This window comes from Burkholderia sp. BCC1047, assembly GCF_902833155.1.
Lineage (GTDB): Bacteria > Pseudomonadota > Gammaproteobacteria > Burkholderiales > Burkholderiaceae > Burkholderia > Burkholderia sola.
On record NZ_CADFEH010000023.1, the window covers coordinates 55,412 to 112,094 of the forward strand.

Consider the following 56,683-nt stretch of genomic DNA (forward strand, 5'->3'; position numbering starts at 1 on the left):
GCGTCGGGCAGGTGGCCGCCCTTCATCAGCACGGCGCGCGCGCCCGTCTGCAGCAGCGCCTGACCTTGCCGGACCATGTCGTCTTCGGTGGTGGCGGGCGCAACGTTCAGCAGCGCGGCCGCTTCGGGGAGATTCGGCGTGACGACCGTCGCGAGCGGCAGCAGCGTGTCGCGCAGCGCGGCGACGGCATCGGGCGCGAGCAGCGCGTGCGAACTCTTCGAGATCATCACCGTGTCGAGCACGACGAAGCGCGGCGCGTAACGGCGCAGCGCGTCGGCCACCGCCTGCACGATCGCCGCGTTCGCGAGCATCCCGATCTTGACCGCATCGATGCGGATGTCGTCGAACACCGCGTCGAGCTGCGCGGTCACGAACGCGGCGTCCGGCGCATGCACGCCCGTCACGCCGCGCGTGTTCTGCGCGGTCAGCGCGGTGATCACGCTCGCGCCATACGCGCCGAGCGCGGAAAACGTCTTCAGGTCGGCCTGGATGCCTGCGCCGCCGCCCGAATCGGAGCCGGCGATCGTCAGGAGGTTGGGTATCGGGTGCGTCATGAGGGCAACGCGCCGGTTCGAGGACCGGCGCCGACGGACGAAAACCGGAAGTGTAGCGTCAGTGCCGCGATTCGCCGATCAGCGCGACCGAGTCGAACTGACGCTGGTTCGCCTGATGGCGGCGCATCACGAGCCACATCGTCAGGCAGACGAACGTGCCGAACAGCACGATCACGACGCCGACCGGCACGTCGAGCCACACGAGCACCGCATACAGGCACAGCATCACGAGCACCGACAGGTTCTCGTTGAAGTTCTGCACCGCGATCGAATGGCCGGCCGACAGCAGCACGTGGCCGCGATGCTGCAGCAGCGCGTTCATCGGCACGACGAAGTAGCCGGACAGCGCGCCGACGCCGATCAGGAAGATGTACGCGACGATCAGGTAGAACGGCAGGCGCAGATGGCCGAAATGCACGGCCCAGTGCGACGGGAACAGGTCGCGCGTGTAGAACGCCATCAGCATCACAGCGATGCCCATGATGATGCCGACGGGCAGCACGGTCAGCGACTTCTTCAGCGGAATCCGCGCGGCGGCGGCAATGGCGCCGGCCGCGACGCCGACCGCGACGACGGCCTGCAGGATCGCGCCTTCGGACAGCGACATGTTGAGCGACACCTCGGCCCACTTCAGCACGATGAACTGCAGCGTCGCGCCCGCTCCCCAGAACAGCGTCGTGACCGCGAGCGAGATCTGGCCGAGCTTGTCGCGCCAGAGCACCATGAAGCAGTCGGCGAAATCGGTGAGCAGCTTGACCGGGCCGCGTTCCTGCTTCGGATAGCGGGCGCCCGTGTCGGGAATGCGCAGGTTGAACAGCGCGGCGACCACGTAGATCGCCATGATGATCGCCATCGCGGCTTCGGCGGGCGTGCCGATCCAGGCCGGCGTGTGCGCGATCACGTGCGCCGCGATGTGCGGGCTGATCAGCGCGCCGCCGAGCACGGTGCCGAGGATGATCGAGCTGACGGTCGTGCCTTCGATCCAGCCGTTCGCGGCGACCAGCCGGTCGGCCGGCAGCAACTCGGTGAGAATCCCGTATTTGGCGGGCGAGTAGGCCGCCGCGCCGAACCCGACGATCCCGTACGCGATCAGCGGGTGCGCGCCGAACAGCATGATCAGGCAGCCGACCACCTTGATCGAGTTGGTGATGAACATCACGCGGCCCTTCGGACGCGAATCCGCGAACGCGCCGACATACGCCGCCAACACCACATACGACAACACGAAGAACAGCTTCAGCAGCGGTGTCATCCAGTTGGGGGCGTGGAGGTCTTTCAGCAGGGCGATGGCGGCGATGAGAAGCGCATTGTCGGCCAGCGACGAGAAAAACTGCGCGGCCATGATGGTGTAAAAACCTTTTTTCATCTGATGCGATGCTTTCGTCGCTGCGGCAGGGCCGCGTAGGCCGCCTGGTATGCGATCGGCTTATTCCGTTCGAAATGGGTTGTGCGCACGGCTTTATAACATGAAAATACGCGAATTCGGACTAGCAAGATTCCCCGATCGTTCCGCAAATTGTCGGCTTCGGTGCTCAAAAGGCGCGGTAAGCTGATGATTCGCAAGCGTCTTTACGTAAATTTCCCATGCCGCGCCCGATCTCCGCCACCATCCACACCGCCGCTCTCGCGAACAATCTCTCCGTCGTCCGCCGCTTTGCCGGCCCGTCCAAGGTCTGGGCGGTCGTCAAGGCCAACGCGTACGGCCACGGTCTCGCCCGTGCGTTTCCGGGCCTGCGCGGCACCGACGGCTTCGGCCTGCTCGACCTCGACGAGGCCGTGAAGCTGCGCGAGCTCGGCTGGGCCGGCCCGATCCTGCTGCTCGAAGGCTTCTTCCGCTCGACCGACATCGACGTGATCGACCGCTACAGCCTGACCACGACCGTCCACAACGACGAGCAGATGCGGATGCTGGAAACGGCGCGGCTGTCGAAGCCCGTCAACGTGCAGCTCAAGATGAACAGCGGGATGAACCGGCTCGGTTACACGCCGGAAAAATACCGTGCCGCGTGGGAGCGCGCCCGCGCGTGCCCCGGCATCGGCCAGATCACGTTGATGACCCATTTTTCGGACGCGGACAACGCGCGCGGCGTCGCCGAGCAGCTCGCGACGTTCGAGCGCGGCGCGGAAAACATCGCCGGCGCGCGCAGTCTCGCGAATTCGGCGGCCGTGCTGTGGCATCCGGACACGCACTTCGACTGGGTGCGGCCGGGGATCGTGCTGTATGGGGCGTCGCCGTCCGGGCTGTCGTCCGATATCGCCGACACGGGGTTGAAGCCCGCGATGACGCTGTCGTCCGAGCTGATCGCGGTGCAGACGATCGCGAAGGGCCAGGCGATCGGCTATGGCTCGACGTTCTCCGCGCAGGCGCAGATGCGGATCGGCGTCGTCGCGTGCGGCTACGCGGACGGCTATCCGCGCGTGGCGCCGGAAGGCACGCCGGTGATCGTCGACGGCATCCGCACGCGGATCGTCGGTCGCGTGTCGATGGACATGATCACCGTCGACCTGACGCCGTGCCCGCAGGCCGGCGTCGGCGCGCGCGTGGAGCTGTGGGGCAACGCGCTGCCGATCGACGACGTCGCGCGCCATTGCGGGACGATCGGCTACGAGCTGATGTGCGCGGTCGCGGCCCGCGTGCCGGTGCGAGCGGAATAAGGGCGTCGCGCGTGGCCAAACAGAAAACCGTATACGTCTGCAGCGAGTGCGGCGGACAGACCCCGAAGTGGCAGGGCCAGTGCCCGTCGTGCCAGGCGTGGAACACGCTCGTCGAATCGGTCGCCGAGTCGCCGGCCGCCCATCGGTTCCAGTCGCTCGCGAAGCGGGCGCCGGTCCAGCGTCTCGCCGACATCGAGGCTGCCGACGTCCCGCGCTTCTCGACCGGCATCGGCGAATTCGACCGCGTGCTGGGCGGCGGGCTGGTGCCCGGCGGCGTCGTGCTGATCGGCGGCGATCCGGGCATCGGCAAGTCGACGCTGCTGCTGCAGTCGCTCGCGGATATCGCGAACGAGCGGCGCGCGCTCTATATCAGTGGCGAGGAATCGGCCGCGCAGATCGCGTTGCGCGCGCAACGGCTCGCGCTGCTCGACGGCGGCGCGCCGGCGGCCGAACTGAAGCTGCTCGCCGAGATCCAGCTCGAGAAGATCCAGGCCGCGATCGACGCGGAGCGGCCGGACGTGGCCGTCATCGACTCGATCCAGACCGTCTATTCCGACGCGCTGACGTCGGCGCCGGGCTCGGTCGCGCAGGTGCGCGAGTGCGCGGCGCAGCTCACGCGCATCGCGAAACAGTCGGGCACCGCGATCATCATGGTCGGGCACGTGACGAAGGAGGGCAACCTCGCCGGCCCGCGCGTGCTCGAGCACATCGTCGACACGGTGCTGTACTTCGAGGGCGACACGCATTCGTCGTTCCGGCTGGTGCGTGCGTTCAAGAACCGCTTCGGCGCGGTCAACGAACTCGGCGTGTTCGCGATGACCGAGCGCGGGCTGCGCGGCGTGGCCAACCCGTCCGCGCTGTTCCTGTCGCAGCACGAGCAGGTCGTGCCCGGTTCGTGCGTGCTCGTCACGCAGGAGGGCACGCGCCCGCTGCTCGTCGAAATCCAGGCGCTCGTCGATACGGCGCACGTGCCGAACCCGCGCCGGCTCGCGGTCGGCCTCGAGCAGAACCGGCTCGCGATGCTGCTCGCGGTGCTGCACCGCCACGCGGGCATCGCGGCCTTCGATCAGGACGTGTTCCTGAACGCGGTGGGCGGCGTGAAGATCACCGAGCCGGCCGCCGACCTCGCGGTGCTGCTCGCGATTCACTCGTCGATGCGCAACAAGGCGCTGCCGAAAGGGCTGATCGTGTTTGGCGAGGTGGGGCTGGCCGGCGAGATCCGGCCGTCCCCGCGCGGGCAGGAAAGGCTGCGCGAGGCGGCGAAGCTCGGCTTCACGTCCGCGCTGATCCCGAAGGCGAATGCGCCGAAACAGCCGATCGAAGGGCTCAACGTGATGGCCGTCGAGCGGCTCGAGCAGGCGATCGACCGCGTGCGCGATCTTGAATGAGCGGCCCGGCGCGTGCACGGCTCGTGCGTCGCCGGGCGATCTGTCGCGTAATTCGCTGTAAAGAATATGTAGGCTGCTGTAACCCGCCGGACATCGCTTTTCCCTATCCTTTGCCGGATTGTCGAACCGCGCAATGCGAAGGGAACCTATGTTGAAATCCTATGGGGAAGCGCCTGGCGGACGCCTTTACAACCTGCGCGGCTGCCGCGTGTCAGAGCCGATTCGTCAGCCGTGGGGCGGCGGATGCCGGATCGTCGAGTGGATCGACGAAGAAGGGCGCCTCGCGCGCAAGGTCGTGTCCGAGGATGTGACGGAAGCGGAAGTCGCCGCGGCGATCCGCCGGCCGACCCAAGGGCGTCGGTACCTGATGGACGACGACGAGCAGATGCCGCGCGATACGCTGCCGCGGCGTTGAGCGGACGGCGGGGCGCTGATACGGGCCGGCCGACGCAGCCACGTCGAACGCAGCCATGACAACGAGGCCGGGCCAGGGTGCCCGGCCTCGTCGTTTCCGGGGCCGGGGCGCGGCCGGGTGGATTCGTCGGGTGTCGACGCCCCGACGCGTTGCGCCGCCGATGACGCGCTCGCCACCTGACGGCGCCGATGGCCGCGTTCAGCCGATCTGCTCGAGTTCTTCCTGCACGGCGAGCCAGTCGGCCTCGACCGTCTCCAGCCGGGTCGTGACCTCGCCGAGCTTGCGGATCGCGTCGGTCAGTTCCGTCTTGCGCGCGGCTTCGTAGCTCGCCGGATCGGCGACGAACGCGTCGAGGCGCGCCTTCTCCGCGTGCAGCGTTTCCATTTCCTTTTCGAGCTTTGTGATGCGGTTCTGCAGCGGCTTCTTCAACTGCGACAACCGCTGGCGCTCTTCGGCCGCCTGGCGCTTCTGGTCCTTGCGGTTGACGCCCGGATCCGCGCCCGCGGCGGCCGCGCTGTCGGCCTTCGCGGCCGCGCGCTGCTCGGCCGCATGCTGCAGCAGCCAGTCGCGGTAGTCGTCGAGGTCGCCGTCGAACGGCTGCAGCCGGTGCTTCGCGACCAGCATGAACTGGTCGGTCGTCGCGCGCAGCAGGTGACGATCGTGCGACACGAGGATCAGCGTACCTTCGAACTGCGCGAGCGCCATCGTCAGCGCGTGGCGCGTTTCGAGGTCGAGGTGGTTCGTCGGTTCGTCGAGCAGCAGCAGGTTCGGCTTCTGCCAGATAATCAGCGCCAGCGCGAGGCGTGCCTTTTCGCCGCCCGAGAACGGCCCGACCGGGCTGGTCGCCATGTCGCCCGAGAAATTGAAGCCGCCGAGGAAATCGCGCAATTCCTGCTCGCGCGTGTCGGGCGCGAGCCGCGCCAGATGCGCGAGCGGCGAATCGTCTTCGCGCAGCGTTTCGAGCTGATGCTGCGCGAAATAGCCGATCGTCAGTCCCTTGCCGTCGCGGACGTGCCCCGACAGCGGCGCGAGCGTGCCGGCCAGCGTCTTGATCAGCGTCGACTTGCCCTGGCCGTTCGCGCCGAGCAGGCCGATGCGCTGGCCGTTCTGGATCGACAGCGCGACGCGCTCGACGATCGGGATGTCCGTTCCGTCGTCGGCATGGTAGCCGCAGCGGACGTCTTCCATCACCATCATCGGGTTCGGCGCGGCATCGGGCGTGCGGAATTCGAACGTGAACGGCGACGCGATGTGCGCGGGCGCGATCAGCTCCATCTTCTCGAGCGCCTTCATCCGGCTTTGCGCCTGCTTGGCCTTGGTCGCCTTGGCCTTGAAGCGGTCGACGAAGCTCTGCAGGTGCTCGATCGTCTTCTGCTGCTTTTCGTACGCGCTTTGCTGCAGCGCCAGCTGTTGCGCGCGCAGCACTTCGAACTGCGAGTAGTTGCCGCCGTAGCGCTTCACCTGGCGGTTTTCCAGATGCAGCGTGACGTTGCAGATCGAATCGAGGAATTCGCGGTCGTGCGAAATCACGACGAGCGTGCCGGGGTAGCGGTGCAGCCAGTCTTCGAGCCACACGATCGCGTCGAGGTCGAGGTGGTTCGTCGGTTCGTCGAGCAGCAGCAGGTCGGAGCGGCACATCAGCGCCTGCGCGAGGTTCAGGCGCATGCGCCAGCCGCCGGAGAAGCTCGCGACGGATTCGCGCGTTTGCGCGAGCGTGAAGCCCAGGCCGAGCAGCAGCGCTTCGGCGCGGGCCGGCGCGGTGTAGCCGTCGGCGTCGGCGAACGCCGCGTGCGCGTCGGCTTCGGCGGCGCCGTCATGCGCGGCCGACGCGGCGGCGATGCGGGCCTCGATCTCGCGCAGCGCGGTATCGCCGTCGAGCGTGTAGTCGAGCGCGGAACGATCGACCGCGGGCGTTTCCTGCGACACATGGGCGATCCGCCACGACGGCGGCATCGAGAAATCGCCTCCGTCGGAATGCAGCTCGCCGCGCAGGACGGAAAACAGCGTCGACTTGCCGGCGCCGTTCGCGCCGATCAGGCCGGCTTTCTCGCCGGGATTGAGCACGAACGAGGTCGACTCGAACAGCGGCTTGGTGCCGCGCGCAAGGCTGAACTGATTGAAACGGATCACGGCGGAAATGACTAGCCAAAACCGCTATTCTAGACCGCGCGCCGGTCGCGCCGGGCATCGGCCGTTCGGCGGATGCCGCAACGGCGCGATTTCGCCTAGACTCCACGTCGATCCGGTTTCGTAAAAGGAGTGCCCAATGTCCACCCTGTATTCGTTCAACGCGGAGACGCTGGCCGGTGCGCCGGTGTCGCTCGACGCGTATCGCGGCAAGGTGCTGCTGATCGTCAATACCGCGAGCGAGTGCGGTTTCACGCCGCAATACGCGGGGCTGCAGAAGCTGTACGACCAGTACGCGGCGCGCGGCTTCTTCGTGCTCGGCTTCCCGTGCAACCAGTTCGGCAAGCAGGAGCCGGGCGACGCCGAGCAGATCGGTGCGTTCTGCGAACGCAACTACGGCGTCACGTTCCCGATGTTCGCGAAGATCGACGTGAAAGGCGACCACGCGCATCCGCTGTATCGCTACCTGACCGACGAGGCGCCCGGCATTCTCGGCCTCAAGGCGATCAAGTGGAATTTCACGAAATTCCTGATCGACCGCGAAGGGCGCATCGTCAAGCGCTACGCGCCGTCCACCAAGCCCGAAGAAATCGCCGCGGACATCGACAAGCTGCTGTGACGGCGCCGGTGCGGATCGTGCGGGGCGGCGGTCGTCGCGGCCGTTACAGGATCGGTGCGAACAGCCGTGCGACGTGCATCGCGATGCGCCGCCAGGCGGGCGACTGCCGGTATTCGTCCGCGTCCACCTCGTACGCCTGAGCGAAGTCGGCGTCGAGCATCGTTTCGACCTCGTCGGCGAAGGCCGGGTCGACGGTCAGCACCATGACCTCGAAATTGAGGCGGAACGAACGGTTGTCGAGATTCGCGCTGCCGATCGCTGTCGCGACGCGGTCGATCAGCACGACCTTCTGGTGCAGGAAACCGGGCCGGTAGCGGAACACTTTCACGCCCGCATCGACGAGGTCGCGCGCGTAAAGCTTCGACGCCTCGAACACGACGTAGTGATCGCGCCGGCTCGGGATCAGGATGCGCACGTCCACGCCGCGCATCACGGCGAGCTTCAGCGCGGACACCACGGCTTCGTCGGGAACGAGGTACGGCGTGGTGATCCACACCCGCTCGCGGGCGGCATTGATCGATTCGGCGAAGAACAGCGAGCCGGTTTCCTGCTTGTCGGCGGGCCCCATCGGCACCGCGAGGCAATGCATGCCGTCGCCGGGCTGCGCGGGCGGCGGCAGCGCGATCGGCGGCAGCTTCTGCGTCGCCCAGTGCCAGTCTTCGGCGAACACGTACTGGATGCTCGCCACCACGGGGCCGCGTATCTCGATGTGGGTGTCGCGCCACGGCGACAGGCGCGGATTCGCGCCGAGATATTCGACGCCGACGTTGTGGCCGCCGACGAACGCGCAATTGCCGTCGACGACGACGATCTTGCGATGGTTGCGGAAGTTCAGCTGGAAGCGGTTGACGAATTTCCGGTTGGTCGCGAACGGATGGACCTCGACGCCGCCGCGGCGCAATGCGTCGACGTAGCTGTGCGGCAGGTCGAAGCAGCCGATGCTGTCGTACAGCACGCAGCAGCGTACGCCGGCGGCCACGCGCGCGAGCAGCGAGTCGCGCAGCATCCGGCCGAGCGCATCGTCGCGCACGATGAAGAACTGGACGAGCACGTAGTCGCGCGCGGCGTCGATCGCCGACAGGATGGCCGAGAACGTCGCGTCGCCGTTGACGAGCGTGCGCACCGAATTGCCGCCGAGGAACGGCATGCCGCCGAGCCGCGTGAGCGCGAGCACGGCAGCCTGCCCCAGCGCGTCGGCGGCCGGCCCGTCGGTTGCGTCGGTCGCGCGCCACGGCGAACGCGGTGTGTGCGTGCGCAACATTTCGAGTTCGTGGCGCCGGGCGTCGACGTAGCCGGAGAATTTGCTGCGGCCGAGGAACAGGTAGGGAACGAGCGTCAGGTACGGCATGGCCGTGAGCGAGACGGCCCACGCGATCGCGCCTTGCGACGTGCGCGTGTTCATGATTGCGTGGCATGCCGCGACGATCCCGAGCACGTGGATGGTCAGGATCAGGGTGCCGAGATGTAGCCAGTCGAGGGTCATGGGCGCTTGAAGGACTCCCGCGGGACGCCCGATGGGACGCCCGAAGTCGTGCGGCCGGGCGGCCGCCTACGCGCATCTTACCCAACCGTGCGGCGCAATGGTGCGCCGCACGGCGGGCCCGGCGGAACGCTCAGCCCTTGCGGGGCAGGTCCGACGCCTGGATCAGGAACACGGCGTCGTCGCCCGCGCTGGTGGGCAGCCACGTGAGCTCGAGGCCGCCGAACGCCGCTTCGACGTGCTCGCGCTCGTTGCCGATCTCGACGACGAGCACGCCGTCGTCATGCAGCCAGCGGTGCGCGTCGGCGACGATGCGTCGCACGATGTCCATCCCGTCGTCGCCGCCGGCGAGCGCCATCTCCGGCTCGTGCCGGTATTCGGGCGGCAGCGCGGCCATCGACGCGGCGTTCACGTACGGCGGGTTCGTCAGGATCACGTCGTAGCGCGAGTCGGGATCGGTGCGGAACGCGGGCAGCGGGGCGTAAAGGTCGCCGCGGTGCAGCCCGATGCGGTCTTCGAGGCCGTAGTCGCGCACGTTGATTTCCGCGACTTCGAGCGCCTTGTCCGACAGGTCGACCGCGTCGATCTCGGCGTTCGGGAACGCGCTCGCCGCGAGGATCGCGAGACAGCCGGAGCCGGTGCACAGTTCGAGCACCGCGCCGACCTGCTCGGGATCGGCGACATACGGCTGCAGCCCGTCGTCGAGCAATTCGCCGATGAACGAGCGCGGCACGATCACGCGTTCGTCGACGTAGAAGCGGTGGCCATGCATCCACGCTTCATGCGTGAGGTACGCGGCCGGCACGCGGTCGGCCGCACGTCGTTCGATCACCGCGAGCACGGCCGCGATTTCGTCGGGCAAGAGCCGCGCGTCGAGGAACGGCTCGAGCGTGTCGAGCGGCAGGTCGAGCGTATGCAGCACGAGGTAGGCCGCTTCGTCGTATGCGTTGTCGGAACCGTGGCCGAACGCGAGCTTCGCTTTCGAGAAGCGCGTGACCGCGTAGCGCAGCAGGTCGCGAACTGTGGCAAAAGGTGTCGTCATGCGAGGCTCCGTCAGGCGATCAGTTGTTCGAGCACGCGTCGGTACACGTTCTTCAGCGGGTCGACGAAGCGCACCTCGATGTGCTCGTCGATCTTGTGGATGCTGCCGTTCGGCGGGCCGAACTCGATTACCTGCGGGCAGATGCGCGCGATGAAGCGGCCGTCCGACGTGCCGCCCGTCGTCGACAGCTCGGTCGTGATGCCGGTTTCGCTGCGGATCGCGTTTTCCAGCGCGCCCGACAGTTCGCCGCGCGGCGTGAGGAACGGCAGGCCGCTCACCGACCACTTCAGCGTGTATTCGAGGCCGTGCTTGTCGAGGATCGCGTGCACGCGGGCCTGCAGGCCTTCGACGGTGCTCGCGGTCGAGAAGCGGAAGTTGAACATCAGGTCGGCATGCCCGGGGATCACGTTGGTCGCGCCGGTGCCGGCGTGCAGGTTCGATACCTGCCAGGTGGTCGGCGGGAAGTATTCGTTGCCTTCGTCCCATTGCTCGGCGGCGAGCTCGGCGAGCGCCGGCGCGAGCAGGTGGATCGGGTTCTTCGCGAGGTGCGGATACGCGATGTGGCCCTGCACGCCCTTGACAACGAGTTCGCCGGACATCGACCCGCGGCGGCCGTTCTTGACGACGTCGCCGAGCTCGGCGCTCGACGTCGGCTCGCCGACGATGCAGTAGTCGAGCCGTTCGCCGCGTGCCTGCAGCAGCTCGACGACCTTCACGGTGCCGTCGGTGGCCGGGCCTTCCTCGTCGCTCGTGATCAGGAACGCGATCGCGCCGCGGTGGTCGGGATGGGCCGCGACGAATTCCTCGGACGCGACGACGAACGCCGCGAGCGACGTCTTCATGTCGGCCGCGCCGCGGCCGTACAGCTTGCCGTCGCGATGGGCGGGAATGAACGGCGGCGACGTCCACTGTTCGAGCGGGCCGGTCGGCACGACGTCGGTGTGGCCCGCGAACGCGAGCAGCTTGCCGTCGCGGCCGTCGGTGCCGCGCTTGACGGCCCACAGGTTGGTCACGCCGTGCGACGCGATGGTCTCGCATTCGAAGCCGAGCGCGGCGAGGCGCTCGGTCATGATCTGCTGGCAGTGCTGGTCGTCGGGCGTCACGGACGCGCGGGCGATCAGCTGTTCGGTAAGGGCTAGGGTGGCGGACATGGTTCGGACCACTTTCGATAAAAAATGCCGGCGCGGTGGCCGGCAGCGACAGGGCGTCGGGCCAGCGCAAGCCCGTTATTGGCGTGAACAGGCCCTACGCCCGCAGGCGCGGCGCGGGCGGCCTTATGCGGCAAACAGCGCCGCGTATTGATCGGCCACGAACCCGAGCGATTTCACGCGGCCGTTGACGACGAGCACGGGACGCTTGATGACCGACGGCTTGTGGATCATCAGCGCGACCGCGCCGGTCTTCGTTTCGGCGGCCGCCTTCATCGCGTCGTCCAGGCCGCGCCACGTGGTGCCGCGCTTGTTCACGAGCGCGTCGAGCGACACGTCCTTCAGCCAGTCTTCGATCAGCGGCGCGCTGACGCCGAGCTTCTTGAAATCGTGGAACTCGAACTCGACGCCGTGATCGTCGAGCCACACGCGGGCCTTCTTCACGGTGTCGCAGTTCGGAATGCCGTAGACGACCACGGTGTGCGGCTTCGCCATCAGTCGCCTCGCAGCAGCTCGTTCAGGCCGACCTTCGCACGCGTCTTCGCGTCGACCTTCTTGACGATCACCGCGCAGTACAGGCTGTGCGAGCCGTCCTTCGACGGCAGGTTGCCGGCGACGACGACCGAGCCGGCCGGGATGCGGCCGTAGCTGACTTCGCCCGTCTCGCGGTCGTAGATCTTGGTGCTCTGGCCGAGGTACACGCCCATCGAGATCACCGAGTTTTCCTCGACGATCACGCCTTCGACGACTTCCGAGCGCGCGCCGATGAAGCAGTTGTCTTCGATGATGACCGGGTTCGCCTGCAGCGGCTCGAGCACGCCGCCGATACCGACGCCGCCCGACAGGTGCACGTTCTTGCCGATCTGCGCGCACGAACCGACCGTCGCCCACGTGTCGACCATCGTGCCTTCGTCGACGTACGCGCCGATGTTGGTGTACGACGGCATCAGCACGACGTTCTTCGCGATGAACGAGCCGCGGCGCGCGATGGCCGGCGGCACGACGCGGAAGCCGCCCGCGGCGAAATCTTCGGCCGTGTAGTTCGCGAACTTCGACGGCACCTTGTCGTAGAACTGCGAGTAGCCGCCGGCCGGCATCGGCGCGTTGTCCTCCAGGCGGAACGACAGCAGCACGGCCTTCTTCAGCCACTGGTGGACCGTCCAGTTGCCGTCGATTTTCTCGGCGACGCGCAGCGCACCCTTGTCGAGTTGCTCGATCGCATGAGCGACGGCCTCGCGGACGTCGGCGGGCGCGGCCTTCGGCGACAGCTCGGCGCGGTTTTCCCAGGCGGTATCGATGATTTGCTGAAGTTGTTGCGACATGTTCGTTTTCGCAGGAGATGGATGGAATTGATCGGGATGGACGTCTTACCGCGCGAGAGCACGGCAGAAATCGACGATGCGTTGCGCGCCCTCGACGCATTCGGGGGTGCCCGCGACGAGCGCGATCCGGATGAAATCGCGGCCCGGATTCGTGCCGTGCGCATCGCGCGCCAGGTACGAGCCGGGCAGAACCGTCACATTATAGTCGGCGTACAGGCGACGGGCGAACTCGGCGTCCGACAGGCCGGTGCGCGCGACGTTGGCCCACAGGTAGAACGCGGCGTCGGGCAGCTTCACGTCGATCACATCGGCGAGCATCGGCGTGACCGTGTTGAACTTCTGCAGGTACAGCGCGCGGTTCTCGCGCACGTGCGCCTCGTCGTTCCACGCGGCGATGCTCGCGTGCTGCCAGACCGGCGACAGCGCGGCGCCGTGATACGTGCGATACAGCAGGAATTTCTTGAGCAGCGCGGCGTCGCCGGCGACGAAGCCCGAGCGCATGCCCGGCACGTTCGAGCGCTTCGACAGGCTGGAGAGCATTACGAGCCGCTCGAAGCCGCGGCCGAGGCGGTGCGCGGCCTCGAGGCCGCCGAGCGGCGGCGCCGCTTCGTCGAAATAGATTTCCGAATAGCACTCGTCGGATGCGATCACGAAGCCGTGGCGGTCGGACAGCGCGAACAGCTCGCGCCAGTCGTCGAGCGTCAGCACGGCGCCGGTCGGGTTGCCCGGCGAGCATACGTACAGCAGCTGCGTGCGCGCCCACACTTCCTCGGGCACGGCCGCGTAGTCGCACGCGAAGTTGCGGGCCGGGTCGCTGTTCGCGAAATAGGGTTCGGCACCGGCCAGCAGCGCCGCGCCTTCGTAAATTTGATAGAACGGATTCGGACAGAGTACGATCGCCTTCTTGCCGTCCGCGGCCGGGCGCGCGTCGATCACCGTCTGCGCGAGCGAGAACAGCGCCTCGCGCGAGCCCGACACCGGCAGCACCTGCGTGGCCGCATCGATCGCCGGCAGCCCGTAGCGGCGTTCGAGCCAGCGCGCGATCGACGTGCGCAGCGTATCCGAGCCGGCGGTGGCCGGATACGACGCGAGGCCGTCGAGCGCAGCCACCACGGCGTTGCGGATCAGCGACGGCGTCGCGTGCTTGGGCTCGCCGATGCCGAAGCTGATCGGCTTGAGGTCGCCGGAAGGCGTCACGTCCTTGAACAGGGCGCGCAGCTTTTCGAAGGGATAGGGCTGGAGCGAATCGAGTCGAGGGTTCACGGGCGAAGCGGCCATCGCGGCCGGTTGGAGCGAAAGAAGCGGCGGGCGCGCCGCGCGGCTGCGAACGGGCGCCGGGGCGCGCGGCTCGCAACGGACGATTATAGCGTGACGGAATGCGGTCACGGCCTGCCGGAACGGCGGCCGGGCCGGTCGAATAAAGGGTATCGGAGCAAATTCTGATGAACAACGCGGTACGCGGCAGCCTGCCGACGCTCGCCATCCTGATCGGCGCGTCGGTATGGGGCCTGATCTGGTATCCGCTGCGGATCCTCGCGTCGCTCGGCGTGACGGGCACGCTGGCCAGTGCGCTGACGAGCCTCGTCGCCTTCCTGTTCGTGATCGTCGCGCGGCACCGGACGATCGCGACGCTGCGCTGGCACTGGGTGCTGCCGGCCATCGCGGCGACGGCCGGCGTGACGAACCTCGGGTTCGTATGGGGCACGATCCACGGCGAGGTGCTGCGCGTGATGCTGCTGTTCTACCTGACGCCGGCCTGGACCGCGATCTACGCGCACTTCCTGCTGCGCGAGCGGCTGACCTGGGCCGGCGCGGGGCTCGCGGCGCTGTCGATCGGCGGCGCGATGCTGATGCTGTGGTCGCCGGCGCTCGGCTTGCCGCTCCCGGCCAACCCGGCCGAATGGGCCGGTCTCGCGGCCGGGTTGAGTTTCGCGATGAGCAACGTGCTGGTGATCAAGGCGAGCCGCGAGCTGCCCGACATGCGCGCCGAAATGCGCACCGCGACGCTGTTCGGCGGCGCGGCCGTGTTCGGCGCGATCGCGTCGCTGTTCGAGGGGCTGCCGGCTGCGCCGGCGAGCGGCCAGCTGGGCGTGGCCGCGTTGATCATCGCGGCGATCGGCGTGACGATGGCGTCGAACAACCTGCTGGTCCAGTACGGCCTCGCGCGCGTGCCGGCGAACCGCGCGTCGATCATCATGCTGTTCGAGATCGTGATCACCGCGCTGTCCGCGTGGGTGTTCGCGAATGAGCTGCCGAGCGCGCGCGAGTGGGCGGGCGGCGCGTGCATCGTGCTCGCGACGCTGCTGTCGAGCCGGGTCCATCGCGCCGCGCCGGCACCGGACAAACCCGGCGACGGTCGGGACGGCGCACGCGCGATGGTATGATGGAAGCCGTTTGCGGGGCCCAACGCTGGATGCGCGCGGCCCCGTTTTTGAATTCCGGGGCGTGTGGCGCGCAGGGGCTCTCCGGCCCCGCGCCGTGCGGCCCCGTCCGTTTCACACCTTCTTCACATCCGATACCGCCGTGCGTCTGAGCTCGATCAAACTCGCTGGCTTCAAATCCTTCGTCGATCCCACGCATTTCCAGGTTCCGGGCCAGCTTGTCGGCGTGGTCGGCCCGAACGGATGCGGCAAGTCCAACATCATCGATGCCGTGCGCTGGGTGCTCGGCGAGTCGCGCGCGTCCGAGCTGCGCGGCGAATCGATGCAGGACGTGATCTTCAACGGTTCGACCGCCCGCAAGCCCGGCAGCCGGGCCAGCGTCGAACTGATCTTCGACAACTCCGACGGCCGCGCGGCCGGGCAGTGGGGCCAGTACGGCGAAATCGCCGTGAAGCGCGTGCTGACGCGCGACGGCACGTCGAGCTACTACATCAACAACCTGCCGGCGCGCCGCCGCGACATCCAGGACATCTTCCTCGGCACCGGCCTCGGGCCGCGTGCGTACGCGATCATCGGGCAGGGCATGATCGCGCGGATCATCGAGGCGAAGCCGGAAGAGCTGCGCGTGTTCCTCGAGGAAGCCGCCGGCGTGTCGAAGTACAAGGAACGCCGGCGCGAAACCGAGAACCGCCTGCACGACACGCGCGAGAACCTGACGCGCGTCGAGGACATCGTCCGCGAACTCGGCGCGAACCTCGAAAAGCTCGAGGCGCAGGCGGTGGTCGCGACCAAGTACAAGGAACTCGTCGCCGACGGCGAGGAGAAGCAGCGCCTGCTGTGGCTGCTGCGCAAGAACGAGGCCGCGGGCGAGCAGCAGAAGCAGCAGCGCGCGATCGAACAGGCGCAGATCGACCTCGAGGCGCAGACGGCGAAGCTGCGCGAAGTCGAGGCGCAGCTCGAGACGCTGCGCGTCGCGCACTACTCGGCGAGCGACGCGATGCAGGGCGCGCAGGGCGCGCTCTACGAGGCGAACGCCGAAGTGAGCCGCCTCGAAGCCGAGATCAAGTTCATCGTCGAATCGCGCAATCGCGTGCAGGCGCAGATCGCCGCGCTGAATGCGCAGCGCGAGCAGTGGCGCGCGCAGGCCGAGAAGTCGCAGGACGAGCTCGAGGAAGCCGAAGAGGCGCGCGCGATGGCCGACGAGAAGGCCGCGCTCGCCGAAGACAACGCGGCCGCGAAGCACGATGCGCTGCCGGCGCTCGAAGCGAAGTGGCGCGACGCGCAGGCGCAGCTCAACGACGAGCGCGCGCGGATCGCGCAGACCGAGCAGTCGCTGAAGCTCGAAGCCGCGCACCAGCGCAACGCCGACCAGCAGCTCCAGCAGCTTCAGCAGCGCCACGAGCGCCTGAAGAGCGAAGCGGGCGGGCTCGACGCGCCGGACGAGACGCAGCTCGAAGAACTGCGCATGCAGTTGGCCGAGCAGGAAGAGATTCTCGCGGAAGCGCAGGCGCGTCTTGCCGACGCGCAGGAAACGGTGCCGCGTCTCGACGGCGAACGCCGCGCCGCGCAGGAGCGCGTGCAGGCCGAAGCCGCGCAGATCCACCAGCTCGAAGCGCGCCTCGCCGCGCTGAAGCAGCTGCAGGAAAACGTGCAGACCGAAGGCAAGATCCAGCCGTGGCTCGACAAGCACGAGCTCGGCGCGCTGCCGCGTCTGTGGAAGAAGCTGCACGTCGAGGCCGGCTGGGAAGCGGCGCTCGAGGCCGTGCTGCGTGAGCGCCTTGCCGCGCTCGAAGTGTCGAATCTCGACTGGGTGAAGGCATTCGCGACCGATGCGCCGCCCGCGAAGCTCGCGTTCTACGCGCCGCCCGCGGCCGGCGAACCGCCCGCCGCGGTGGCCGGGCTGCGTCCGGTGCTGTCGCTAGTGCGCATCGACGACGCGGGCATCCGCGCGGTGCTGAACGACTGGCTCGGCAACGTGTACGTCGCCGACGACGTCGCGCAGGCGCTCGCGACGCGCGCGCAACTGCCGGCGGGTGGCGCGTTCGTCGTCAAGGCCGGCCATATCGTCACGCGGGTCGGCGTGCAGCTGTACGCGGCCGATTCGGAGCAGGCCGGGATGCTGGCCCGTCAGCAGGAAATCGAAAACCTGACGCGCCAGGTGCGCGCGCAGGCGTTGCTCGCCGACGAGGCGCGCACGGCCGCCGTGCGGGCGGAAGCCGCGCACACGCAGGCCACGCAGGCGCTCGGCGACGTGCGCGCGCAGGCCGAACGCGCGACGCAGCGCGTGCATGCGCTGCAGATGGATGTGCTGAAGCTCGCGCAGGCGCACGAACGCTATACGCAGCGCAGCACGCAGATCCGCGAGGAACTCGAGGAAATCGGCGCGCAGATCGAGGAGCAGCGTGCGTTGCGCGCGGAGTCGGAAGCGAATTTCGAGCGCTTCGACGGCGAGCTCGCGGAACTGCAGGCGCGCTTCGAGGACAACCAGCTCGCGTTCGAGTCGCTCGACGAATCGCTGACGCAGGCGCGTCAGGAAGCGCGCGACCTGGAGCGCGGCGCGAACGACGCACGCTTCGCCGCCCGCAATGCGGTCACGCGGATCGACGAGCTCAAGCGCACGATCCAGGTTGCGCACGAGCAGAGCGAGCGCGTCGCCGCGTCGCTCGAAGACGCGCGCGCCGAACTCGAGACGATCAACGAGCAGACCGCACACACGGGCCTGCAGGACGCGCTCGAGATTCGCGCGGTGAAGGAAGAAGCGCTGCAGGCCGCGCGGATCGAGCTCGACGATCTCACCGCAAAGCTGCGTGCGTCGGACGAGCAGCGGCTCGTCGCCGAGCGTTCGCTGCAGCCGCTGCGCGACCGCATCACCGAGCTGCAGCTGAAGGAGCAGGCCGCACGCCTGTCCGTCGAGCAGTTCGCCGAGCAGCTCGCAACGGCCGAGGTCGACGAGGTCGCGCTGGCCGCAAAGCTGACGCCGGATCTCAAGCCGTCGTACCTGCAGGGCGAAGTCACGCGCCTGAACAACGCGATCAACGCGCTCGGCCCGGTGAACATGGCCGCGCTCGACGAGCTGAAGGCCGCGAGCGAGCGCAAGGTGTTCCTCGACGCGCAATCGGCCGACCTGATCGACGCGATCACGACGCTCGAGGACGCGATCCACAAGATCGACCAGGAAACCCGCACGCTGCTGCAGGGCACCTTCGACGAGGTCAATCGTCATTTCAGCGATCTGTTCCCGCGCCTGTTCGGCGGCGGCCAGGCGAAGCTGATCATGACGGGCGACGAGATTCTCGACGCCGGCGTGCAGGTGATGGCGCAGCCACCCGGCAAGAAGAACGCGACGATTCACCTGCTGTCGGGCGGCGAGAAGGCGCTGACCGCGACCGCGCTCGTGTTCGCGATGTTCCAGCTGAACCCGGCGCCGTTCTGTCTGCTCGACGAGGTCGACGCGCCGCTGGACGACGCGAACACCGAGCGTTTCGCGAATCTGGTCCGCGCGATGTCCGACAAGACGCAGTTCCTGTTCATCTCGCACAACAAGATCGCGATGGAAATGGCGCAGCAGCTGATCGGCGTGACGATGCAGGAGCAGGGCGTGTCGCGGATCGTCGCGGTGGACATGGAAACCGCCGCGGGTTTTGCCCAGAATTGACGTTTGACGAAACCGGACCGCGTTCGCGCGGCGCATGGGCGCCCGTTCGCGGTTCCGACGAAAAAGAATTGCTGATGGAGCGTGCATGGACGAGTTGACACTCGGTTTGATCGGCGCGGGCGCCGTCGTGGTGGGCGGCGTCGTGGTCTACAACGCATGGCAGGGCGCGAAAGTGCGGCGCAGGATGCCGCGCCCGATGCCGGAGGAAGCGGCCGAGGCGATGAACCGCCCCGAGCGCGACGAAGAGTTGCCGTTCATCGAACCGGTGCGTCAGCCGGTGCGCCGCGAGCCCGCTGCACCTGTCGCGGCAGCGGCTGCTGCTGCGACCGAAGCGGCGCGTGTCGAGCCGACGTTCGGCGGGGCCGCCGGCGGCGCGGCGCCGGCCGATACGCCGGCCGACCTGCAGGCCGAGGCGACGGGCGTCGATACGTCGTCCGAATCGAGCGAACCGGCTGTCGGCGAAGCAGCCGTGCCCGCCGCCGCGCATGAAGCGGCGGCCGAACCGGCCGGCCCGACCGAACCGGTGATGCCGGCCGCGACGACGGTCTCGTCGGCGCCGCCGGCGATCGTCGATCGCCGTATCGACTGCATCGTGCCGATCCGCCTTACCGGCCCGCTGCCGGGCGACAAGATCCTGCCGGTCGCGCAACGGCTGCGCCGCGCGGGCAGCAAGCCCGTGCACATCGAAGGCAAGCCGGAAGGCGGCCAGTGGGAGCTGCTGCAGAACGGCGTGCGCTACGAAGAACTGCGCGCGGCCGCGCAGCTCGCGAACCGCAGCGGCGCGCTGAACGAGCTCGAATTCTCCGAGTTCGTGACGGGCGTCCAGCAGTTCGCCGACGCGATCGACGGCGCGCCGGAATTCCCGGACATGATGGAAACGGTCGCGATGGCGCGCGAGCTCGACGCGTTTGCCGCGCAGTGCGACGCGCAACTGTCGATCAACGTGATGTCGGACGGCGCGCCGTGGTCCGCGAACTACGTGCAGGCGGTCGCGTCGCAGGACGGGCTGCTGCTGTCGCGCGACGGCACGCGCTTCGTGAAGCTCGACGCGAAGCAGAATCCGGTGTTCATGCTGCAGTTCGGCGATACGAACTTCCTGCGTGACGACCTGACGTACAAGGGTGGCAACATGATCACGCTGGTGCTCGACGTGCCGGTGGCCGAAGAGGACATCCTGCCGTTCCGGCTGATGTGCGATTACGCGAAGTCGCTGTCCGAGCGGATCGGCGCACGCGTCGTCGACGATTCGCGCCGGCCGCTGCCGGAGTCGACGCTGCTCGCGATCGAGCAGCAGCTGATGAAGCTGTACGCGAAACTCGAGGAAGCCGGCATCCCGGCCGGTTCGCCGGTCACGCGCCGCCTGTTCAGCCAGTAACGCGATCGCGCGGACGGCGCGCGTGGGTGCCGTCGTCCGTCGTCGCGGCGCACACCGCCCGGTGTGCGCCGCAGCACGTCATCGGGCCCGCATTGCGTGCCCCGCCGCGGCGTCAAACTGAGATAATCGGGCATCCGATTTTTTTCAGAACGACTCTGCCGCCAGCATGGCCCGAACCCAAGCCGAACCGCCAGCCAGCCAGCCCGACGCGCGCGCCGCATGGCTGCGCGACCAACTCGAGCGGGCGAACCACGCCTATTACGTGCTCGACCAGCCGGATCTGCCCGACGCCGAATACGACCGGCTGTTCCGCGAGCTGCAGCAGCTCGAAACCGACTATCCCGAACTCGTGACGCCCGATTCGCCGACGCAGCGCGTCGGCGGCGAAGCGGCCGGCGGCTTCACGCCCGTCGTCCACGATGCGCCGATGCTGTCGCTGAACAATGGCTTCGCCGACGAGGATATCGTCGCGTTCGACAAGCGCGTCGCCGACGCGCTCGCGAAGACGACCGATCTCGCCGGCTCGGTGACGGACCCCGTCGAATACGCGTGCGAACTGAAGTTCGACGGCCTCGCGATTTCGCTGCGCTACGAGCAAGGCGTGTTCGTGCAGGCCGCGACGCGCGGCGATGGGACGACGGGCGAGGACGTGACCGAGAACGTGCGCACGATCCGCTCGATTCCGCTGAAGCTGAAGGGCAAGCACGTGCCGGCCGTGCTCGACGTGCGCGGCGAGGTGCTGATGTTCAAGCGCGATTTCGCACGCCTGAACGAACGCCAGCGCGCGGCCGAGCAGCGCGAATTCGCGAACCCGCGCAATGCGGCGGCCGGCAGCCTGCGCCAGCTCGACTCGAAGATCACCGCGCAGCGGCCGCTGTCGTTCTTTGCGTACGGGATCGGCGTGCTCGACGGGATGCCGATGCCCGACACGCACAGCGCGCTGCTCGACTGGTACGAGGCGTTCGGCCTGCCGGTGAACCGCGAGCGTGCGGTCGTGCACGGCGCCGAAGGCTTGCTCGACTTTTTCCGCAAGGTCGGCGAGAAGCGCGAGTCGCTGCCGTACGACATCGACGGCGTCGTCTACAAGGTCAACCGGCGCGACGAGCAGGAGCGGCTCGGCTTCGTGTCGCGTGCGCCGCGCTTCGCGCTCGCGCACAAGTTCCCCGCGCAGGAAGCGCTGACGAAGCTCGTCGCGATCGACGTGCAGGTCGGCCGCACCGGCGCGATCACGCCGGTCGCGCGTCTCGAACCGGTGTTCGTCGGCGGCGCGACCGTGACCAATGCGACGCTGCACAACGAGGACGAAGTCCGCCGCAAGGACATCCGGATCGGCGACACCGTGATCGTGCGCCGCGCGGGCGACGTGATTCCGGAAGTCGTCGGCGCGCTGCTCGACCGGCGCCCGGCGGATGCGGCCGAATTCGTGATGCCGACCGAATGCCCGGTGTGCGGCTCGAAGATCGAGCGCCTGCCGGACGAGGCGATCGCGCGTTGCACGGGCGGGCTGTTCTGCCCGGCGCAGCGCAAGCAGGCGCTGTGGCATTTCGCGCAGCGCCGCGCGCTCGACATCGACGGCCTCGGCGAGAAGATCATCGACCAGCTCGTCGAGCTGAATCTCGTGCGTACGCCGGCCGACCTGTTCAATCTCGGTTTCGCGACGCTGGCCGAGCTCGACCGGTTCGCGGAGAAGTCCGCGCAGAATCTGCTCGATTCGCTCGAGAAGGCGAAGCACACGACGCTCGCGCGCTTCATCTACGGGCTCGGCATCCGCCACGTCGGCGAATCGACCGCGAAGGATCTCGCGAAGCATTTCGGCTCGCTGACGCCGATCATGGACGCGTCGATCGAGGAACTGCTCGAAGTCAACGACGTCGGGCCGATCGTCGCCGAGTCGATTCACCAGTTCTTCGCGGAAGAGCACAACCGCACGGTGATCGAGCAGTTGCGCGCGCCGGGCAAGGTCACGTGGCCGGAAGGACCGCCCGCGCCGAAGGCGCCGCAGGGCGTGCTGGCCGGCAAGACGGTCGTGCTGACGGGCACGCTGCCGAATCTCACGCGCGATGCGGCGAAGGAGATGCTCGAAGCGGCGGGCGCCAAGGTGGCCGGTTCGGTATCGAAGAAGACGGATTACGTGGTCGCGGGCGCCGAAGCCGGCAGCAAGCTCGCGAAGGCCGAGGAACTCGGCATCCCCGTGCTGGACGAAGATGGTCTGCACCAACTCCTGGAGGGCAATACGCCATGATTCGCGAGATCCTGAAGATGGGCGACCCGCGCCTGCTCGAAATCGCCGAACCGGTCGATCGGTTCGATACGCCCGAGCTGCACGAGATCGTCGCGGACATGTTCGAGACGATGCACCACGCGAACGGTGCCGGGCTGGCCGCGCCGCAGATCGGCATCGGGCTGCAGATCATCATCTTCGGCTTCGGCAACAACAACCGCTACCCGGATGCGCCGCCGGTGCCGGAGACCGTGCTGATCAATCCGAAGGTCGAGTATCTGCCGCCGGACATGGAAGAGGGCTGGGAAGGCTGCCTGTCGGTGCCGGGCATGCGCGGTGTCGTCAGCCGCTACGCGAAGGTGCGCTACAGCGGCTTCGACCAGTTCGGCCAGAAGATCGACCGCGTCGCCGACGGGTTCCACGCGCGCGTGGTCCAGCACGAATACGATCACCTGATCGGCAAGCTGTACCCGATGCGGATCACCGACTTCACGCGCTTCGGTTTCACCGAGGTGCTGTTCCCGGGGCTCGACCCGGCCGACGATGACTGATCGTCCGCTCTCGCGCGGAAATGAAAAAGCCCGCTTGAAGCGGGCTTTTTCATTGCATCGCGCACAGGGTGTGCTTGCGGTCAGAACGTCTCGTCGGCGGACAGGTAGCGCCATTGGCCCTGCGGCAGCGCGCCGAGCATCACGCGGCCCATCCGCACGCGCTTCAGGCCGATCACGTCGAGGCCGACCAGTTCGCACATGCGGCGGATCTGCCGCTTCTTGCCTTCGCGCAGCACGAAGCGCAACTGTTCGCCGTTCTGCCAGCTCACCAGCGCGGGCTTGAGCGGCACGCCGTCGAGCTCGAGGCCGTGGCGCAGCTTCGCGAGCGATTCCGCCGGGAAGTGCTGGTCGATGTCGATCAGGCGTTCGCCGAAGCGCACGCGCACCAGGTATTCCTTGTCGATGTCCGATTGTTCGCCGATCAGCTGCTTCGCGATCACGCCGTTCTGCGTGAGCACGAGCAGGCCGGTGGAGTCGATGTCGAGACGGCCGGCCGGCGCGAGCGCATGCAGGTGCTGCGGCGAGAAGCGCACCGGCGAATGATCGCCGCTCCAGCGGTTCGCGCGCGTGATCAGTACGGCCGCCGGCTCGTAGCCGTCTTCCGCCTGGCCCGACACGTAGCCGACCGGCTTGTGCAGCAGGATCGTCACTTGCGCGGCCTGCGCGGCGCTCGCGCGCTCGTCGATCTCGATCTTCTGGTCGGCGCGCACCTTGGTGCCGAGCGTGTCGATGCGTTCGCCGTCGACGAGCACCCAGCCCTTTTCGATCCATTCGTCGGCTTCGCGGCGCGAGCACATCCCGAGTTCGGACATCCGCTTCGACAGGCGCATCAGGCCCGTTTCGTCGCCGTAGTCGACGTCGGCTGCCGCGCGCTTGACGGGTTGCGCGGTCTTCACCGCGCCGAACGAACGGCGCTCGCCGTCGCGCGCGGGGCGGTCGCCGAAGCTGCGCTTCGCGCCTTCGCCGGCGGGCTTGTCGCGGTAGGACGGGCGTTTGCTGTCGCCACCTGCTGCGCGACGCGGACGTGCATCGTCGTCGTTGCGGCGGGCAGGGCGATCGGATGACGTGCGGCGGTCGCCGAAGCTGCGTTTTGCGCCTTCGCCGGATGCGTTGTCACGATAGGACGGACGCTTGTCGTCGGCGTCCGTGCGGCGCGGACGTGCATCGTCATCACGGCGCGGCGGACGATCGGACGACGTACGGCGGTCGCCGAAGCTGCGCTTCGCACCTTCGCCAGCTGCGTTGTCGCGATAGGACGGACGCTTGTCGTCGGCGCCTGCGCGACGCGGCCGCGCATCGTCATCGCTACGGCGCGGCGGCCGATCCGACGACGTGCGACGGTCGCCGAAGCTGCGTTTTGCGCCTTCGCCGGATGCGTTGTCGCGATAGGACGGACGCTTGTCGTCGGCGCCTGCGCGGCGCGGACGTGCATCGTCATCACGGCGCGGCGGACGATCGGACGACGGACGGCGGTCGCCGGAGCTGCGTTTTGCGCCTTCGCCGGATGCGTTGTCGCGATAGGACGGACGCTTGCCTTCGTCGCCACCTGCTGCTCGACGCGGCGGCCGCGCATCGTCATCGCTACGGCGCGGCGGCCGATCCGACGACGTGCGGCGATCGCCGAAACTGCGTTTCGCACCTTCGCCGGCTGCATTGTCGCGATACGGCGCGCGCGTGCCGCGTTCGGCGCCGCCGTCACGCGGCGCACGCTTGGCCGGCGCGCGATCCGCGCCCGCGCGTTCTGCGCCGGCGCCGCCGCGCGGCTTGAACGAGCGCTCGCCGCTAGCGGCGGCCGCAGGCGCCTTTTTCGGGCGGGCCGGTTTATCCCCCGCGGGCGGCGCGGCGGGGCGCACCGCCTTGCGGGCGACGAGGCTGCCGGAGCGGACAGGGGCGCGGGTCGGCGACGCCGGCTTCGGATTCTTGACGGTTAATTTGGTGCGCATAAACGCTGGGATTCATTCAGACTGCGATCGCACGCAGCAATTCGGTTTCGAGCTGGATCTGCAGGCGGTTGTCGGACAGGCCGGCACCCGCGAGCAGGAAGATGTCTTCGACGCGCTCGCCGAGCGTATTGATCCGCGCCGCGTGGACGCCGATCCGATGTTCGGCGAGTACGCGCGCGATCGAATAGAGAAGGCCCGGCCGGTCGTTGGCCGACACGGACAGGATGTAGTACTGACCGCGCTCGTCGGCCCGCAGGTCGACGCGCGGCGTGATCGGAAACGTCCGGGACAGCCTCGACAGGCGGCCCTTCGACGGCTCCGGCAGCGTGGCGGTTTCGGCGAGCCGCGTCGCGAGCTGCTGCTCGACGAGATTCGCGATGTCGCGGTAGCGCACGTCGCGTTCGGTCTGCGTGACGATGAAGTTGTCGAGCGCATAGCCGTGCCGCGTCGTGCTGACGCGCGCATCGAGCACCGACAGCCCGTTGCGGTCGAAATACGCGCAGATGCCCGCGAACAGGTCGGGGCGGTCCTTCACGTACACGAGCACCTGCAGCGCGTCGCCGATCGGCGACGGCCGCGCGCGGACGATCGCGGTTTCGGCGTTCACGTGCCGGTACAGCACGCGCGTCTGCCACGCGATGTCGGCCGCGTCGTGACGCAGGAAGAAGCCGACGTCGAGCTGATCCCACAACGCGCGGTGCGCATCGTCGGGCACGGTTTCGAGGCGCAGCAGCGCGAGCGCCTGCTCCTGCCGCGATTTCAGTTCCGAATGCGCGTCGGGGTTCGCGCCGCCGAGCACCGCGAGCGTGATGCGGTACAGATCCTCGAGCAGCTTGCCCTTCCACGTGTTCCACACCTTCGGGCTCGTGCCGCGGATATCGGCGACGGTCAGCAGGTAGAGCGCGGTCAGATACCGTTCGTTGCCGACGACTTCGGCGAAGCGCTTGATGACTTCGGGGTCGCTCGTGTCCTGCTTCTGTGCGACCTGGCTCATCGTCAGGTGATGCTGGACGAGCCACACGATCAGCGCGGCGTCTTCGGCGTCGATCCCGTGCTCGCGGCAGAAGCGCCGCGCGTCGGCCATCCCGAGCGTCGAGTGATCGCCGCCGCGGCCCTTCGCGATGTCGTGGAACAACGCCGCGACATACAGCACCCACGGGCGCTCGAAGTTGCCGATCAACTGGCTGCAGAATGGATACTCGTGCGCATGCTCGGCCACCGCGAAGCGGCGGAGGTTGCGCAGCACCATCAGGATGTGCTGGTCGACCGTGTACACGTGGTACAGGTCGTGCTGCATCTGGCCGACGATGCGGCGGAAGTTCAGCAGGTAGCGGCCGAGCACGCTCGTCTGGTTCATCAGCCGGAACGCGTGCGTGATGCCTTCGGGCTGCTGCAGGATCCGCATGAACGTGGCGCGGTTCTGCGGATCGCGGCGCCACGCGTTGTTCATGATTTCGCGCGAGTTGTACAGCGCACGCAGCGTGCGGGCGGACAGGCCCTTCACGCCGCGCGTCGTTTCGTACAGCAGGAACGCTTCGAGGATCGCGTCGGGATGGCGTTCGAACACGCCGTCGTCGACGATCTCGAGCATCCCCTGTTTCTCGACGAAGCGATCGGCCGACAGCACGCGCGTGATGCCGCTCGTCGCGGGGAACAACTGCGCCTCGATGTTCTGGATCAGGATCGTCGCGAGCTGCGTGACGGCTTTCGCGGCCCAGTAATAGCGGCGCATCAGCTGCTCGCTCGCGCGCTTGGCCTGCGTCGGCTGGTAGCCGAAGCTCTCGGCGGCCTGCGTCTGCAGGTCGAACACGAGCATGTCCTGACGGCGCCCGGCGATCACGTGCAGCCGCGCGCGCAGCGTCTTCAGGAAGCCTTCGTTGCGGCGCAGCTCGCGCGCTTCGCGGTCGGTGATGAGGCCGCGCGTGTCGAGTTCGCGCCAGCTGCTGCCGAAGCCGGCCGCGCGCGCGATCCACAGGATCGTCTGCAGGTCGCGCAGCCCGCCCGGGCTTTCCTTCACGTTCGGTTCGAGGCTGTACGGCGTGTCCTGGCACTTCGCGTGGCGCTGGCGCATCTCGAGCACCTTCGCGGTGAAGAACGCGCGGGCGTCGAGCGCTTCGTGGTAGCGCACGGTGAAGCGCTCGAACAGCGCGGTGCTGCCGACGATGCGGCGCGCTTCCAGCAGCGAGGTCTGCACCGTCACGTCCTGCGACGCCTCCTCGATGCACTGCGCGACCGTGCGCACGCTGCTGCCGATCTCGAGGCCGAGATCCCACGCCATGCCGATGAAGCGCTCGATGCGTGCATCGAGCGCCGCGTCGTGCGCATCGGGCAGCAGCACGAGGATGTCGACGTCGGAATAGGGCGCGAGCTCGCCACGCCCGTAGCCGCCGACGGCGACGAGCGCGAGCGTCGCGGGCAGCCCGCAATCGTCCCACACGCGCTTCAACGCGTCGTCGGTGAGTTTCGACAGCGCGTGCATCAGCGACGCGACGTTCGCCGCGCGGCGAAAGCGCTCGAGCATCGCCGTCTTGGCGGCCTTGAATTCGGCGCGCCGCGACAGCGCTTCGGGCGAGGGGGCAGCGTGAGCGCTCATGGGCGACCGATCAGGTGCGGAGTGGGGCGGGCTGGCGCGACGGCGCTCAGACGGCGGCGGCCGGTTGCGCGAACACCGGGCGCGCGGGCGTGCCGGCCGACACGGTCAGCACTTCGTAGCCGGTGTCGGTGACGAGCACCGTGTGCTCCCACTGCGCGGACAGGCTGCGGTCGCGCGTCTTGACCGTCCACTGGTCGGGCATCGTGCGGATGTCGCGCTTGCCGGCGTTGATCATCGGCTCGATCGTGAAGATCATCCCGGCCTTCAGCTCGATGCCGGTGCCCGGGCGGCCGTAGTGGACGACCTGCGGATCCTCGTGGAACACCGTGCCGATGCCGTGGCCGCAGTATTCGCGCACGACGCTGTAGCCCTGCGCTTCCGCGTGCTTCTGGATCGCGTAGCCGATGTCGCCGAGGTGCGCGCCGGGCTTGACCTGGTCGATGCCGAGCCACATGCATTCGTAGGTGGTCTGCACGAGGCGCTTCGCGAGGATCGACCCCTCGCCGACGATGAACATCCGGCTGGTGTCGCCGAAATAGCCGTTCTTGATCACGGTGATGTCGATGTTCAGCGCGTCGCCGTTCTTGATCACCTTCTCGCCGGGAATGCCGTGACAGATCACGTCGTTGACCGAAATGCAGGTGGCCTTCGGGTACGGCGGATAGCCGGGCGGCTGATAGTTCAGCGGCGCGGGGATCGTGCCTTGCTCGTTGAGCATGAACTCGTGGCAGAGGCGGTCGAGTTCGGCGGTCGTGACGCCCGCGACGACGTGCGGCGTGATGAAATCGAGCACTTCGCTGGCGAGACGGCAGGCGACGCGCATCTGAGCGATATCGTGTTCGTTTTTGAGCGTAATAGCCATCGAGGTATGCCTGGAATGCGGTGAATTGATGGATTATCGCACCTTATGGCGGGGCTCGCAGCCCCTGCGGGTCGCGCGGATGCGGGTTTTCGAGGATTGTCCGGCTCGCTGCCGCGCGGCAAGCGAAAGTGCCGCGCGACTTGAGAGCCGACAAATCCGCGTGCTATACTCTTTGGCTAAGTCGACATCCAAATTTGCCGTCGTGCCCTGTTTTGGGGTGGCATCGCGGAGAAAGGCTTACGGCACGGGCGTTTTGCGCGTGCCGAATCGCAAGCCGGCGCAACCAGGGTGCCGTCCGTGCGGAATTCCCGCCCTTCCGGGTAGGTTCGCGCGGCGGTACGGCAGCCGGCTTAAGACCCAACCCTCGTGGAGAATTTACATGGCAGTTACGATGCGCCAAATGCTGGAAGCGGGTGTCCACTTCGGTCACCAGACGCGCTTCTGGAACCCGAAGATGGCTCCGTTCATTTTCGGTCACCGCAACAAGATTCACATCATCAACCTCGAAAAGACGCTGCCGATGTTCACGGACGCACAGAAGTACGTGCGCCAGCTGGCAGCGAACCGCGGCACGATCCTGTTCGTCGGCACGAAGCGCCAGTCGCGTGACACGATCGCCCAGGAAGCGCAACGTGCGGGCATGCCGTACGTCAACGCACGCTGGCTCGGCGGCATGATGACCAACTTCAAGACGCTGAAGGTATCGATCAAGCGCCTGAAGGACATGGAAGCGGCCGTCGAATCGGGCGAAACCGAGAAGATGAGCAAGAAGGAAGCGCTGCTGTTCGAACGCGAAATCGCCAAGCTGCAGAAGTCGATCGGCGGCGTGAAGGACATGGGCGGCATTCCGGACGCGATCTTCGTCATCGACGTCGGCTACCACAAGATTGCCGTCACGGAAGCGAACAAGCTGGGCGTGCCGGTCATCGCCGTGGTCGATACGAACCACTCGCCGGAAGGTGTGGATTACGTGATCCCGGGTAACGACGACTCGAGCAAGGCAGTCGCGCTGTACGCCGAAGGCGTGGCCGACGCGATCCTCGAAGGCCGTGCGAACGCGGTCAACGAAGTGGTCCAGGCCGCACGCGGCGACGACGAGTACGTCGAGGAAAACGCGTAACTGGCCCCGAGCCGGCGCAAAAAGGGGGCTCTCAACAGGCCCCCTTTTTTTAAGCTTGTGCGCCGGACCTGATCGCGCCGAATCGGCGCGGGTCCGGAAACGAATCTCGGCCGTTCGCGTCCAAGCGGGCGGCGTTGTGAATACAGACTCAAGGAGCGAATGATGGCGGCAATTACCGCAAGCATGGTGGCAGAACTGCGCGCGAAGACCGACGCACCGATGATGGAGTGCAAGAAGGCGCTGACGGAAGCCGACGGCGATCTGGCCAAGGCTGAAGAGCTGCTGCGCGTCAAGCTCGGCAACAAGGCGAGCAAGGCCGCATCGCGCGTGACGGCAGAAGGCGTCGTCGCATCGTTCGTCGGCGGCAACGCAGGCGCGCTGGTCGAACTGAACTGCGAAACCGACTTCGTCGCGAAGAACGACGACTTCCTCGCGTTCTCGAAGACGGTCGCGGAACTTGTCGCGACGCAGAACCCGGCCGACGTGGCCGCGCTGTCGGCGCTGCCGCTCGAAGGCTCGACCGTCGACGCAGTGCGTCTCGCGCTGATCGGCAAGATCGGCGAGAACGTGTCGATCCGCCGTTTCGTCCGTTTCGAAACCGCGAACAAGATCGCGACGTACCTGCACGGCGCGCGTATCGGCGTGATCGTCGAGTACACGGGCGCGGAAGAGCAGGTCGGCAAGGACGTCGCGATGCACATCGCCGCGATGAAGCCGGTCGCGCTGTCGTCGGCCGACGTGCCGGCGGAACTGATCGACACGGAACGCCGCGTCGCCGAGCAGAAGGCTGCCGAATCGGGCAAGCCGGCTGAAATCGTCGCGAAGATGGTCGACGGCAGCGTCCAGAAGTACCTGAAGGAAGTGTCGCTGCTGAACCAGACGTTCGTGAAGAACGACAAGCAGACGATCGAGCAGATGCTGAAGGCGGCGAATGCGACGGTGCAGAAGTTCGCGCTGTTCGTCGTCGGCGAAGGCATCGAGAAGCGTCAGGACGACTTCGCCGCCGAAGTGGCCGCGCAAGTCGCAGCAGCCAAGCAGCAGTAAGCAGTCAGCAGTACCCGCGGCGGGCGTCCGCTCCGCCGCGGCCGGCGCCGCCGCCGGCCGGCCGGGAACCCCGGTCCGGTCGTCGGCGCTTGCCCGAATCAGTATTTCGCCCCTACAGTTCGTGGTTGTCATCCTCTCGTCGCTCGGAAGCCCCTATGTCCAATGCCTATAAACGCGTCCTCCTCAAACTCTCCGGCGAAGCGCTGATGGGCGACGATGCCTTCGGCATCAATCGCGCGACGATCGAACGGATGGTGGCCGATATCGCCGAAGTCGTGCGTCTCGGCACGCAGCTCGCGGTCGTGATCGGTGGCGGTAATATTTTCCGCGGCGTCGCGGGCGGCGCGGCCGGCATGGACCGCGCGACGGCCGACTACATGGGGATGCTGGCGACGATGATGAACGCGCTGGCGCTGCAGGACGCGATGCGCCACGCCGGCATCGAGGCGCGCGTGCAGTCCGCGCTGCGCATGGATCAGGTCGTCGAGCCGTACATCCGGCCCCGCGCGATCCGCCAGCTCGAGGAAGGCCGCGTCGTGATCTTCGCGGCCGGCACCGGCAACCCGTTCTTCACGACGGATACGGCCGCCGCGCTGCGCGGCTCGGAAGTGGGCGCGGAAGTCGTGCTGAAGGCGACCAAGGTCGATGGCGTATATTCTGCCGATCCGAAGAAGGATCCGTCGGCCACGCGCTACACGACGATCAGCTTCGACGAGGCGATCAGCCGCAACCTGCAGGTGATGGACGCGACGGCGTTTGCGCTGTGCCGCGACCAGAAGCTGCCGATTCGCGTGTTTTCGATCAACAAGCCGGGCGCGCTCAAGCGCATCGTGCTGGGCGAGGACGAAGGTACGCTCGTCCACGTGTAAACTCCCGCGGATGCGGGCGAACGGCGCGGGTTGCCGGCCGCGGCGCGCGACATGCGCCGGGCGGGGCCCGCGTTCTTTGAAGGTTTGAAGGTTCGGAGGTTGAAATGAGTGTCGCTGATGTGAAGAAGGGCGTCGAGCAAAAGATGCAGCGCTCGATCGAAGCGTTCAAGAACGATCTGGCCAAGATCCGTACGGGCCGTGCACACACCGGTCTGCTCGATCACGTGCAGGTCGACTACTACGGCTCGATGGTGCCGATCTCGCAGGTCGCGAACCTGACGCTCGTCGACGCGCGCACGATCGGCGTGCAGCCGTGGGAGAAGAACATGGTCGCGAAGGTCGAGAAGGCCATCCGCGAAGCCGATCTGGGCCTGAACCCCGCGACGGCCGGCGACCTGATCCGCGTGCCGATGCCCGCGCTGACGGAAGAGCGCCGCCGCGAGCTGACCAAGGTCGTGAAGAGCGAAGGCGAAACGGCCAAGGTCGCGATCCGCAACCTGCGCCGCGACGCGAACGAAGCGCTGAAGAAGCTCGTGAAGGACAAGGAAATCTCGGAAGACGACGAGCGCCGTGCGAGCGACGACGTGCAGAAGCTGACCGACAAGCACGTCGCCGAAGTCGACAAGCTCGTGCAGAGCAAGGAAGCCGAGATCATGACGGTCTGACGACCGTCCTCGCGCGCCGCCTTCTTCCCGCATTACTGTCTCAACGGCCATGACCTATACCAGCTCTACCGTTCGCGTGCCTGACGTCGGCGTCGTGCCGCGTCACATCGCGATCATCATGGACGGCAACGGCCGTTGGGCGACCGAACGCCGCTTGCCGCGCGTCGCGGGGCATACCCGCGGCGTCGATGCCGTGCGGGCGGTGGTCGAAGGCTGCGCGCGCGCCGGCGTCGAATACCTGACGCTGTTTGCGTTCAGTTCGGAAAACTGGCGCCGGCCGAACGACGAAGTGTCGTTCCTGATGCGGCTGTTCATCACCGCGCTCGAGCGCGAAGTGGGCAAGCTGCATGCGAACGGGATCCGCCTGCGCGTCGTCGGCGATCTCGACCGTTTCGAGCCGCGCATCCGCGAGCTGATTCGCCGCGCCGAAACCAAGACGGCGCGCAATACCCGTCTGACGCTCACCATCGCGGCCAACTACGGCGGCCGGTGGGACATCCTGCAGGCGACGAAGAAACTCGTCGAGCAGGCCGTGCGCGAAGGTCGCGAGGTCGAAGTGACCGAGGACGCATTCGCGCCGCACCTGGCAATGGCGTACGCGCCGGAGCCCGATCTCTTCATCCGCACCGGCGGTGAGCAGCGCGTCAGCAACTTCCTGCTGTGGCAGCTCGCGTACGCCGAATTCTATTTCACCGACAAGTACTGGCCGGATTTCGACGGCGCGGCACTGGCCGACGCGCTGGCGTCGTATACCGAGCGCGAGCGCCGTTTCGGGCGCACGAGTGCGCAGCTCGAACCGCAATCGCAGAACGCCGACTCCCTTTCATGCTGAAAACCCGTGTGATCACGGCGATCGTGATGCTGGCGGTGCTGCTGCCGGTGACGCTGTTCGCGCCGCTCGCCGGGTTCGGTGCGCTGATCGGCGTCGTGCTCGTGTTCGCCGCGTGGGAATGGGCGCGCCTGCTGAAGCTCGGCGGCGCCGCGCCGATCGTCTATGCGGGCGTCGCGGCGCTCGCGCTCGCGGCCACCGCGCCGCTCGGCGTCGATGCGGCTTCGTCCCGTCCCCTTTTCATGGCGGCTGGCGTGTTCTGGCTGCTGGCCGGCCCGTTCGCGCTGCGGCGCAAGCCCACGCTCGCTGGCGGCATGTGGCGGCCGTTCCTGCTGGCCGCCGGCCTCGTCGTGTTCGCCGCCTGCTGGCACGCGCTCGTCGCCGCCCGCGCGCAGGGCGTGCCGTTCGTGCTGTCGCTGCTTCTGGTCGTCTGGCTGGCCGATATCGGCGCATACTTCGCGGGCAAGGCCTTCGGAAAGCGTAAACTGGCCATCACGATCAGCCCCGGCAAGAGCTGGGAAGGCGCGATCGGCGGCTGGTTCGCGGTGATGGTCGTCGGCGGCGTCGCGATGGCCGTGCACGCATTCGAACCGACCCTGTTTTCTGCATTCGCCGCGCGCTACGGGATGCCCGGCGCGTGGGCCGCGCTGACGCTGCTGGTCGCGTACAGCGTGATCGGCGACCTGTTCGAGTCGCTGCTGAAGCGGCAGGCGGGCGTGAAGGATTCGAGCGGACTGCTGCCGGGCCACGGCGGCGTGCTCGATCGTGTCGACGCGCTGCTGCCGGTGCTGCCGCTCGCGATGCTGCTGCTTGGTTAAACCATTATTTCTGTTATGCAAAAACGACTGACATTGCTCGGTTCCACGGGCTCGATCGGAGACAGCACGCTCGACGTGGTCGCGCGCCACCCCGAGCGCTTCTCGGTCTACGCGCTGACCGCGCACCGCAACGGCGACAAGCTCGTCGAGCAGTGTCTGCGCTTCGCGCCCGAAGTGGCGGTGGTCGGCGATGCCGCGACGGCCGCGCACGTCGACGCGAAACTGCGCGCGGCGGGCAGCAAGACGGTCGTGCTGCACGGGCCGCAGGCGCTCGTCGACGTGTCGAAGAGCGACGGCTGCGATACGGTGGTCGCGGCGATCGTCGGCGCGGCCGGCCTTGCGCCGAGCCTGGCGGCCGCCCGCGCCGGCAAGCGGATCCTGCTCGCGAACAAGGAAGCGCTCGTGATGTCGGGCGCGATCTTCATGGACGCCGTGCGCGACCATGGCGCGATCCTGCTGCCGGTCGACAGCGAACACAACGCGATCTTCCAGTGCATGCCGCGCGACGCGGCCGAGCACGGCGGGATCTCGAAGATCATCCTGACCGCATCGGGCGGCCCGTTCCGCACGCGCGAACCGGCGACGCTCGTCGACGTGACGCCGGACGAGGCGTGCAAGCACCCGAACTGGGTGATGGGCCGCAAGATCTCGGTCGATTCCGCGACGATGATGAACAAGGGCCTCGAGGTGATCGAGGCGCACTGGATCTTCGGGCTGCCGGGCGACCGGATCGACGTGCTGATCCATCCGCAGAGCGTGATCCATTCGCTCGTGTCGTACCGTGACGGCTCGGTGCTCGCGCAGCTCGGCAACCCCGACATGCGCACGCCGATCGCCCACGCGCTCGCGTTCCCCGAGCGCGTCGACGCGGGTGTCGACCAGCTCGACCTCGCGCAGATCGCCCAGCTGTCGTTCGAGAAGCCCGATTACGCGCGCTTCCCGTGCCTCGCGCTCGCGCTGAAGGCCCTCGAGGAAGGCGGTATCGCGAGCGCCGCATTGAACGCGGCGAACGAAGTGGCGGTCGAAGCCTTTCTCGAGCGCCGGATCGGCTTCATGGCGATCGCGGCGACGGTCGACGCGGTGCTCAACGCGCTGCCGAACCGCGCGCCCGACGGGCTCGACGACGTCCTCGCGGCGGATGCCGAGGCTCGCCGCCTCGCCGCCGCGATCATTGCAAAAGCGCCTGCGCCACGCGTGGAGCGTACGGTCTGAATGAGGTGCTCATGAACGTGCTGGTCGAGCTGGTCGCGTTTGCGGTGGCGATCGGCGTACTGGTCGTCGTGCATGAGTACGGACACTATCGCGTCGCGCGCTGGTGCGGCGTGAAGGTGCTGCGTTTCTCGATCGGCTTCGGCCAGCCCGTCGCGCGCTGGGTCAGCCGCAGGACGGGCACCGAGTGGACGCTGTCCGCGCTACCGCTCGGCGGCTACGTGAAGATGCTCGACGAGCGCGATCCGGGCCCGGGCGGCATTCCGACCGACGAGCTCGGGCAGGCATTCAACCGCCAGTCGGTCTACAAGCGCATCGCGATCGTCGCGGCCGGGCCGATTGCGAACTTCCTGCTGGCAATCGCACTGTTTTCCGTCGTATTCGCGACCAGCGTGACCGAGCCGGCCGCGATCGTCGCGTCGCCGGCCGCCGGTACGGCGGCCGCCCGTGCAGGCTTCGACGGCAGCGAGACGGTCGTGTCGATCCGCAATGCGCAGGGCGGCGAGTCCGAGCCGGTGCGATCGTGGTCGGACCTGCGCTGGAAGCTGCTGTCGGCCGCGTTCGACCATCGCGAGGTCGTGCTCGGCGCGCGCGACGGCAATGCGACCTTCGATTTCCGCGTCGATCTCCGCAACGTCCCCGACAGCCAGCTCGACGACGACTTCATGGTCCATCTGGGCTTCGAGGCCGGCGGCGGCACGTTGTCGGTCGCGTCGGTGCAGCCGGGCAGCGCGGCGGAGCAGGCCGGCCTGAAGGTCGGCGACAAGCTGGTCGCGCTCGACGGCAGGCCGATCGGCGGCGCGTCGCGCTTCATCGACGCGGTGAAGCACCATGCGGGCCAGCCGCTCGAACTGCGGATCGAGCGCAACGGCGCCGCGCAGACGGTGTCGATCGTGCCGCAGATGCAGCGCGACGACGAATCGGGGCAGCAGGTCGGCCGGATCGGCGCGGCGCTGTCGATGCACGCGCCGTCGGTGGACGTGCGTTACGGGCCGATCGAGAGCCTGCGGCTCGGCGCGCACCGCACGTGGGACATTTCCGTGTATTCGCTGAAGATGTTCGGGCGGATGATCACGGGCAACGCGTCGCTGAAGAACCTGTCCGGCCCGGTGACGATCGCCGACTACGCAGGCAAGAGCGCGCGGCTCGGTCCGTCGGCGTTCCTGTCGTTCCTCGCCCTTGTCAGCATTAGCCTTGGCGTCCTGAACTTGTTGCCGATTCCCGTTTTGGACGGGGGGCATCTGTTATATTATGCGGTTGAAGCCGCGACCGGGAAAGCCGTCTCGGAGCGCTGGCAGCTGATTCTGCAAAGAGCCGGGTTGATCTGCATCGTCGCGTTGTCGGCGATCGCGCTGTTCAACGATCTGGCTCGGTTAATCCATTTCTGAAGCGTCAGGCGGCGGCCGCGGGTCAGCCGCCTGATTTGATGCAGCTAAATATTGGGGATGCATGTTGTTCAAACCTCATCGCTTTGTACCTAAGACAGTTGCAGCGGCCGCGCTCGCCGCGCACGGCCTCGCGGCGCATGCAGCGGCACCGTTCGTGGTGCAAGACATCAAGATCGAGGGGCTGCAGCGCGTCGAAGCGGGTTCGGTATTCGCCTATCTGCCGATCAAGCAGGGCGATACCTTCACGGACGACAAGGCATCCGAAGCAATCCGCGCGTTGTACGCGACGGGCTTTTTCAACGACGTGCGCATCGCCACGCAGGGCAACGTCGTGATCGTGCAGGTGCAGGAGCGTCCGGCCATCGCGTCGATCGACTTCACCGGCACGAAGGAATTCGACAAGGACAACCTGACGAAGGCGCTGCGCGCGGTCGGCCTGGCCGACGGCCGCTACTACGACAAGGCGCTCGTCGACAAGGCGGAGCAGGAGCTCAAGCGCCAGTACCTGACGCGCGGCTTCTATGCGGCCGAGGTCAAGACGACGGTCACGCCGGTCGACGCGAACCGCGTGTCGATCCTGTTCGCGGTGGCCGAAGGCCCGAGCGCGAAGATCCGCCAGATCAACTTCATCGGCAACAAGGCGTTCAGCACCAGCACGCTGCGCGACGAGATGCAGCTGTCGACGCCGAACTGGTTCTCCTGGTACACGAAGAACGACCTGTACTCGAAGGAAAAGCTCACCGGCGACCTCGAGGCCGTGCGCTCTTACTACCTGAACCGCGGCTACCTCGAGTTCAATATCGAGTCGACCCAGGTGTCGATCTCGCCGGACAAGAAGGACATGTACCTGACGGTCACGCTGCACGAAGGCGAGCCGTACACGGTGTCGGGCATCAAGCTGTCGGGCAACCTGCTCGATCGCGAGGCCGAACTCAACAAGCTGATCAAGATCAAGCCGGGCGACCGCTTCTCGGCCGAAAAGCTGCAGCAGACCACCAAGTCGATCGTCGACAAGCTCGGCGAATACGGCTACGCATTCGCGACCGTCAACGCGCAGCCGGACATCGACCAGGCGAACCACAAGGTGAACCTGAACCTCGTCGTCGATCCGAGCCGCCGCGTGTACGTGCGCCGCATCAACGTGGTCGGCAACACGCGCACGCGCGACGAAGTGGTGCGCCGCGAAATGCGCCAGCTCGAAAGCTCGTGGTTCGACTCGAACCGCCTCGCGCTGTCGAAGGACCGCGTGAACCGCCTCGGTTACTTCACCAACGTCGACGTGACGACGGTGCCGGTCGAAGGCACGAACGACCAGGTCGACGTGAACGTGAAGGTCGACGAAAAGCCGACCGGCGCGATCACGCTGGGTGCCGGCTTCTCGTCGACGGACAAGGTCGTGCTGTCGGCCGGCGTGTCGCAGGACAACGTGTTCGGCTCCGGCACGAGCCTGTCGGTGAACGTCAACACCGCGAAGAGCTACCGTACGCTGACCGTCACGCAGGTCGACCCGTACTTCACGGTCGACGGCATCAAGCGGATCACGGACGTCTTCTACCGCACGTACCAGCCGCTCTACTATTCGACGAGCTCGAGCTTCCGGATCATCAGCGCGGGCGGCAACCTGAAGTTCGGCATTCCGTTCTCGGAAGTCGACACCGTCTACTTCGGCGCGGGCTTCGAGCAGAACCGCCTCGACGTCGATTCGAACACGCCGCAGAGCTACCAGGATTACGTGAACGAGTTCGGCCGCGTGTCGAACACGGTGCCGCTGACGGTCGCATGGTCGCGCGACGCGCGTGACAGCGCGCTGATTCCGAGCCGCGGCTACTTCACGCAGGCGAACATGGAGTACGGCGTGCCGGTCGGCAAAATCCAGTACTACAAGGCCGACCTGCAGGCGCAGTACTACTATTCGTTCTCGCGCGGCTTCATCCTGGGCCTGAACCTGCAAGGCGGCTACGGTAACGGTATCGGCAACCCGTACCCGATCTTCAAGAACTACTACGCGGGCGGTATCGGCTCCGTGCGGGGCTACGAGCCGAGCTCGCTGGGCCCGCGCGACACGAAGACGAACGACCCGATCGGCGGCTCGAAGATGCTGGTCGGGAACATCGAGCTGACGTTCCCGCTGCCGGGCACCGGCTACGACCGCACGCTGCGCGTGTTCACGTTCCTCGACGGCGGTAACGTGTGGGGCAATGCGCCGGGCGGCACGAGTACGGGCGCCAACGGCCTGCGCTACGGCTATGGTGTGGGTCTCGCGTGGATCTCGCCGATCGGCCCGCTGAAGCTGAGCCTCGGCTTCCCGCTGCAGAAGCACGAAGGCGACCAGTACCAGAAATTCCAGTTCCAGATCGGGACGGCGTTCTGACCGAACGCATGACAACAGCAACGAGAGGGTAATTTTGCTAACCGGTAAGTTTTCGAAACGAGTGATGTGCGCGCTGACCGTTGCGCTGGCCTTGGGCGCGGCAACGGTGCACGCACAGGACGTCGCCCGCATCGCGGCGGTCAATTCGGATCGGATCCTGCGCGAGTCGGCGCCCGCGAAGGCGGCGCAGACGAAGCTCGAAGCCGAGTTCGCGAAGCGTGACAAGGATCTGCAGGACCTCGCAGCGCGCCTGAAGTCGATGTCCGATTCGCTCGACAAGAACGGCACGTCGCTGTCGGCGGCCGATCGTGCGCAGAAGCAGCGCGATCTCGCGCAGCTCGACACCGACTTCCAGCGCAAGCAGCGCGAGTTCCGCGAAGACCTGAACCAGCGTCGCAACGAAGAGCTGGCGGCCGTGCTGGAACGGGCGAACAAGGTCATCAAGCAGATCGCCGAGCAGCAGAATTACGACCTGATCGTGCAGGAAGCCGTGTACGTCAGCCCGCGCATCGACATCACCGACAAGGTGCTCAAGGCGCTCGCGTCCGGCTCGACGAACTGAACGGAGCAGACGACGAATGGCATTGACGCTTGAGGCACTCGTAAAGCGGTTCGGCGGCGAGATCGCCGGCGACGCCCAGTGCACGGTCAGCGGCCTCGCGCCGCTCGACCAGGCCGGCCCTCAGCAGCTCGCGTTCCTCGCGAACCCGAAGTACCTGTCGCAGGTCGAGACGACCCGCGCCGGCGCGGTGCTGATCGCGCCGAAGGATCTGGAAAAGCTGGGCGCGGCCGCCGGTGGTCGCAACTTCATCGTGACGCCGAATCCGTACGCGTACTTCGCGCGCGTCGCGCAGATGTTCATCGATCTCGCCACGCCGCCGCGCGCGGCCGGCGTGCATCCGAGCGCGACGATCGATCCGGCCGCGCAGGTCGCCGCGACCGCGGTGATCGGCCCGCACGTGACGGTCGAGGCCGGCGCGGTGATCGAGGACGGCGTGCAGCTCGACGCGAACGTCTTCGTCGGCCGCGGCACGACGATCGGCGCCGGCTCGCATTTCTATCCGAACGCATCGGTGTACCACGGCTGCAAGATCGGCCCGCGCGCGATCGTTCATGCGGGCGCCGTGATCGGCTCCGACGGCTTCGGCTTCGCACCGGATTTCGTCGGCGACGGCGACGCACGCACCGGCAGCTGGGTCAAGATCCCGCAAGTCGGCGGCGTGACGATCGGCCCGGACGTCGAAATCGGCGCGAACACGACGATCGATCGCGGCGCGATGGCGGATACCGTCATCGAGGAATGCGTGAAGATCGACAACCAGGTGCAGATCGGCCACAACTGCCGGATCGGCGCGTACACGGTGATCGCCGGCAGCGCCGGCATCGCCGGCAGCACGACGATCGGCCGCCATTGCATGATCGGCGGCGCGGCCGGGATCGCCGGCCACGTGACGCTCGGCGACTACGTGATCATCACCGCGAAGTCGGGCGTATCGAAGTCGCTGCCGAAGGCCGGCATCTATACCAGCGCGTTCCCGGCCGTCGACCACGGCGAATGGAACAAGAGCGCCGCGCTCGTGCGCAACCTCGACAAGCTGCGCGAGCGCATCAAGGCGCTCGAAGCCGCGCTCGCCGCCCAGGGCGGCGCGGGCGCCTGAGCCCATCATGCGAGACCACGAACCGGGCACGGCCAGCGCAACCGGCCCGGTTTGCCAGACTGGGCCGCGCGGCGGCCCGCTTCAGCCTTTGCATCACCACCGCGCAGCCTCTGCGTGAGACGAACCATCATGAGCACTGAAAAAATCAATCTCGACATCCACAAGATCCTCACGCTGCTGCCGCATCGCTACCCGATTCTGCTCGTCGACCGCGTGCTCGAACTCGAGCCGCACAAAGGGATCAAAGCGCTGAAGAACGTGTCGATCAACGAGCCGTTCTTCCAGGGGCATTTCCCGAAGCGGCCGGTGATGCCGGGTGTGCTGATCCTCGAGGCGCTCGCCCAGGCCGCGGCGCTGCTGACGTTCGCGGAAGAGCAGCCGAAGGATCCGGAGAACACGCTGTATTACTTCGTCGGGATCGACGGCGCGCGCTTCAAGCGCGTGGTCGAACCGGGCGACCAGCTGATCCTGAACGTGACGTTCGAGCGCTACATCCGCGGCATCTGGAAGTTCAAGGCGGTGGCGGAAGTGGACGGCAAGGTGGCGGCGGAAGCCGAACTGATGTGCACGGTCAAGACGGCCGACGCGGCGCCCTGAGCGACGCGGCACGCATGGAAAACATAACGCGAGCAACGCGACACATCATATCGAGAGGCAACGGCGCATGACCAGGATTCATCCTACCGCGATCGTCGAGCCGGGCGCGCAGATCGACGAATCGGTCGAGATCGGCCCGTACGCGATCGTCGGCCCGCATGTCACGATCGGCGCGCGTACGACGATCGGCTCGCACAGCGTGATCGAAGGCCATACGACGCTCGGCGAGGACAACCGCATCGGCCATTACGCGTCGGTCGGCGGCCGTCCGCAGGACATGAAGTACAAGGACGAGCCGACGAAGCTCGTGATCGGCAACCGCAACACGATCCGCGAATTCACGACGATCCACACGGGCACCGTGCAGGACGTCGGCGTGACGACGCTCGGCGACGACAACTGGATCATGGCCTACGTGCACATCGGTCATGACTGCCGCGTCGGCAACAATGTGATCCTGTCGAGCAACGCGCAGATGGCCGGCCACGTCGAGATCGGCGATTTCGCGATCGTCGGCGGCATGTCGGGCGTGCACCAGTTCGTGCGCATCGGCGCGCATTCGATGCTGGGCGGCGCGTCGGCGCTCGTGCAGGACATCCCGCCGTTCGTGATCGCGGCGGGCAACAAGGCCGAGCCGCACGGGATCAACGTCGAAGGGCTGCGCCGGCGCGGCTTCTCGGCCGACGCGATCTCGGCGCTGCGCAGCGCGTACCGCTTGCTGTACAAGAACGGCCTGTCGCTCGAGGAAGCGAAGGTGCAACTGCGCGAGCTCGCGGAAGCGGGCGGCGACGGCGATGCACCGGTGAAGGCGCTGGTCGAGTTCATCGACGCGTCGCAACGCGGCATCATCCGCTAAGCGATGCCGCTCACCACCCATCAGCTCCGGCTCGCGATGGTGGCCGGCGAGCCGTCGGGCGACCTGCTCGCGGCGTCGCTGCTCGGCGGGCTGCGCGAGCGGCTGCCTGACGCGGCGCAGTATTACGGGATCGGCGGCCCGCGCATGATCGCGCAGGGCTTCGACTCGCACTGGCAGATGGACAAGCTGACCGTGCGCGGCTATGTCGAGGCGCTGGGCCAGATTCCCGAGATCCTGCGGATTCGCGGCGAATTGAAGCGCCAGTTGCTCGCCGAACGGCCGGACGCGTTCATCGGCGTCGACGCGCCCGATTTCAACTTCAGCGTCGAACAGGCGGCGCGCGACGCGGGTATCCCGTCGATCCACTTCGTGTGCCCGTCGATCTGGGCGTGGCGCGGCGGCCGGATCAAGAAGATCGCGAAGTCCGTCGATCACATGCTGTGCCTGTTCCCGTTCGAACCGGCGATCCTCGACAAGGCCGGCGTCGCATCGACGTACGTCGGCCATCCGCTGGCCGACGACATTCCGCTCGAACCCGACACGCACGGCGCGCGCATCGCGCTGGGTCTGCCGGCCGACGGCCCCGTGATCGCGGTGCTGCCGGGCAGCCGGCGCTCGGAGATCGCGCTGATCGGCCCGACGTTCTTCGCTGCGATGGCGCTGATGCAGCAGCGCGAGCCCGGCGTGCGATTCGTGATGCCGGCCGCGACGCCCGCGCTGCGCGAATTGCTGCAGCCGCTCGTCGACGCCCATCCGCAGCTCGCGCTGACGATCACCGACGGCCGTTCGCAGGTCGCGATGACGGCCGCCGACGCGATCCTCGTGAAGAGCGGCACCGTCACGCTGGAAGCCGCGCTGCTGAAGAAGCCGATGGTGATCTCGTACAAGGTACCCTGGCTGACCGGGCAGATCATGCGTCGGCAGGGCTACCTGCCGTATGTCGGCCTGCCGAACATCCTGGCGGGGCGCTTCGTCGTGCCGGAGCTGCTGCAGCATTTCGCGACGCCCGAGGCGCTCGCCGATGCGACGCTCACGCAACTGCGCGACGACGCGAACCGCCGTACGCTGACCGAAGTGTTTACCGAAATGCATCTGTCGCTGCGGCAGAACACGGCCGCGAAGGCGGCCGAGGCCGTCGTGCGCGTGCTCGAACAACGCAAGGGGCGCGCATGACGGCAGTCCGTGCACCGCGCCGCCGCGCGACCAGCGACGTACAGGGCGGTTTCGATTTCAGCCGCCCGGACGAGATCGTCTGCGGCGTCGACGAAGCCGGCCGCGGCCCGCTCGCGGGGCCGGTGGTGGCCGCCGCGGTGATTCTCGATCCGGCGCAGCCGATCGACGGGCTCGACGATTCGAAAGCGCTGTCCGCGAAAAAGCGCGACATGCTGTACGACCTGATCGTCGCGCGTTCGCGCGCGTACTGCGTCGCGTCGGCGAGCGTCGACGAGATCGATACGCTGAACATTCTGCATGCGACGATGCTCGCGATGAAACGGGCGGTCGAAGGGCTGTCGGTGCTGCCGACGCTCGCGCAGATCGACGGCAACCGTTGCCCGACGTTGATGGTGCGTGCCGAGGCGATCGTCAGCGGCGACGCGCTCGTGCCGAGCATCTCGGCCGCGTCGATCCTCGCGAAGGTCACGCGCGACCGGATGCTGGTCGACCTGCATGAGCGTTTCCCCGTGTATGGCTTCAACGTGCATGCCGGGTACGGCACGCCGAAACATCTTGCCGCGCTGCGCGAGCACGGCCCGTGCGAAGTGCATCGGCGCTCGTTTGCCCCCGTGCGCGAGGCGCTCGACCTGATTCGATGAAAAGCATTACTTCCCGCGACAACCCGCTGTACAAGCGCCTGAAGGCGCTCGCGGGTTCGACGCCTCAGCAGCGCCGCAGCGGCCAGGCGCTGCTCGAAGGTTTCCACCTCGCGAGCGCGTACCTCGATACGGACGCGACGCCCGAACTGTGCGTGACGACCGAAGGGGCGCTCGGCCATGCCGACGCGCAGGCGATCGTCGCGCGCATCGACGCGCAGCGGATCGTCACGCTGCCGGACGCGTTGTTCGGGCAGTTGTCGAATGTCGTCAACGGCGTCGGCTTCCTGCTGCTGGTCGACCGGCCGGCTCAACCGCTGCCCGAACGCGTGACGCACACGTCGGTCGTGCTCGACGGCGTGCAGGATGCCGGCAACGTCGGCTCGATCCTGCGCAGCGCGGCGGCGGCCGGCGTGCGTCACGTGTTCTGCGCGCCGGGGACGGCCTACGCGTGGTCGTCGAAGGTGCTGCGCTCGGGCATGGGCGCGCATTTCCTGTTGTCGATCCATGAGGACGTCGAAGCGGCGGCGCTGGCCGAACGCCTCGACGTACCGGTTGCGCTGACCGACTCGCATGGCGCGCAGGCCGTCTACGACTGCGACCTGTCGGGGCCCGTCGCCTGGGTGTTCGGCAACGAAGGCGCCGGCGTGTCGGCGTTCTGGCGCGACGCGGCCACGCATCGTGTGACGATTCCGCAACCGGGCGGGATGGAGTCGCTGAACGTTGCTGCTGCGGCAGCGGTGTGCCTGTTCGAGCAGGTACGGCAGCAGCGGCCGGCGTGACGCCGCACGCGTTGCATGTGCGGTAAAACGAAACAAGGCCGCGTTCGACGCGGCCTTGTTGTTTTCGGCGACGGCCGGACGGCGGCCTGCGCTCCCGTGCTCAGTACGACTGCCGGTCGAGGCGGATTTCCTGCAGGATCGTCGTCGCGATTTCCTCGATCGACTTGTGCGTCGACGACAGCCACTTGATCCCTTCGCGGCGCATCATCGCCTCGGCCTCGTTGATCTCGTAGCGGCAGTTCTCGGGCGCCGCGTACTTGCTGCCCGGCCGGCGCTCGTTGCGGATCTCCGACAGGCGCTGCGGGTCGATCGACAGCCCGAACAGCTTCTCGCTGTACGGCGACAGCGCCGACGGCAGCTTGCCGCGTTCGAAATCCTCCGGAATCAGCGGATAGTTGGCCGCCTTCACGCCGTACTGCATCGCGAGGTACAGGCTCGTCGGCGTCTTGCCGCTGCGCGACACGCCGACGAGGATCACGTCGGCTTCCGACAGGTTGCGGTTCGACTGGCCGTCGTCGTGCGCGAGCGAGAAGTTGATCGCCTCGATCCGCGTCTTGTATTCCTCGGTGTCCGCGTTCTGGTGGCCGCGGCCCATCGCGTGGCTCGACTTGAGCTCCAGTTCCTGCTCGAGCGGTTCGACGAAGCGCTGGAACATGTCGAGCACGAGCGCGTTCGAGCGCTTGACGATGTCGTTCGACTCGCTGTCGACCAGCGTCGTGAATACGATCGCGCGGCGGCCGTCGTGCACGGCGGCCTCGTTGATCTTCTCGACGGTCGCATAGGCCTTGTCGAGCGAGTCGACGAACGGCACGCGCACGAGGCGGAATTTCTGGTCGAACTGGGAGAGGATCGAGTGCGCGAAGGTTTCGGCAGTGATCCCGGTGCCGTCGGAGACGATGAATACGGTAGGCAGCATGAATCTGGACGTCGAGCGTGAAGGGCAGTTGCGCGGGCGGCTGGAGGCGTGCCTCCAGACCCAGTGACAAGGTCGCGCCACATCCGGCAGCCGGCACGGTAGAATAGCGGCAACCTGTTGGATAAGCAATTGCGGGGGCGGGGCGCGAACGGCGTCCGCGACTTGGCCGCGAGATTCAAGAATTCCCGGCAAGTCTGGCGATTTGTCTGCAAATATCGCCCTTCTGCCGGGATTTTTGCAAATCGGGTCGGAATATTTTCGCCGCTGCGAGTGTTTATCTAACAGGTTGCGCAAGACGCGCCGCGCCTTTTTGCAAGCGCCCGCGTCCGAGCCCACTTGCGCGATCGAGCATTTTTTTCACACTTAGGGGCTTGTATGACTAACGCAGCAAACGTCGCAAAGGACCAGGCGTATGTAATTCCGTTCGAGCAGTTGCGGATGACCGATGTGGAGATCGTGGGCGGCAAGAATGCGTCGCTCGGCGAGATGATCAGCCAGCTTTCCGAAGCAGGCGTTCGCGTACCCACCGGTTTCGCCACGACCGCGCTCGCATTCCGCGATTTCCTCAAGCACAACGACCTCACCGATCGCATCGCCAAGCGTCTCGAGTCGCTCGACATCGACGACGTGAAGGCGCTCGCCGAAGCCGGTGCCGAAATCCGCAAGTGGATCGTCGACGCGCCGCTGCAGGAACGCCTCGAGCAGGAAATCCGCGCGCAGTTCGAAGTGCTGAAGAACGGCTCGCCGGCCGAACTGTCGTTCGCCGTGCGCTCGTCCGCGACCGCGGAAGACCTGCCCGACGCATCGTTCGCCGGCCAGCAGGAGTCGTATCTGAACGTCGTCGGCATCGATGACGTGCTCGACCGCATGAAGCACGTGTTCGCGTCGCTGTACAACGACCGCGCGATCTCGTACCGCGTGCACAAGGGCTTCACGCACGCCGAAGTCGCGCTGTCGGCCGGTGTGCAGCGCATGGTCCGTTCGGACGTCGGCGCGGCCGGCGTGATGTTCACGATCGATACCGAATCGGGCTTCAAGGACGCCGTGTTCATCACGTCGAGCTACGGCCTGGGCGAAACCGTCGTGCAGGGCGCGGTGAACCCGGACGAGTTCTACGTGTTCAAGACGACGCTCGCGCAGGACAAGTACCCGATCATCCGCCGCTCGATCGGCTCGAAGCTGATCAAGATGGAATTCACGCAGCCGGGCGAGCCGGGCCGCGTGAAGACGGTCGACGTGCCGCACGAGCAGCGCAACCGCTACTCGATCACCGATGAAGACGTGATCGAGCTGGCGAAGTACGCGGTCATCATCGAGAAGCACTACCAGCGTCCGATGGACATCGAGTGGGGCAAGGACGGCCGCGACGGCAAGATCTTCATCCTGCAGGCGCGTCCGGAAACGGTGAAGAGCCAGGCGAGCGGCAAGGCCGAGCAGCGCTTCAAGCTGAAGGGCCAGTCGCAGGTGCTCGCGACGGGGCGCGCGATCGGCCAGAAGATCGGCGCGGGCCCCGTGCGCGTGATCCAGGATCCGTCGGAAATGGAACGCGTGCAGCCGGGCGACGTGCTGGTGGCCGACATGACCGACCCGAACTGGGAGCCGGTGATGAAGCGGGCGGCGGCGATCGTCACGAACCGTGGCGGCCGTACCTGCCATGCGGCGATCATCGCGCGTGAGCTCGGCGTGCCGGCGGTCGTCGGCTGCGGCGATGCAACGGACGTGCTGAAGGACGGCGCGCTCGTCACCGTGTCGTGCGCGGAAGGCGACGAAGGCAAGATCTACGACGGGCTGCTCGAGACGGAAGTCACGGAAGTGCAGCGCGGCGAACTGCCGGAAATCCCGGTCAAGATCATGATGAACGTCGGCAACCCGCAGCTCGCGTTCGACTTCTCGCAACTGCCGAACGGCGGTGTGGGTCTCGCGCGTCTCGAGTTCATCATCAACAACAACATCGGCGTTCACCCGAAGGCGATTCTCGAGTACCCGAACATCGACCAGGACCTGAAGAAGGCGGTCGAGAGCGTTGCGCGCGGCCACGCGTCGCCGCGTCAGTTCTACGTCGACAAGCTGACGGAAGGCGTCGCGACGATCGCGGCGGCGTTCTATCCGAAGCCCGTGATCGTGCGTCTGTCCGACTTCAAGTCGAACGAGTACAAGAAGCTGATCGGCGGTTCGCGTTACGAGCCGGACGAGGAAAACCCGATGCTGGGCTTCCGCGGCGCGTCGCGCTACATCGCCGACGACTTCGCGCAGGCATTCGAGATGGAATGCCGTGCACTGAAGCGCGTGCGTGACGAGATGGGCCTGACCAACGTCGAGATCATGGTGCCGTTCGTGCGGACCGTGAAGCAGGCGGAGCGCGTCGTCGGCCTGCTCGAGAAGTTCGGCCTGAAGCGCGGCGAAAACGGCCTGCGCCTCGTGATGATGTGCGAAGTTCCGACCAACGCGATCCTCGCCGAAGAGTTCCTGGAACACTTCGACGGTTTCTCGATCGGCTCGAACGACCTCACGCAGCTCACGCTGGGCCTCGACCGCGATTCGGGCATGGAACTGCTGGCCGTCGACTTCGACGAACGCGATCCGGCCGTCAAGTTCCTGTTGAAGCGTGCGATCGATACCTGCCGCAAGATGGGCAAGTACGTCGGGATCTGCGGCCAGGGCCCGTCCGATCACCCGGACTTCGCGCAATGGCTGACCGACGAAGGCATCGTGTCGATCTCGCTGAACCCCGACACGATCATCGATACGTGGCAGGCGCTCGCCAACCGCAAGTAACGGTCGGGCATGCAACTTCGGCGAAAGGGCGGTCCGCCGCGCTTTCGTTGAAGGCAAAATGCAAGGTTCGTGCTATAAACACCCCGGTAAGCACCGGGGTGTTTTTTTTCGTCGGTACGCACGGCGATCTCGCGTGTGCCGAGCGCTGCGTGCAGTTGCGCACGCAGCGAATAGAGTGAGCATCGGGGCGTTTTTCTGGAGACCACAATGATGTCGGGGCATCTGTTCTGGTGGGTCGGGGTCGGCGTGCTGGTCGTCGCGGAGTTGCTGACGGGCACGTTCTATCTGCTGATGATCGCGCTCGGCTTTCTCGCGGGCGGTGTGTTGCAACTGGCCGGTTTCGCGCCGCACGTGCAGTTCGGTGCGGCGGCCGCGGTCGCGATCGTCGCGATGATCGCGCTGCGCCGCTCGGGGCTCGGCCGCAAGCAGAAGCGCGATACGTCGACGAATCCCGACGTCAATCTCGATATCGGCTCGACCGTCACGGTCGATGCGTGGCGTGACGGCCGCGCGCGCGTGCAGTATCGCGGCGCCGACTGGGACGTCGAGCTCGCGCACGGCGAGCGCGACGATGCGCACGTGTACCAGGTCAGCGCCGTGCGCGGCAATTGCCTCGTGGTCGTGGCGAAACCCGCGGGCTGATCGTCCGCTGATACAACAAGGAGAGAATATTTCATGGATTCGCTGATCATCTGGGTTGTCCTGCTCGTCATCGCGATCGTGATCGTGTCGAAGACGGTGAAGATCGTGCCGCAGCAGCATGCATGGGTGCTCGAGCGCTTCGGGCGCTACCACGCGACGCTGTCGCCCGGTCTCAATATCGTGCTGCCGTTCGTCGATCGCATCGCATACCGGCACGTGCTGAAGGAAATTCCGCTCGACGTGCCGAGCCAGGTCTGTATCACGCGCGACAACACGCAGTTGCAGGTCGACGGCGTGCTGTACTTCCAGGTAACCGATCCGATGAAGGCGTCCTACGGATCGAGCAACTTCGTGCTGGCGATCACGCAGCTCGCGCAAACGACGCTGCGCTCGGTGGTCGGCAAGCTCGAACTCGACAAGACGTTCGAGGAACGCGATTTCATCAACCACAACATCGTGTCGGCGCTCGATCAGGCAGCGGCGAACTGGGGCGTGAAAGTGCTGCGCTACGAGATCAAGGACCTGACGCCGCCGAAGGAAATCCTGCACGCGATGCAGGCGCAGATCACCGCGGAGCGCGAAAAGCGCGCGCTGATCGCCGCATCCGAAGGCCGCAAGCAGGAACAGATCAACCTCGCGTCGGGTGCGCGTGAAGCCGCGATCCAGAAGTCCGAAGGCGAACGGCAGGCCGCGATCAACCAGGCGCAGGGCGAAGCCGCCGCGATTCTGGCGGTGGCCGAGGCGAACGCGCAGGCGATCCAGAAGATCGCGAGCGCGATCCAGTCGCAAGGCGGGATGGACGCGGTGAACCTGAAGGTCGCCGAGCAGTATGTCGGCGCGTTCGCGAATCTCGCGAAGCAGGGCAACACGCTGATCGTGCCGTCGAACCTGTCGGATCTCGGCACCGCGATCTCGTCGGCGCTGACGATCGTCAAGAACGCGGGGGCGGCGTCCGGCGCGAAGGGCTGAGCCCGATGCGATGCGCGCGCGGCTGCCGCGTGCGCATCGTCGTGCGACGAATCGTCGCGCAGCCGGGCAAACCGGACGCGCGATTCAGGTAGTCCAAAGCGACACGGCCCGCTTCGAGCGGGCCGTGTCGTTTGCGTTGAATGCCGTGCGCGTCAGGTGCCGGCGCGCATGATGCGCGCCTTCTCGCGTTCCCAGTCGCGTTTCTTCTCGGTTTCGCGCTTGTCGTGCAGCTTCTTGCCCTTCGCGAGCGCGATGTCGCATTTCACGCGGCCGCCCTTGTAGTGGAAGTTCAGCGGCACGAGCGTATAGCCGCGCTGCTCGACCTTGCCGATCAGCTTCTTGATTTCCTCGCGGTGCAGCAGCAGCTTGCGCGTGCGAACCGGGTCGGGCTTGATGTGCGTCGAGGCTTCGGGCAGCGGGCTGATATGGGTCCCGATCAGGAAGATCTCGGCGTTCTTCACCACGACGTAGCCTTCCTTGATCTGGCCGCGTCCGGCGCGCAGCGCCTTGACTTCCCAGCCCTCGAGCACGAGCCCCGCCTCGTAGCGTTCCTCGATGTGATAATCGAAGTGCGCTTTCCTGTTGTCGATGATGCTCATGAAAGGATCGGGCCAACTCGTTTAAAATGACGATTTTAGCAAAGCGGGGCGGGAATCGCCCGGCTTGGCGTTCCCACTTTAAGCGATGCCGCGCGATTTATGGCAGATGTCCAGAAAACCGTATTGATCCGTCACTCGGCGGAACAGATGTTCGACCTCGTCACCGACGTGGCCGACTACCCCAATTTCCTGCCCTGGTGCGGCGGTGTCGAGGTTCGCCGTCAGGACGAGAGCGGAATGGAAGCGCGCATCGACATCAACTTCAAGGGTATCAAGCAACATTTCGCGACGCGCAACACGCAGCAGCGTCCGACACGCATCGACATGGAGTTCGCGGACGGGCCGTTCAAGAAGTTCACGGGTTCGTGGCGCTTCATCCCGCTGCGCGCCGATGCGTGCAAGATCGAATTCGCGCTGCACTACGAGTTTTCGAGCATCCTGCTCGAGAAGATCATCGGGCCGGTGTTCAGCCATATCGCGAACACGTTCGTCGATTCGTTCGTGAAGCGCGCGGACCAGCGCTACGGAAAGGGGTGACGCGATGCTGTCGATCGAAGTCTGCTATGCACTGCCGGACCGCCAGACGCTGATTCCGCTGTCGCTGCCCGAAGGCGCGACCGTGCGCTCGGCCATCGACGCGAGCGGCGTGCTGGCGCTGCACCCGGAGATCGATCTCGCGCACGCGAAGACGGGCGTCTACGGCAAGCTCGCGCCGCTCGATACGCCGCTCGTCGACCACGATCGCGTCGAGATCTACCGTCCGCTGATCGTCGATCCGAAGCTCGCGCGCCAGCGGCGCGTCGACAAGTCGCGCCGCGACGGGTCGATCGAGGGCCGCAAGTGGATGCACAAGGACGCGCGCTGACGCGCCGTTCGTTCCGATTGATCTGATCAAACGCCGCGGTGCTCAGTGGGCCGCGGCGTTTGCGTTTGTCGGCGCGCCGCCCGGCGTGTCGCCATGCTTTCGTACCGAGCCGTATACACCGGCGAGCAGCAGCACGAGCGCGGCGATCTCCAGCACATGCGGCATTCGCCGGTCGTACACGAACGCGTACAGCATCGCGAACACGGTTTCGAACACGATCAACTGACCCGACAGCGTCAGCGGCAGTCGCTTCGACGCGGCGTTCCACAGCCCGTTGCCGAGCCACGACGCGCCGATCGCGAGCACGAGGTTCAGCAGCCAGAACAACTGCCAGCGCGATGCGGGCACGGCCGCCTGCACGGCGCCGGCCGGCAGCCCGAGGATCGCCAGCCAGCAGAGCCCCCCGATCAGGCCCGTCACGACACCCCACAGCACCGACCACTCGTTGCCGCCGAAGCGGTGATGGCGCTGCAGGTAGCGTGTGTTCGCCACCGCATACCAGGTCCAGCTCGCGAGCGCGCCCGCCGCGCAGGCGATGCCCGCGAGCTTCTGCGCGAGCGTCGTCGCGTGCGCGGCTTCGGACGTAAACAGATCGACGTTGATGCAGACGATGCCCGCGATCACCAGCGCGAGCGGGGCGGCAAGCCGCCGCAGCGGCATCGCGCCTTGGTCGCCGAGGCCCGCGAGCGTGACGGTCACGGGCAGCACGCCGACGATCAGCGAACTCGGCGCGATGCCGATCAGGTGCACGGCGCCGGACAGCAGCATGTAGTACGCGACGTTGCCGATGACGGCGAGTCTCACGAGGGCGACGAGATCCTCTCGGGTCAGCCGGGCGAGCAGCGAGCGCGCGGCCGGCAGCGCGGCCACGAGCGACACGAGGCCGTACATCGTGTAGCGGCCGGCGCTCAGCAGCAGCGGCGAGAAATCGGTCAGCAGCCGCGGCACGAGAAACACCATGCCCCACAGGGCGCCTGCCAGGACACCGTACACCACGCCGCGCTGCATCGACCGCTCCGAACAAATGACCGAGGTGCGCGCATCTTAGCGATGCCGTCGCGGCGGCGTCTTGTTCATTCCTGCACTCGGGGCATGGAGCGGTTTCGACAGGGCGGCGAATCAGCCCTCTGTCGGATCGGGTGTCGCCGCCGCGCCGTCACCGGCGGCACGCGTGCGCGCCGGGCGCCGCACGGCACGCAGCTTGCCGCTGTTGCCGCCGCCGCAGTAGAAGCGGTCGTGACCGTCAGATTCGAGCCCCGACACGCCGACGCCGGTCGGCATGTCGATCTGCTCGAGTACTTCCCCCGTGCGCGGATCGATGCGCCGCAGGTCGCTCCGGTCGGCTTCCCACGTGCCGTGCCACAGCTCGCCGTCGACCCACGTCACGCCGGTGACGAAGCGGTTCGATTCGATCGTGCGCAGCACGGCGCCCGACTGCGGATCCACCTGATGAATCTTGCGTTCGCTGTACTGGCCGACCCACAGTGTGCCTTCCGCCCACGCGAGCCCCGAATCGGCGCCGCCGCCGGGCGCCGGGATCGTCGCGAGCACGCGGCCCGATTCGGGGTCGATCTTCTCGATGCGGTCCTCGACGATCTGGAACAGGTGGCGGCCGTCGAATGCGGTGCCCGCGTGCGCGGCGACGTCGAGCGAACGGACGATCGTGCCGCGCTCGGGGTCGAGCGCATTCAGCTTGTCGCCGGACGCGTACCACACGTGCTGCCCGTCGAACGTGACGCCGTGCACGCCGTCGACGCCCGGAAACGGGCCGTACTCGTGAAGGATGTCCGCAGTGGAGCGTTTCATGTTCGTCACCTCGTGGTTCGATGAGGCCATCCTAATCGCCCGGCAGCGCAACCGGGAGTAACAAGGTCGTCGCGAATCCGGGCAGCGGCGGCGTCATCCAGCGGCGCGCGCGTGCGCGGCCGAGCGCCTGCACCTTGCCGGTTTCCGCGAGCGCATCCAGCGCGCGCTGCACGGTGCGCTGGCTGGCGCCGAGCGCGAGCGCCAGCGCGGAGCTGGACCACGCTTCGCCGTCCGCGAGCAGCGCGAGCACGGCCGCGTGCCGATCGTCGACCGGGCGCGCGAGGACGACGGTGTCGCGCACGCCGAGCGGTTCGAGCGCGAAGCCGCGCGGTGTCGCGACGACGTTCGCCAGCGGGCGCAGCACCGCGCGCAGCCGGCCGATCTCGACGCGCAGCCGCGCACGATGCGATTCGTCGGCCTGTTTCGCGCGGAACGCGGCGGCGACGAGCGCGTTTCTCGACACGTCGGCCGGCCACGCTTCGCCGAGCGCGCGGGCGAGCACGAACAGCACCGGACGCCGCGCGAGCGACACGGTCGTGCGCGCATCGCGCACCGTGTGGCGGCATGCGTCGACGACCAGCGCATTCGACTCGAACAGCGTCTCGACTTCGTCGAGCGACACGAACCGCGACGTGCCGCGCGCGATGAGCCGCGCGGCCGGTGCGTCGAGTACGCGCGCCGCGGTGTCGACCTCGGCCGTCAGCGCGGCGATGCCGGCGGCGCGGGCGGCTGTCCGTGCTCGGTCCAGCGCCGCACGGGCCGCGTGCGTGCGGATGCGGCGCATCGCGATGCCGGCCGCGATCAATTCATGGGCGGCGCGCGATGCGGGCGGCAGCGGCGCGGGATCGAGATGCGCGAGCAGCTGCTCGGCCTCGTCGAGATGGCCGATCAGCAGCAAGCGGCGCACGCCGAGATAGCGGGCATGCGCGGCGTTCGCGCGGTCGCCGTGCGCGTCGAGCGTCGCGCAGGCCGCATCGAGCGCGCGCGTCGGCCAGTGCAGGTCGCGCGACGCGAGCGCGATCTCGGCTTCCGCGACGACGCAGCGCGCCCGCGCGACCGCTTCCTTCGCGCCGAATGCGCGTGCGGCGCCGCGCACGAGCGAGCGTGCACGGTCGAAATCGCCGAGCTGCGCGAGCGCGATCCCGCGCAGCGCGAGCGCCGGCGCATCGTCGCGCAGCGCGACGCGGTTCAACGCGCCGAGCGCGTCACCGGCCGCGAGCGCGCGCGCGGCCGCCGTGATCAGCGAATCCATCCGAATCCCGACACACTTGTCACTCCCTCTGGCCCGATGCCGGCCACTAATCTAGCACCACGCACACGGCGCCGGATGCCGTGCCCGGATACCCATCGGAAGGAGGAACCTGCAATGACGACCCATCTCACCGGAACCCGCGACGAATGGCTGGCCGAACGTCGCGCGCTGCTCGACGCGGAAAAGGCGCTGACGCGGCAAAGCGACGAACTCGCACGGCGGCGCCAGGCGCTGCCGTGGGTGCGCGTCGACAAGACTTACCGGTTCGATACCGAGGAAGGCCAGGCGACGCTCGACGACCTGTTTCGCGGCCGTTCGCAATTGCTCGTCTACCACTTCATGTTCGGTCCCGACTACAAGGCCGGCTGCCCGTCGTGCTCGGCGCTCGCCGACGGCTTCGACGGCTTCGCCGTGCATCTGGCGCACCACGACGTGACGCTCGCGGCCGTGTCGCGCGCGCCGCTCGCGAAACTGCTCGCGTACCGGCAGCGGATGGGCTGGACGTTCCCGTGGGCGTCGTCGGTCGGCAGCGATTTCAACTTCGACTTCAACGTGTCGTTCACCGAAACGCAGCAGCGCGCGGGCGACGTCGAATACAACTATGCGCGGGCCGGCCATGCGATGGACATGGATCCGCCGCCGGCGCCCGTCGTGCAGTTCGCGGCCACGTGCGGCACCGACGCACGCACGTATTCGCTCGACCGGCCGGGAATGAGCGCGTTCGTGCGCGAGGACGGCGCCGTCTATCACACGTATTCGACCTACGCGCGCGGCCTCGACGGGTTGTGGGGGATGTATCAGTGGCTCGATCGCGCGCCGCTCGGTCGCAACGAGGCCGGCCCGTGGTGGCGCCGTCACGACGAGTACGCGCGCGGCTGAGCGGGGTGGCCACGGGCGGGAGCGCGTGATGACACGAATGACGACCGGGCCGAAAGCCGGCGAGACGGCCCCCGATCCCCGGGCGTTCTGCGTGGCGGTCGCGGCCGTGTTCGCGGTCGCCGCGATGGCGTTGCTGGCGCAGCACGCGTCGATGGCGGCGATGGGCGGCGAACCGATGCCCGGCGGCTGGATGGCGTCGGCCGCCTGGCTGCGACCGTGCGGGCAGGGCGCCGGGCGCGCGTTCGCCGCGTTCGCCGGAATGTGGGGCGCGATGACGGTGACGATGATGCTGCCCGTGCTCGCGCCGCAGCTCTGGCATTACCGGCAGCGCATCGGCCCGCATGCGGCGGTGCGGTCGGCCTGGCTCGTCGTCGTCGCGGGGGCCGGATATTTTTCGGTCTGGATCGCGCTCGGCGCGCTCGTGTTTCCGGCCAGCGCCGCACTGACGGCCGCCGCCGCCCGGCTGCCGGCGCTCGCCCGGGCGATGCCGTTCGCAGCCGGCGCCGTCGTGCTCGCGGCGGGTGCGTTGCAATTCTCCGGGTGGAAGGCGCGCCGGCTCGCGTGCTGCCGGCACGCGGCGGCGCACGGCGGGCACGTGCCGCGGGTGGCGGCCGTCACGGCATGGCGGTACGGCCTGCGCGCAGCGATCCGATGCGGCGCGTGTTGCGGCAACCTGATGGCGGTCGCGCTGGCGGCCGGCATGATGGATCTGCGCGTGATGGCCGCCGTCGCGGTGGCGATCGCCGCCGAACGCGTGGCGCCGGCCGGCGGGCGCGTCGCGCGGATCGTCGGGTACGCGGTGGTGGCGGCCGGCATCGCGATGGTCGCCCGCGCGGCCGGGCTGGCGTGAGGCGGGCAGGCAAGCCGCTTCGGCGGGTGTGTCGCCGGGCCGTGCGCGGACGCTGTCGTCGCGCCCGTGTAGCCCCGCCGCGACACGCGCACGTGCCGCCCGGCCTGCGGTTGCGCGAATGGTTCGACGCGGCCGTGAAACGAAAAGCGATCGAAAACGAACCGAACGGCGATCCGAACGATTCGGCCCCCGAACGGCCGAAACCGGCTAAGCCGTTGTTCGTGTTGTGAAAATTCGCGGCGCTTCGCGTATAATTCGCTTTTGCGCCCATAGGATTTGCCATGCGTCTGATCCAAAAAGCACTCACTTTCGATGACGTGCTCCTCGTTCCCGCCTTCTCCGACGTTCTCCCGCGCGACACCAGCCTCAAGACCAAGCTGACCCGCAACATCTCCCTGAACATGCCGCTCGTGTCCGCCGCGATGGACACGGTCACCGAAGGTCGCCTCGCGATCGCGATGGCGCAGCAGGGGGGCGTCGGTATCGTCCACAAGAACCTGACGCCGGCCGAACAGGCCCGCGAAGTCGCCAAGGTCAAGCGTTTCGAGTCGGGCGTCGTCCGCGACCCGATCACGGTGCCGCCGCAAATGAAGGTGCGCGACGTGATCGCGCTGTCGCGCCAGCATGGCATCTCGGGCTTCCCGGTCGTCGAAGGCCCGCAGCTCGTCGGCATCGTCACGAACCGCGACCTGCGTTTCGAAACGCGCCTCGACGAGCCGGTCAAGTCGATCATGACGCCGCGCGAGCGCCTCGTCACGGTCAAGGAAGGCACGCCGCTCGCC

At 67.3% G+C, this 56,683-nt stretch carries 50 protein-coding genes (2 of these 50 cut by a window edge); 33 read left to right on the plus strand and 17 right to left on the minus strand.

The window, feature by feature from the left end; genetic code table 11:
- Positions 1-554: the 5' portion of a bifunctional hydroxymethylpyrimidine kinase/phosphomethylpyrimidine kinase gene (gene thiD / locus HWX55_RS22750; protein WP_175977367.1), read on the minus strand. It extends 256 nt beyond the left edge of the window; the window shows 554 of its 810 coding nt (coding positions 1-554); its start codon is at positions 552-554; its stop codon lies off the left edge, out of view.
- A gap of 58 nt (positions 555-612) precedes the next feature.
- On the minus strand, positions 613-1,920 hold the full coding sequence (lplT, locus tag HWX55_RS22755; protein ID WP_050012920.1) for a lysophospholipid transporter LplT: 1,308 nt from the start codon (positions 1,918-1,920) through the stop codon (positions 613-615).
- 218 nt (positions 1,921-2,138) lie between these two features.
- On the opposite strand from lplT, the gene alr reads away from it, so the two are divergent.
- The 3 genes from alr to HWX55_RS22770 all read left to right on the plus strand — a co-directional run bounded on the left by alr (position 2,139) and on the right by HWX55_RS22770 (position 5,012).
- The gene (gene alr, locus HWX55_RS22760) at positions 2,139-3,209 is read left to right on the plus strand and encodes an alanine racemase (protein WP_050012919.1); all 1,071 of its coding nucleotides are present in this window, start codon (positions 2,139-2,141) and stop codon (positions 3,207-3,209) included.
- An 11-nt stretch (positions 3,210-3,220) separates the two neighbouring features.
- The gene (gene radA, locus HWX55_RS22765; RefSeq protein WP_175977368.1) at positions 3,221-4,597 is read left to right on the plus strand and encodes a DNA repair protein RadA; all 1,377 of its coding nucleotides are present in this window, start codon (positions 3,221-3,223) and stop codon (positions 4,595-4,597) included.
- 148 nt (positions 4,598-4,745) lie between these two features.
- Entirely contained in the window at positions 4,746-5,012 is a 267-nt protein-coding gene (locus HWX55_RS22770) for a DUF2866 domain-containing protein (protein WP_175977369.1), read from the plus strand.
- A gap of 198 nt (positions 5,013-5,210) precedes the next feature.
- Here HWX55_RS22770 and HWX55_RS22775 read toward each other — a convergent pair whose 3' ends face one another.
- Entirely contained in the window at positions 5,211-7,142 is a 1,932-nt protein-coding gene (locus HWX55_RS22775) for an ATP-binding cassette domain-containing protein (protein WP_175977370.1), read from the minus strand.
- Between the two features lie 136 nt (positions 7,143-7,278).
- Between HWX55_RS22775 and HWX55_RS22780 the strand changes: the two genes are divergently transcribed.
- Complete coding sequence (locus HWX55_RS22780) at positions 7,279-7,758, plus strand: glutathione peroxidase (RefSeq protein ID WP_175977371.1); 480 nt, start codon at positions 7,279-7,281, stop codon at positions 7,756-7,758.
- A 43-nt stretch (positions 7,759-7,801) separates the two neighbouring features.
- Here the strand turns inward: HWX55_RS22780 and cls are convergent, their stop codons facing one another.
- From cls to dapC, 6 genes are all read right to left on the minus strand, one after another.
- Positions 7,802-9,241 (minus strand): cardiolipin synthase, encoded by a 1,440-nt coding sequence (gene cls / locus HWX55_RS22785; RefSeq protein ID WP_175977372.1) that lies wholly within the window; start codon positions 9,239-9,241, stop codon positions 7,802-7,804.
- A gap of 130 nt (positions 9,242-9,371) precedes the next feature.
- Positions 9,372-10,280, minus strand: coding sequence for a 50S ribosomal protein L3 N(5)-glutamine methyltransferase (gene prmB / locus HWX55_RS22790; RefSeq protein ID WP_050012913.1), 909 nt, complete (start codon positions 10,278-10,280; stop codon positions 9,372-9,374).
- An 11-nt stretch (positions 10,281-10,291) separates the two neighbouring features.
- On the minus strand, positions 10,292-11,431 hold the full coding sequence (dapE, locus tag HWX55_RS22795) for a succinyl-diaminopimelate desuccinylase (protein ID WP_175977373.1): 1,140 nt from the start codon (positions 11,429-11,431) through the stop codon (positions 10,292-10,294).
- Positions 11,432-11,554: 123 nt separating this feature from the next.
- Positions 11,555-11,923: an ArsC family reductase gene (locus HWX55_RS22800; RefSeq protein ID WP_006478478.1), complete on the minus strand. Its 369-nt coding sequence runs from the start codon at positions 11,921-11,923 to the stop codon at positions 11,555-11,557.
- The gene (dapD, locus tag HWX55_RS22805) at positions 11,923-12,750 is read right to left on the minus strand and encodes a 2,3,4,5-tetrahydropyridine-2,6-dicarboxylate N-succinyltransferase (protein WP_006478479.1); all 828 of its coding nucleotides are present in this window, start codon (positions 12,748-12,750) and stop codon (positions 11,923-11,925) included. Before dapD ends, HWX55_RS22800 begins: the two co-directional genes overlap by 1 nt.
- Before the next feature lie 45 nt (positions 12,751-12,795).
- Positions 12,796-14,028, minus strand: coding sequence for a succinyldiaminopimelate transaminase (gene dapC / locus HWX55_RS22810; protein WP_175977409.1), 1,233 nt, complete (start codon positions 14,026-14,028; stop codon positions 12,796-12,798).
- Between the two features lie 164 nt (positions 14,029-14,192).
- Here dapC and HWX55_RS22815 point away from each other — a divergent pair, with 164 nt between their 5' ends.
- The 5 genes from HWX55_RS22815 to def all read left to right on the plus strand — a co-directional run bounded on the left by HWX55_RS22815 (position 14,193) and on the right by def (position 22,933).
- Positions 14,193-15,134: a DMT family transporter gene (locus tag HWX55_RS22815; RefSeq protein WP_175977374.1), complete on the plus strand. Its 942-nt coding sequence runs from the start codon at positions 14,193-14,195 to the stop codon at positions 15,132-15,134.
- A gap of 139 nt (positions 15,135-15,273) precedes the next feature.
- Positions 15,274-18,786 carry a chromosome segregation protein SMC gene (gene smc, locus HWX55_RS22820; RefSeq protein WP_175977375.1) on the plus strand — a complete coding sequence of 1,171 codons (3,513 nt, stop codon included), beginning with the start codon at positions 15,274-15,276 and terminating at the stop codon, positions 18,784-18,786.
- 85 nt (positions 18,787-18,871) lie between these two features.
- Positions 18,872-20,161: a cell division protein ZipA C-terminal FtsZ-binding domain-containing protein gene (locus HWX55_RS22825; protein ID WP_175977376.1), complete on the plus strand. Its 1,290-nt coding sequence runs from the start codon at positions 18,872-18,874 to the stop codon at positions 20,159-20,161.
- A 166-nt stretch (positions 20,162-20,327) separates the two neighbouring features.
- On the plus strand, positions 20,328-22,403 hold the full coding sequence (gene ligA / locus HWX55_RS22830; protein WP_175977377.1) for an NAD-dependent DNA ligase LigA: 2,076 nt from the start codon (positions 20,328-20,330) through the stop codon (positions 22,401-22,403).
- Entirely contained in the window at positions 22,400-22,933 is a 534-nt protein-coding gene (gene def, locus HWX55_RS22835) for a peptide deformylase (RefSeq protein ID WP_175977378.1), read from the plus strand. Before ligA ends, def begins: the two co-directional genes overlap by 4 nt.
- An 80-nt stretch (positions 22,934-23,013) precedes the next feature.
- Here the strand turns inward: def and HWX55_RS22840 are convergent, their stop codons facing one another.
- From HWX55_RS22840 to map, 3 genes are read right to left on the minus strand one after another with little or no spacing between them, the layout of a single operon-like run.
- Positions 23,014-24,876 (minus strand): pseudouridine synthase, encoded by a 1,863-nt coding sequence (locus tag HWX55_RS22840; protein ID WP_175977379.1) that lies wholly within the window; start codon positions 24,874-24,876, stop codon positions 23,014-23,016.
- Between the two features lie 16 nt (positions 24,877-24,892).
- Positions 24,893-27,469, minus strand: coding sequence for a [protein-PII] uridylyltransferase (locus HWX55_RS22845; RefSeq protein WP_124554704.1), 2,577 nt, complete (start codon positions 27,467-27,469; stop codon positions 24,893-24,895).
- A gap of 46 nt (positions 27,470-27,515) precedes the next feature.
- On the minus strand, positions 27,516-28,331 hold the full coding sequence (gene map, locus HWX55_RS22850; protein WP_175977380.1) for a type I methionyl aminopeptidase: 816 nt from the start codon (positions 28,329-28,331) through the stop codon (positions 27,516-27,518).
- Between the two features lie 379 nt (positions 28,332-28,710).
- On the opposite strand from map, the gene rpsB reads away from it, so the two are divergent.
- From rpsB to HWX55_RS22930, 16 genes are all read left to right on the plus strand, one after another.
- Positions 28,711-29,451 carry a 30S ribosomal protein S2 gene (gene rpsB / locus HWX55_RS22855; RefSeq protein ID WP_006758564.1) on the plus strand — a complete coding sequence of 247 codons (741 nt, stop codon included), beginning with the start codon at positions 28,711-28,713 and terminating at the stop codon, positions 29,449-29,451.
- Positions 29,452-29,613: 162 nt separating this feature from the next.
- A complete protein-coding gene (tsf, locus tag HWX55_RS22860) occupies positions 29,614-30,495 on the plus strand; it encodes a translation elongation factor Ts (RefSeq protein ID WP_011549541.1) in 882 nt (293 codons plus the stop codon).
- Positions 30,496-30,650: 155 nt separating this feature from the next.
- The gene (gene pyrH, locus HWX55_RS22865; protein WP_006402648.1) at positions 30,651-31,364 is read left to right on the plus strand and encodes a UMP kinase; all 714 of its coding nucleotides are present in this window, start codon (positions 30,651-30,653) and stop codon (positions 31,362-31,364) included.
- Positions 31,365-31,468: 104 nt separating this feature from the next.
- Positions 31,469-32,029 carry a ribosome recycling factor gene (gene frr / locus HWX55_RS22870; protein ID WP_006752152.1) on the plus strand — a complete coding sequence of 187 codons (561 nt, stop codon included), beginning with the start codon at positions 31,469-31,471 and terminating at the stop codon, positions 32,027-32,029.
- Positions 32,030-32,078: 49 nt separating this feature from the next.
- A complete protein-coding gene (uppS, locus tag HWX55_RS22875) occupies positions 32,079-32,861 on the plus strand; it encodes a polyprenyl diphosphate synthase (protein ID WP_034188847.1) in 783 nt (260 codons plus the stop codon).
- Complete coding sequence (locus HWX55_RS22880) at positions 32,855-33,676, plus strand: phosphatidate cytidylyltransferase (protein ID WP_175977381.1); 822 nt, start codon at positions 32,855-32,857, stop codon at positions 33,674-33,676. Before uppS ends, HWX55_RS22880 begins: the two co-directional genes overlap by 7 nt.
- Positions 33,677-33,691: 15 nt before the next feature.
- On the plus strand, positions 33,692-34,888 hold the full coding sequence (locus HWX55_RS22885) for a 1-deoxy-D-xylulose-5-phosphate reductoisomerase (protein ID WP_050012899.1): 1,197 nt from the start codon (positions 33,692-33,694) through the stop codon (positions 34,886-34,888).
- Positions 34,889-34,899: 11 nt separating this feature from the next.
- Positions 34,900-36,273 (plus strand): RIP metalloprotease RseP, encoded by a 1,374-nt coding sequence (gene rseP, locus HWX55_RS22890; protein ID WP_175977382.1) that lies wholly within the window; start codon positions 34,900-34,902, stop codon positions 36,271-36,273.
- A gap of 61 nt (positions 36,274-36,334) precedes the next feature.
- Positions 36,335-38,644 carry an outer membrane protein assembly factor BamA gene (gene bamA / locus HWX55_RS22895; RefSeq protein WP_050012897.1) on the plus strand — a complete coding sequence of 770 codons (2,310 nt, stop codon included), beginning with the start codon at positions 36,335-36,337 and terminating at the stop codon, positions 38,642-38,644.
- Between the two features lie 64 nt (positions 38,645-38,708).
- The gene (locus HWX55_RS22900) at positions 38,709-39,206 is read left to right on the plus strand and encodes an OmpH family outer membrane protein (RefSeq protein WP_048248617.1); all 498 of its coding nucleotides are present in this window, start codon (positions 38,709-38,711) and stop codon (positions 39,204-39,206) included.
- 16 nt (positions 39,207-39,222) lie between these two features.
- Positions 39,223-40,302 (plus strand): UDP-3-O-(3-hydroxymyristoyl)glucosamine N-acyltransferase, encoded by a 1,080-nt coding sequence (gene lpxD / locus HWX55_RS22905; RefSeq protein WP_124637760.1) that lies wholly within the window; start codon positions 39,223-39,225, stop codon positions 40,300-40,302.
- A 129-nt stretch (positions 40,303-40,431) separates the two neighbouring features.
- Positions 40,432-40,899 carry a 3-hydroxyacyl-ACP dehydratase FabZ gene (gene fabZ, locus HWX55_RS22910; RefSeq protein ID WP_006495559.1) on the plus strand — a complete coding sequence of 156 codons (468 nt, stop codon included), beginning with the start codon at positions 40,432-40,434 and terminating at the stop codon, positions 40,897-40,899.
- 67 nt (positions 40,900-40,966) lie between these two features.
- Positions 40,967-41,755, plus strand: coding sequence for an acyl-ACP--UDP-N-acetylglucosamine O-acyltransferase (lpxA, locus tag HWX55_RS22915; protein ID WP_050012895.1), 789 nt, complete (start codon positions 40,967-40,969; stop codon positions 41,753-41,755).
- A gap of 3 nt (positions 41,756-41,758) precedes the next feature.
- Positions 41,759-42,928 carry a lipid-A-disaccharide synthase gene (gene lpxB, locus HWX55_RS22920; RefSeq protein WP_175977383.1) on the plus strand — a complete coding sequence of 390 codons (1,170 nt, stop codon included), beginning with the start codon at positions 41,759-41,761 and terminating at the stop codon, positions 42,926-42,928.
- On the plus strand, positions 42,925-43,569 hold the full coding sequence (gene rnhB, locus HWX55_RS22925) for a ribonuclease HII (RefSeq protein ID WP_175977384.1): 645 nt from the start codon (positions 42,925-42,927) through the stop codon (positions 43,567-43,569). The genes lpxB and rnhB overlap by 4 nt, the downstream gene beginning before the upstream one ends.
- Positions 43,566-44,348: an RNA methyltransferase gene (locus HWX55_RS22930; RefSeq protein WP_175977385.1), complete on the plus strand. Its 783-nt coding sequence runs from the start codon at positions 43,566-43,568 to the stop codon at positions 44,346-44,348. The genes rnhB and HWX55_RS22930 overlap by 4 nt, the downstream gene beginning before the upstream one ends.
- 100 nt (positions 44,349-44,448) lie before the next feature.
- On the opposite strand, the gene HWX55_RS22935 is transcribed toward HWX55_RS22930, so the two are convergent.
- Positions 44,449-45,264 carry a pyruvate, water dikinase regulatory protein gene (locus HWX55_RS22935; protein WP_006483812.1) on the minus strand — a complete coding sequence of 272 codons (816 nt, stop codon included), beginning with the start codon at positions 45,262-45,264 and terminating at the stop codon, positions 44,449-44,451.
- A gap of 375 nt (positions 45,265-45,639) precedes the next feature.
- Here HWX55_RS22935 and ppsA point away from each other — a divergent pair, with 375 nt between their 5' ends.
- From ppsA to HWX55_RS22950, 3 genes are all read left to right on the plus strand, one after another.
- A complete protein-coding gene (gene ppsA / locus HWX55_RS22940) occupies positions 45,640-48,039 on the plus strand; it encodes a phosphoenolpyruvate synthase (RefSeq protein WP_175977386.1) in 2,400 nt (799 codons plus the stop codon).
- Positions 48,040-48,246: 207 nt separating this feature from the next.
- Positions 48,247-48,681: an NfeD family protein gene (locus HWX55_RS22945; RefSeq protein ID WP_089488565.1), complete on the plus strand. Its 435-nt coding sequence runs from the start codon at positions 48,247-48,249 to the stop codon at positions 48,679-48,681.
- Positions 48,682-48,714: 33 nt separating this feature from the next.
- Positions 48,715-49,650: an SPFH domain-containing protein gene (locus HWX55_RS22950; protein WP_050012889.1), complete on the plus strand. Its 936-nt coding sequence runs from the start codon at positions 48,715-48,717 to the stop codon at positions 49,648-49,650.
- 152 nt (positions 49,651-49,802) lie between these two features.
- Here the strand turns inward: HWX55_RS22950 and smpB are convergent, their stop codons facing one another.
- Positions 49,803-50,249 carry an SsrA-binding protein SmpB gene (gene smpB, locus HWX55_RS22955; RefSeq protein ID WP_006478511.1) on the minus strand — a complete coding sequence of 149 codons (447 nt, stop codon included), beginning with the start codon at positions 50,247-50,249 and terminating at the stop codon, positions 49,803-49,805.
- A gap of 99 nt (positions 50,250-50,348) precedes the next feature.
- On the opposite strand from smpB, the gene HWX55_RS22960 reads away from it, so the two are divergent.
- On the plus strand, positions 50,349-50,786 hold the full coding sequence (locus tag HWX55_RS22960) for a type II toxin-antitoxin system RatA family toxin (RefSeq protein WP_006478512.1): 438 nt from the start codon (positions 50,349-50,351) through the stop codon (positions 50,784-50,786).
- A gap of 4 nt (positions 50,787-50,790) precedes the next feature.
- Positions 50,791-51,114, plus strand: a complete 324-nt coding sequence (locus HWX55_RS22965) for an RnfH family protein (protein WP_034207647.1) — start codon at positions 50,791-50,793, stop codon at positions 51,112-51,114.
- A gap of 42 nt (positions 51,115-51,156) precedes the next feature.
- Here the strand turns inward: HWX55_RS22965 and HWX55_RS22970 are convergent, their stop codons facing one another.
- The 3 genes from HWX55_RS22970 to HWX55_RS22980 form a co-directional block, all read right to left on the minus strand.
- Positions 51,157-52,122 (minus strand): DMT family transporter, encoded by a 966-nt coding sequence (locus tag HWX55_RS22970; RefSeq protein ID WP_175977387.1) that lies wholly within the window; start codon positions 52,120-52,122, stop codon positions 51,157-51,159.
- Positions 52,123-52,233: 111 nt separating this feature from the next.
- The gene (locus tag HWX55_RS22975) at positions 52,234-52,920 is read right to left on the minus strand and encodes a glutamine cyclotransferase (protein ID WP_175977388.1); all 687 of its coding nucleotides are present in this window, start codon (positions 52,918-52,920) and stop codon (positions 52,234-52,236) included.
- Between the two features lie 31 nt (positions 52,921-52,951).
- On the minus strand, positions 52,952-54,172 hold the full coding sequence (locus tag HWX55_RS22980; protein WP_175977389.1) for a helix-turn-helix domain-containing protein: 1,221 nt from the start codon (positions 54,170-54,172) through the stop codon (positions 52,952-52,954).
- 114 nt (positions 54,173-54,286) lie between these two features.
- On the opposite strand from HWX55_RS22980, the gene HWX55_RS22985 reads away from it, so the two are divergent.
- The 3 genes from HWX55_RS22985 to guaB all read left to right on the plus strand — a co-directional run.
- Positions 54,287-55,051, plus strand: coding sequence for a DUF899 domain-containing protein (locus HWX55_RS22985; RefSeq protein ID WP_175977390.1), 765 nt, complete (start codon positions 54,287-54,289; stop codon positions 55,049-55,051).
- Between the two features lie 28 nt (positions 55,052-55,079).
- Positions 55,080-55,901, plus strand: a complete 822-nt coding sequence (locus HWX55_RS22990; RefSeq protein ID WP_175977391.1) for a DUF2182 domain-containing protein — start codon at positions 55,080-55,082, stop codon at positions 55,899-55,901.
- Between the two features lie 281 nt (positions 55,902-56,182).
- A protein-coding gene (guaB, locus tag HWX55_RS22995; RefSeq protein ID WP_175977392.1) for an IMP dehydrogenase crosses the window boundary here: on the plus strand, positions 56,183-56,683 show its 5' portion. The gene runs 960 nt beyond the window's last position; the window shows 501 of its 1,461 coding nt (coding positions 1-501); the start codon lies at positions 56,183-56,185; its stop codon lies beyond the right edge, outside the window.

What these genes read in the sequence shown, in the direction of transcription:
- lplT (WP_050012920.1), bottom strand. Translation starts at nt 1,920, where the DNA reads ATGAAAAAAGGTTTTTACACCATCATGGCCGCGCAGTTTTTCTCGTCG.
- alr (WP_050012919.1), top strand. Translation starts at nt 2,139, where the DNA reads ATGCCGCGCCCGATCTCCGCCACCATCCACACCGCCGCTCTCGCGAAC.
- HWX55_RS22770 (WP_175977369.1), top strand. Translation starts at nt 4,746, where the DNA reads ATGTTGAAATCCTATGGGGAAGCGCCTGGCGGACGCCTTTACAACCTG.
- HWX55_RS22780 (WP_175977371.1), top strand. Translation starts at nt 7,279, where the DNA reads ATGTCCACCCTGTATTCGTTCAACGCGGAGACGCTGGCCGGTGCGCCG.
- cls (WP_175977372.1), bottom strand. Translation starts at nt 9,241, where the DNA reads ATGACCCTCGACTGGCTACATCTCGGCACCCTGATCCTGACCATCCAC.
- prmB (WP_050012913.1), bottom strand. Translation starts at nt 10,280, where the DNA reads ATGACGACACCTTTTGCCACAGTTCGCGACCTGCTGCGCTACGCGGTC.
- dapE (WP_175977373.1), bottom strand. Translation starts at nt 11,431, where the DNA reads ATGTCCGCCACCCTAGCCCTTACCGAACAGCTGATCGCCCGCGCGTCC.
- HWX55_RS22800 (WP_006478478.1), bottom strand. Translation starts at nt 11,923, where the DNA reads ATGGCGAAGCCGCACACCGTGGTCGTCTACGGCATTCCGAACTGCGAC.
- dapD (WP_006478479.1), bottom strand. Translation starts at nt 12,750, where the DNA reads ATGTCGCAACAACTTCAGCAAATCATCGATACCGCCTGGGAAAACCGC.
- dapC (WP_175977409.1), bottom strand. Translation starts at nt 14,028, where the DNA reads ATGGCCGCTTCGCCCGTGAACCCTCGACTCGATTCGCTCCAGCCCTAT.
- HWX55_RS22815 (WP_175977374.1), top strand. Translation starts at nt 14,193, where the DNA reads ATGAACAACGCGGTACGCGGCAGCCTGCCGACGCTCGCCATCCTGATC.
- HWX55_RS22825 (WP_175977376.1), top strand. Translation starts at nt 18,872, where the DNA reads ATGGACGAGTTGACACTCGGTTTGATCGGCGCGGGCGCCGTCGTGGTG.
- ligA (WP_175977377.1), top strand. Translation starts at nt 20,328, where the DNA reads ATGGCCCGAACCCAAGCCGAACCGCCAGCCAGCCAGCCCGACGCGCGC.
- def (WP_175977378.1), top strand. Translation starts at nt 22,400, where the DNA reads ATGATTCGCGAGATCCTGAAGATGGGCGACCCGCGCCTGCTCGAAATC.
- HWX55_RS22840 (WP_175977379.1), bottom strand. Translation starts at nt 24,876, where the DNA reads ATGCGCACCAAATTAACCGTCAAGAATCCGAAGCCGGCGTCGCCGACC.
- HWX55_RS22845 (WP_124554704.1), bottom strand. Translation starts at nt 27,469, where the DNA reads ATGAGCGCTCACGCTGCCCCCTCGCCCGAAGCGCTGTCGCGGCGCGCC.
- map (WP_175977380.1), bottom strand. Translation starts at nt 28,331, where the DNA reads ATGGCTATTACGCTCAAAAACGAACACGATATCGCTCAGATGCGCGTC.
- rpsB (WP_006758564.1), top strand. Translation starts at nt 28,711, where the DNA reads ATGGCAGTTACGATGCGCCAAATGCTGGAAGCGGGTGTCCACTTCGGT.
- tsf (WP_011549541.1), top strand. Translation starts at nt 29,614, where the DNA reads ATGGCGGCAATTACCGCAAGCATGGTGGCAGAACTGCGCGCGAAGACC.
- pyrH (WP_006402648.1), top strand. Translation starts at nt 30,651, where the DNA reads ATGTCCAATGCCTATAAACGCGTCCTCCTCAAACTCTCCGGCGAAGCG.
- frr (WP_006752152.1), top strand. Translation starts at nt 31,469, where the DNA reads ATGAGTGTCGCTGATGTGAAGAAGGGCGTCGAGCAAAAGATGCAGCGC.
- uppS (WP_034188847.1), top strand. Translation starts at nt 32,079, where the DNA reads ATGACCTATACCAGCTCTACCGTTCGCGTGCCTGACGTCGGCGTCGTG.
- HWX55_RS22880 (WP_175977381.1), top strand. Translation starts at nt 32,855, where the DNA reads ATGCTGAAAACCCGTGTGATCACGGCGATCGTGATGCTGGCGGTGCTG.
- HWX55_RS22885 (WP_050012899.1), top strand. Translation starts at nt 33,692, where the DNA reads ATGCAAAAACGACTGACATTGCTCGGTTCCACGGGCTCGATCGGAGAC.
- rseP (WP_175977382.1), top strand. Translation starts at nt 34,900, where the DNA reads ATGAACGTGCTGGTCGAGCTGGTCGCGTTTGCGGTGGCGATCGGCGTA.
- bamA (WP_050012897.1), top strand. Translation starts at nt 36,335, where the DNA reads ATGTTGTTCAAACCTCATCGCTTTGTACCTAAGACAGTTGCAGCGGCC.
- HWX55_RS22900 (WP_048248617.1), top strand. Translation starts at nt 38,709, where the DNA reads ATGTGCGCGCTGACCGTTGCGCTGGCCTTGGGCGCGGCAACGGTGCAC.
- lpxD (WP_124637760.1), top strand. Translation starts at nt 39,223, where the DNA reads ATGGCATTGACGCTTGAGGCACTCGTAAAGCGGTTCGGCGGCGAGATC.
- fabZ (WP_006495559.1), top strand. Translation starts at nt 40,432, where the DNA reads ATGAGCACTGAAAAAATCAATCTCGACATCCACAAGATCCTCACGCTG.
- lpxA (WP_050012895.1), top strand. Translation starts at nt 40,967, where the DNA reads ATGACCAGGATTCATCCTACCGCGATCGTCGAGCCGGGCGCGCAGATC.
- lpxB (WP_175977383.1), top strand. Translation starts at nt 41,759, where the DNA reads ATGCCGCTCACCACCCATCAGCTCCGGCTCGCGATGGTGGCCGGCGAG.
- rnhB (WP_175977384.1), top strand. Translation starts at nt 42,925, where the DNA reads ATGACGGCAGTCCGTGCACCGCGCCGCCGCGCGACCAGCGACGTACAG.
- HWX55_RS22930 (WP_175977385.1), top strand. Translation starts at nt 43,566, where the DNA reads ATGAAAAGCATTACTTCCCGCGACAACCCGCTGTACAAGCGCCTGAAG.
- HWX55_RS22935 (WP_006483812.1), bottom strand. Translation starts at nt 45,264, where the DNA reads ATGCTGCCTACCGTATTCATCGTCTCCGACGGCACCGGGATCACTGCC.
- ppsA (WP_175977386.1), top strand. Translation starts at nt 45,640, where the DNA reads ATGACTAACGCAGCAAACGTCGCAAAGGACCAGGCGTATGTAATTCCG.
- HWX55_RS22945 (WP_089488565.1), top strand. Translation starts at nt 48,247, where the DNA reads ATGATGTCGGGGCATCTGTTCTGGTGGGTCGGGGTCGGCGTGCTGGTC.
- HWX55_RS22950 (WP_050012889.1), top strand. Translation starts at nt 48,715, where the DNA reads ATGGATTCGCTGATCATCTGGGTTGTCCTGCTCGTCATCGCGATCGTG.
- smpB (WP_006478511.1), bottom strand. Translation starts at nt 50,249, where the DNA reads ATGAGCATCATCGACAACAGGAAAGCGCACTTCGATTATCACATCGAG.
- HWX55_RS22960 (WP_006478512.1), top strand. Translation starts at nt 50,349, where the DNA reads ATGGCAGATGTCCAGAAAACCGTATTGATCCGTCACTCGGCGGAACAG.
- HWX55_RS22965 (WP_034207647.1), top strand. Translation starts at nt 50,791, where the DNA reads ATGCTGTCGATCGAAGTCTGCTATGCACTGCCGGACCGCCAGACGCTG.
- HWX55_RS22970 (WP_175977387.1), bottom strand. Translation starts at nt 52,122, where the DNA reads ATGCAGCGCGGCGTGGTGTACGGTGTCCTGGCAGGCGCCCTGTGGGGC.
- HWX55_RS22975 (WP_175977388.1), bottom strand. Translation starts at nt 52,920, where the DNA reads ATGAAACGCTCCACTGCGGACATCCTTCACGAGTACGGCCCGTTTCCG.
- HWX55_RS22980 (WP_175977389.1), bottom strand. Translation starts at nt 54,172, where the DNA reads ATGGATTCGCTGATCACGGCGGCCGCGCGCGCGCTCGCGGCCGGTGAC.
- HWX55_RS22985 (WP_175977390.1), top strand. Translation starts at nt 54,287, where the DNA reads ATGACGACCCATCTCACCGGAACCCGCGACGAATGGCTGGCCGAACGT.
- HWX55_RS22990 (WP_175977391.1), top strand. Translation starts at nt 55,080, where the DNA reads ATGACACGAATGACGACCGGGCCGAAAGCCGGCGAGACGGCCCCCGAT.